The organism is Massilia yuzhufengensis (assembly GCF_900112225.1).
GTDB lineage: Bacteria > Pseudomonadota > Gammaproteobacteria > Burkholderiales > Burkholderiaceae_D > Telluria > Telluria yuzhufengensis.
This window is the reverse complement of sequence record NZ_FOLD01000002.1, coordinates 225,377-281,214: the sequence shown is the minus strand read 5'-3', so window position 1 is coordinate 281,214 and position 55,838 is coordinate 225,377. Positions and strand designations below refer to the sequence as shown.

Annotated in this window: 52 protein-coding genes and 2 tRNA genes (1 of these 54 cut by a window edge); 32 read left to right on the top strand and 22 right to left on the bottom strand. The window is 67.5% G+C overall.

What is annotated here, in order from left to right; translation table 11 throughout:
• Positions 1–479, top strand: partial view of a family 10 glycosylhydrolase gene (locus BM031_RS03205; protein WP_091870993.1) — the 3' portion only. Its footprint begins 1,720 nt before the window's first position; 479 of the gene's 2,199 nt are visible here — the last part of the coding sequence; its start codon lies off the left edge, out of view; it ends in the stop codon at positions 477–479.
• 108 nt (positions 480–587) lie between these two features.
• Here the strand turns inward: BM031_RS03205 and ppc are convergent, their stop codons facing one another.
• Positions 588–3,398 carry a phosphoenolpyruvate carboxylase gene (ppc, locus tag BM031_RS03200; RefSeq protein WP_091870990.1) on the bottom strand — a complete coding sequence of 937 codons (2,811 nt, stop codon included), beginning with the start codon at positions 3,396–3,398 and terminating at the stop codon, positions 588–590.
• A 118-nt stretch (positions 3,399–3,516) separates the two neighbouring features.
• Between ppc and hemC the strand changes: the two genes are divergently transcribed.
• From hemC to ppa, 5 genes are all read left to right on the top strand, one after another.
• Positions 3,517–4,527, top strand: a complete 1,011-nt coding sequence (gene hemC / locus BM031_RS03195) for a hydroxymethylbilane synthase (protein WP_091870987.1) — start codon at positions 3,517–3,519, stop codon at positions 4,525–4,527.
• Positions 4,520–5,284 (top strand): uroporphyrinogen-III synthase, encoded by a 765-nt coding sequence (locus BM031_RS03190; RefSeq protein ID WP_091870984.1) that lies wholly within the window; start codon positions 4,520–4,522, stop codon positions 5,282–5,284. The genes hemC and BM031_RS03190 overlap by 8 nt, the downstream gene beginning before the upstream one ends.
• The gene (locus tag BM031_RS03185; RefSeq protein WP_091870981.1) at positions 5,281–6,399 is read left to right on the top strand and encodes a uroporphyrinogen-III C-methyltransferase; all 1,119 of its coding nucleotides are present in this window, start codon (positions 5,281–5,283) and stop codon (positions 6,397–6,399) included. The genes BM031_RS03190 and BM031_RS03185 overlap by 4 nt, the downstream gene beginning before the upstream one ends.
• A gap of 1 nt (position 6,400) precedes the next feature.
• Positions 6,401–7,597 (top strand): heme biosynthesis protein HemY, encoded by a 1,197-nt coding sequence (locus BM031_RS03180; protein ID WP_091870978.1) that lies wholly within the window; start codon positions 6,401–6,403, stop codon positions 7,595–7,597.
• A gap of 61 nt (positions 7,598–7,658) precedes the next feature.
• On the top strand, positions 7,659–8,198 hold the full coding sequence (ppa, locus tag BM031_RS03175) for an inorganic diphosphatase (protein ID WP_091870975.1): 540 nt from the start codon (positions 7,659–7,661) through the stop codon (positions 8,196–8,198).
• 113 nt (positions 8,199–8,311) lie between these two features.
• On the opposite strand, the gene BM031_RS03170 is transcribed toward ppa, so the two are convergent.
• From BM031_RS03170 to BM031_RS03125, 10 genes are all read right to left on the bottom strand, one after another.
• Positions 8,312–9,745, bottom strand: a complete 1,434-nt coding sequence (locus BM031_RS03170) for a PA domain-containing protein (protein WP_091870972.1) — start codon at positions 9,743–9,745, stop codon at positions 8,312–8,314.
• A complete protein-coding gene (locus BM031_RS03165) occupies positions 9,732–10,124 on the bottom strand; it encodes a post-PEP-CTERM-1 domain-containing protein (RefSeq protein WP_143084502.1) in 393 nt (130 codons plus the stop codon). Before BM031_RS03165 ends, BM031_RS03170 begins: the two co-directional genes overlap by 14 nt.
• A gap of 29 nt (positions 10,125–10,153) precedes the next feature.
• Positions 10,154–10,822, bottom strand: coding sequence for a choice-of-anchor J family PEP-CTERM protein (locus BM031_RS03160; protein ID WP_091870967.1), 669 nt, complete (start codon positions 10,820–10,822; stop codon positions 10,154–10,156).
• Between the two features lie 347 nt (positions 10,823–11,169).
• On the bottom strand, positions 11,170–12,249 hold the full coding sequence (locus BM031_RS03155; RefSeq protein ID WP_091870964.1) for a branched-chain amino acid ABC transporter permease: 1,080 nt from the start codon (positions 12,247–12,249) through the stop codon (positions 11,170–11,172).
• A gap of 5 nt (positions 12,250–12,254) precedes the next feature.
• Complete coding sequence (locus BM031_RS03150; RefSeq protein ID WP_091870961.1) at positions 12,255–13,277, bottom strand: branched-chain amino acid ABC transporter permease; 1,023 nt, start codon at positions 13,275–13,277, stop codon at positions 12,255–12,257.
• A gap of 9 nt (positions 13,278–13,286) precedes the next feature.
• Positions 13,287–14,012: an ABC transporter ATP-binding protein gene (locus BM031_RS03145; protein WP_091870958.1), complete on the bottom strand. Its 726-nt coding sequence runs from the start codon at positions 14,010–14,012 to the stop codon at positions 13,287–13,289.
• Entirely contained in the window at positions 14,005–14,784 is a 780-nt protein-coding gene (locus BM031_RS03140; RefSeq protein WP_091870956.1) for an ABC transporter ATP-binding protein, read from the bottom strand. Before BM031_RS03140 ends, BM031_RS03145 begins: the two co-directional genes overlap by 8 nt.
• 1 nt (position 14,785) lies before the next feature.
• Positions 14,786–15,988: a substrate-binding domain-containing protein gene (locus tag BM031_RS03135; RefSeq protein WP_091870953.1), complete on the bottom strand. Its 1,203-nt coding sequence runs from the start codon at positions 15,986–15,988 to the stop codon at positions 14,786–14,788.
• A gap of 28 nt (positions 15,989–16,016) precedes the next feature.
• Positions 16,017–16,889 carry an alpha/beta fold hydrolase gene (locus tag BM031_RS03130; protein WP_091870951.1) on the bottom strand — a complete coding sequence of 291 codons (873 nt, stop codon included), beginning with the start codon at positions 16,887–16,889 and terminating at the stop codon, positions 16,017–16,019.
• Positions 16,890–17,005: 116 nt separating this feature from the next.
• Positions 17,006–19,291, bottom strand: coding sequence for a TonB-dependent receptor (locus BM031_RS03125; RefSeq protein ID WP_091870948.1), 2,286 nt, complete (start codon positions 19,289–19,291; stop codon positions 17,006–17,008).
• Positions 19,292–19,564: 273 nt separating this feature from the next.
• Between BM031_RS03125 and BM031_RS03120 the strand changes: the two genes are divergently transcribed.
• From BM031_RS03120 to BM031_RS25435, 6 genes are all read left to right on the top strand, one after another.
• Positions 19,565–20,494, top strand: a complete 930-nt coding sequence (locus BM031_RS03120; RefSeq protein WP_091870946.1) for a LysR family transcriptional regulator — start codon at positions 19,565–19,567, stop codon at positions 20,492–20,494.
• Complete coding sequence (locus tag BM031_RS03115; RefSeq protein ID WP_091870943.1) at positions 20,491–21,399, top strand: LysR family transcriptional regulator; 909 nt, start codon at positions 20,491–20,493, stop codon at positions 21,397–21,399. Before BM031_RS03120 ends, BM031_RS03115 begins: the two co-directional genes overlap by 4 nt.
• Positions 21,400–21,678: 279 nt before the next feature.
• The gene (locus BM031_RS03110; protein WP_091870941.1) at positions 21,679–21,930 is read left to right on the top strand and encodes a phosphoribosyl-dephospho-CoA transferase MdcG domain-containing protein; all 252 of its coding nucleotides are present in this window, start codon (positions 21,679–21,681) and stop codon (positions 21,928–21,930) included.
• On the top strand, positions 21,918–22,838 hold the full coding sequence (gene mdcB / locus BM031_RS03105; protein ID WP_229408464.1) for a triphosphoribosyl-dephospho-CoA synthase MdcB: 921 nt from the start codon (positions 21,918–21,920) through the stop codon (positions 22,836–22,838). Before BM031_RS03110 ends, mdcB begins: the two co-directional genes overlap by 13 nt.
• Position 22,839: 1 nt before the next feature.
• Positions 22,840–23,769 (top strand): ACP S-malonyltransferase, encoded by a 930-nt coding sequence (locus BM031_RS03100; RefSeq protein ID WP_091870935.1) that lies wholly within the window; start codon positions 22,840–22,842, stop codon positions 23,767–23,769.
• Positions 23,770–23,914: 145 nt separating this feature from the next.
• Positions 23,915–24,055: a hypothetical protein gene (locus BM031_RS25435; RefSeq protein ID WP_177207642.1), complete on the top strand. Its 141-nt coding sequence runs from the start codon at positions 23,915–23,917 to the stop codon at positions 24,053–24,055.
• Positions 24,056–24,138: 83 nt separating this feature from the next.
• On the opposite strand, the gene BM031_RS25430 is transcribed toward BM031_RS25435, so the two are convergent.
• Positions 24,139–24,300, bottom strand: coding sequence for a hypothetical protein (locus BM031_RS25430; protein ID WP_177207641.1), 162 nt, complete (start codon positions 24,298–24,300; stop codon positions 24,139–24,141).
• 127 nt (positions 24,301–24,427) lie between these two features.
• Between BM031_RS25430 and BM031_RS25425 the strand changes: the two genes are divergently transcribed.
• The gene (locus tag BM031_RS25425; RefSeq protein ID WP_177207640.1) at positions 24,428–24,592 is read left to right on the top strand and encodes a hypothetical protein; all 165 of its coding nucleotides are present in this window, start codon (positions 24,428–24,430) and stop codon (positions 24,590–24,592) included.
• A gap of 9 nt (positions 24,593–24,601) precedes the next feature.
• Here the strand turns inward: BM031_RS25425 and BM031_RS03095 are convergent, their stop codons facing one another.
• The 3 genes from BM031_RS03095 to BM031_RS03090 all read right to left on the bottom strand — a co-directional run bounded on the left by BM031_RS03095 (position 24,602) and on the right by BM031_RS03090 (position 27,148).
• Positions 24,602–25,627, bottom strand: coding sequence for a serine hydrolase domain-containing protein (locus BM031_RS03095; RefSeq protein WP_177207639.1), 1,026 nt, complete (start codon positions 25,625–25,627; stop codon positions 24,602–24,604).
• A 213-nt stretch (positions 25,628–25,840) separates the two neighbouring features.
• A complete protein-coding gene (locus BM031_RS25420; protein WP_177207638.1) occupies positions 25,841–25,987 on the bottom strand; it encodes a hypothetical protein in 147 nt (48 codons plus the stop codon).
• A 3-nt stretch (positions 25,988–25,990) separates the two neighbouring features.
• Positions 25,991–27,148: a GNAT family N-acetyltransferase gene (locus BM031_RS03090; RefSeq protein WP_091870930.1), complete on the bottom strand. Its 1,158-nt coding sequence runs from the start codon at positions 27,146–27,148 to the stop codon at positions 25,991–25,993.
• A gap of 96 nt (positions 27,149–27,244) precedes the next feature.
• On the opposite strand from BM031_RS03090, the gene BM031_RS03085 reads away from it, so the two are divergent.
• Together BM031_RS03085 and BM031_RS03080 are read left to right on the top strand one after the other, a co-directional pair.
• Positions 27,245–29,293 (top strand): NAD(+) synthase, encoded by a 2,049-nt coding sequence (locus tag BM031_RS03085; protein WP_091870928.1) that lies wholly within the window; start codon positions 27,245–27,247, stop codon positions 29,291–29,293.
• Between the two features lie 40 nt (positions 29,294–29,333).
• On the top strand, positions 29,334–29,672 hold the full coding sequence (locus BM031_RS03080) for a P-II family nitrogen regulator (RefSeq protein WP_091870925.1): 339 nt from the start codon (positions 29,334–29,336) through the stop codon (positions 29,670–29,672).
• Between the two features lie 24 nt (positions 29,673–29,696).
• Here the strand turns inward: BM031_RS03080 and BM031_RS03075 are convergent, their stop codons facing one another.
• From BM031_RS03075 to trxB, 4 genes are all read right to left on the bottom strand, one after another.
• Positions 29,697–30,302: a trimeric intracellular cation channel family protein gene (locus tag BM031_RS03075; protein WP_091870922.1), complete on the bottom strand. Its 606-nt coding sequence runs from the start codon at positions 30,300–30,302 to the stop codon at positions 29,697–29,699.
• 68 nt (positions 30,303–30,370) lie between these two features.
• Positions 30,371–32,560, bottom strand: coding sequence for an ATP-binding protein (locus BM031_RS03070; protein WP_229408462.1), 2,190 nt, complete (start codon positions 32,558–32,560; stop codon positions 30,371–30,373).
• A gap of 105 nt (positions 32,561–32,665) precedes the next feature.
• Complete coding sequence (locus BM031_RS03065; RefSeq protein ID WP_091870916.1) at positions 32,666–33,334, bottom strand: Smr/MutS family protein; 669 nt, start codon at positions 33,332–33,334, stop codon at positions 32,666–32,668.
• Positions 33,335–33,349: 15 nt separating this feature from the next.
• Positions 33,350–34,306 carry a thioredoxin-disulfide reductase gene (gene trxB, locus BM031_RS03060; RefSeq protein ID WP_091870913.1) on the bottom strand — a complete coding sequence of 319 codons (957 nt, stop codon included), beginning with the start codon at positions 34,304–34,306 and terminating at the stop codon, positions 33,350–33,352.
• A 208-nt stretch (positions 34,307–34,514) separates the two neighbouring features.
• Here trxB and BM031_RS03055 point away from each other — a divergent pair, with 208 nt between their 5' ends.
• From BM031_RS03055 to BM031_RS03045, 3 genes are all read left to right on the top strand, one after another.
• The gene (locus BM031_RS03055; RefSeq protein WP_091870910.1) at positions 34,515–37,016 is read left to right on the top strand and encodes a DNA translocase FtsK; all 2,502 of its coding nucleotides are present in this window, start codon (positions 34,515–34,517) and stop codon (positions 37,014–37,016) included.
• 18 nt (positions 37,017–37,034) lie between these two features.
• Positions 37,035–37,664, top strand: a complete 630-nt coding sequence (gene lolA, locus BM031_RS03050) for an outer membrane lipoprotein chaperone LolA (protein WP_091870908.1) — start codon at positions 37,035–37,037, stop codon at positions 37,662–37,664.
• Between the two features lie 182 nt (positions 37,665–37,846).
• A complete protein-coding gene (locus BM031_RS03045; RefSeq protein ID WP_091870905.1) occupies positions 37,847–39,148 on the top strand; it encodes a replication-associated recombination protein A in 1,302 nt (433 codons plus the stop codon).
• Here the strand turns inward: BM031_RS03045 and BM031_RS03040 are convergent.
• Positions 39,145–39,501: a MarR family transcriptional regulator gene (locus BM031_RS03040; RefSeq protein WP_091870903.1), complete on the bottom strand. Its 357-nt coding sequence runs from the start codon at positions 39,499–39,501 to the stop codon at positions 39,145–39,147. The two genes, BM031_RS03045 and BM031_RS03040, sit on opposite strands and share 4 nt — an antisense overlap.
• A gap of 112 nt (positions 39,502–39,613) precedes the next feature.
• Here BM031_RS03040 and BM031_RS03035 point away from each other — a divergent pair, with 112 nt between their 5' ends.
• The 5 genes from BM031_RS03035 (at position 39,614) to BM031_RS03015 (ending at position 45,355) form a co-directional block, all read left to right on the top strand.
• Positions 39,614–40,120, top strand: a complete 507-nt coding sequence (locus tag BM031_RS03035) for a hypothetical protein (RefSeq protein ID WP_091871242.1) — start codon at positions 39,614–39,616, stop codon at positions 40,118–40,120.
• A gap of 116 nt (positions 40,121–40,236) precedes the next feature.
• Entirely contained in the window at positions 40,237–40,764 is a 528-nt protein-coding gene (locus BM031_RS03030; RefSeq protein WP_143084501.1) for a hypothetical protein, read from the top strand.
• Between the two features lie 31 nt (positions 40,765–40,795).
• The gene (locus BM031_RS03025; RefSeq protein WP_091870897.1) at positions 40,796–42,547 is read left to right on the top strand and encodes a hypothetical protein; all 1,752 of its coding nucleotides are present in this window, start codon (positions 40,796–40,798) and stop codon (positions 42,545–42,547) included.
• Positions 42,547–44,667, top strand: a complete 2,121-nt coding sequence (locus tag BM031_RS03020; RefSeq protein ID WP_091870895.1) for a hypothetical protein — start codon at positions 42,547–42,549, stop codon at positions 44,665–44,667. Before BM031_RS03025 ends, BM031_RS03020 begins: the two co-directional genes overlap by 1 nt.
• A gap of 19 nt (positions 44,668–44,686) precedes the next feature.
• Entirely contained in the window at positions 44,687–45,355 is a 669-nt protein-coding gene (locus BM031_RS03015) for a hypothetical protein (protein WP_143084500.1), read from the top strand.
• A 61-nt stretch (positions 45,356–45,416) separates the two neighbouring features.
• On the opposite strand, the gene BM031_RS25415 is transcribed toward BM031_RS03015, so the two are convergent.
• A complete protein-coding gene (locus BM031_RS25415) occupies positions 45,417–45,572 on the bottom strand; it encodes a hypothetical protein (protein ID WP_177207637.1) in 156 nt (51 codons plus the stop codon).
• 31 nt (positions 45,573–45,603) lie between these two features.
• Here BM031_RS25415 and BM031_RS03010 point away from each other — a divergent pair, with 31 nt between their 5' ends.
• The 9 genes from BM031_RS03010 to BM031_RS02970 all read left to right on the top strand — a co-directional run bounded on the left by BM031_RS03010 (position 45,604) and on the right by BM031_RS02970 (position 53,069).
• Complete coding sequence (locus BM031_RS03010; RefSeq protein WP_091870889.1) at positions 45,604–45,801, top strand: hypothetical protein; 198 nt, start codon at positions 45,604–45,606, stop codon at positions 45,799–45,801.
• Between the two features lie 121 nt (positions 45,802–45,922).
• Positions 45,923–47,218: a serine--tRNA ligase gene (gene serS / locus BM031_RS03005; RefSeq protein WP_091870887.1), complete on the top strand. Its 1,296-nt coding sequence runs from the start codon at positions 45,923–45,925 to the stop codon at positions 47,216–47,218.
• Between the two features lie 94 nt (positions 47,219–47,312).
• A tRNA-Ser gene (locus BM031_RS03000) sits at positions 47,313–47,402 on the top strand.
• Positions 47,403–47,659: 257 nt separating this feature from the next.
• A tRNA-Ser gene (locus BM031_RS02995) sits at positions 47,660–47,749 on the top strand.
• A gap of 139 nt (positions 47,750–47,888) precedes the next feature.
• Complete coding sequence (locus BM031_RS02990; protein ID WP_091870884.1) at positions 47,889–48,338, top strand: universal stress protein; 450 nt, start codon at positions 47,889–47,891, stop codon at positions 48,336–48,338.
• 31 nt (positions 48,339–48,369) lie between these two features.
• Entirely contained in the window at positions 48,370–48,807 is a 438-nt protein-coding gene (locus BM031_RS02985) for a universal stress protein (RefSeq protein WP_091870881.1), read from the top strand.
• Between the two features lie 22 nt (positions 48,808–48,829).
• Positions 48,830–49,351 (top strand): universal stress protein, encoded by a 522-nt coding sequence (locus BM031_RS02980; protein WP_091870878.1) that lies wholly within the window; start codon positions 48,830–48,832, stop codon positions 49,349–49,351.
• Positions 49,352–49,443: 92 nt separating this feature from the next.
• Entirely contained in the window at positions 49,444–50,505 is a 1,062-nt protein-coding gene (locus BM031_RS02975) for a GGDEF domain-containing protein (RefSeq protein ID WP_091871239.1), read from the top strand.
• Entirely contained in the window at positions 50,502–53,069 is a 2,568-nt protein-coding gene (locus tag BM031_RS02970; RefSeq protein ID WP_091870876.1) for a cation-translocating P-type ATPase, read from the top strand. The genes BM031_RS02975 and BM031_RS02970 overlap by 4 nt, the downstream gene beginning before the upstream one ends.
• Before the next feature lie 16 nt (positions 53,070–53,085).
• Here the strand turns inward: BM031_RS02970 and BM031_RS02965 are convergent, their stop codons facing one another.
• The gene (locus BM031_RS02965; RefSeq protein WP_091870873.1) at positions 53,086–55,788 is read right to left on the bottom strand and encodes a bifunctional acetate--CoA ligase family protein/GNAT family N-acetyltransferase; all 2,703 of its coding nucleotides are present in this window, start codon (positions 55,786–55,788) and stop codon (positions 53,086–53,088) included.
• Positions 55,789–55,838: the final 50 nt, after the last annotated feature.

The window sequence follows — 55,838 nt, the reverse complement described above, 5'->3', positions numbered from 1 at the left end:
ACAAGGGCGGCAACAGCGCCAGCGCGGAAGCGACCGTGCAGGTGCTGGGCCACGTGCCGCAGCCGTCGGTGAGCGTGGCCGCGGGCGCGGGCGAGGCGACCGGGCTGCCGGCCAATACCATCGCGCTGGGCTACGGGCCGCAGAGCGTGACGCTGGCGGCGAGCGATGCGGCGGGGGCGTCGACCTTCAGCTGGAGCCCGGCGGGCGGGCTGTCGTCGGCCACCGGCGCGCTGACGACGTTTGCGCCGACCGGGGCAGGCACCTTCAGCTTCACGGCGCAGGCGGCGTCACCCGAGAGCTGCTTCGCGCAAGCCACGGCCACCGTCAACGTGATCGATGCGCGCTGCGGGAACGACAAGGTACTGGTGTGCCACAAGACGGGCAGCGAGAAGAATCCGTCGAACCAGGTCTGCGTGTCGTCGAATGCGGTGAAGGCGCATGTGAAGAAGGGGAGTACGGTGGGGGCGTGTGCGGGCTGATTCGCCCGCTTGATGTCTTCGTTGGCTGAAAAACCGTCGTCCCGGCCTTCGCCGGGACGACGGTGCTGAGGCGGGTAGCCACAACGGAATCGGGGTAATGCGGGTGTCTTACCCCGTATTCCTCAAGCCCGCCGCCACCCCATTGATCGACAAATGAATCCCCCGGTGCACCCGTGGGTCAGCGTTGTCGCCCAGCTTGCGCCGGCGGTGGATCAGCTCCACCTGCAGGTGGTTCAACGGATCCAGGTAGGCGAACCGGTTCTGGATCGAGCGCGCCAGCAGCGGGTTGCCCACCAGGCGCTCGCTGGTGCCGGTGATCGACTCCAGGCAGCGCAGCGTTTCGCCATGCTCGGCCGTGATGCGGCGGAAGATCCGTTCGCGCAGCTCCACATCGGCCACCAGCCCCGCATAGCGCGAGGCGATCGCCAGGTCCGTCTTGGCCAGCACCATGTCCATGTTCGACAGCAGCGTGGCAAAGAACGGCCAGGCGCCGAACATCTCCTGCAGCAGGGCCAGGCGCTGTTCGCGCTCGCCGTCCTGCAGCCAGCCGCTCACCGCCGTGCCGAAGCCGTACCAGCCCGGCAGCAGCAGGCGGCACTGGCCCCACGAGAAGCCCCAGGGAATCGCGCGCAGGTCTTCGATGCGGCGGGTCGACTTGCGCGAAGCCGGGCGCGAACCGAGGTTCAGTTCCGCGATCTCGGCGATCGGCGTGCCTTCGAAGAAGTAGTCGGTGAAGCCCGGGGTTTCGTACACCAGGTTGCGGTAGGCGCGGTAGGCGCGTTCGGACAGCTCGGCCATCACGCCTTCGAAGCGCGCCAGCTTGGCGTTGCTGGCGTCGTCGGCCGCGTGCGGGCTCAGGCTCGCTTCCAGCGTGGCCGCTACCAGCAGTTCCAGGTTGCGGCGCCCGATCTCGGGATTCGAGAATTTCGAGGCAATGATCTCGCCCTGTTCGGTCAGGCGGATCTGGCCATTTACCGTGCCGGGCGGCTGGGCGCAGATCGCGTCGTAGCTTGGGCCGCCGCCGCGGCCGACGGTGCCGCCGCGGCCGTGGAACAGGCGCAGCTTGACGTTCTTCGCGGCGAACACATCGACCAGTTTCAGTTCGGCCTGGTACAGCTCCCAGTTCGACGTCAGGAAGCCGCCGTCCTTGTTGGAGTCGGAGTAGCCCAGCATGACTTCCTGCAGGCGCCCCTGCTTTTCCACGATACCGGCCACCAGCGGCAGCGCCATCCACTCGTCCATGATGCCGGCGGCGCGCTGCAGGTCGGGGATGGTTTCGAACAGCGGGATCACCATCACGTCGCTGGCGCCGGTCGACGCGCGCATCAGGCCCGTCTCCTTTTGCAGCAGCAGCACCTCCAGCAGGTCGGACACCGTCTCGGTGTGCGAGATGATGTAGTTGCGGATCGCACGGCTGCCGTAGCGCTGGCGGATGTCGCGCGCGGCGCGCAGGATCCCCAGTTCCGAATTGGTCTCGTCCGAATAGCTTTCAAAGGCCGAGTACAGGGGGCGCGGCTGCGCCAGCTCGGCCAGCAGCAGCTTGATCTTCTCTTCCTCGGCCAGCGCCGCATAATCTGGCGTGCCGCCGGCGCGCGCGAACAGTTCGGCCAGCACGCGCTCGTGCACGTCCGAGCTCTGGCGCATGTCGAGCGAGGCGAGGTGGAAGCCGAAGATGCGCGCGGCGCGCGTCAGGCCCGCCAGGCGCGGCTCGACCAGCACCGCGCCGTGGTTGGCGCGCAGCGAATCGGCCAGCACGTCGAGGTCGGCCGCGAATTCGCCGGCGTCCTGGTAGGGCGGCGCGTGCCCGACTTCCTTGCGCAGGATGTGGTCGACGCCCAGCTCGCGCGCGGTGGCGGCCAGGCGCGCGTAGATGCCGATCAGCGCGCGCCGGTAGGGCTCGTCGCTGCGGTGCGGCGACAGGTCGGTCGAGGCGTCGGCCAGCGCCTGCATGGCCGGCGTCACCGCCACCATCAGGGTGGAGGTCGACAGCTCCGCGCCGAGGGTGTGCACCTCCTCGAGGTAGAAGTCGAGGATGGTGCTGGACTGGCGCACCAGCGCGTGGCGCATGGTGTCGGCATTGACGTTCGGGTTGCCGTCGCGGTCGCCCCCGATCCAGCTGCCCATCTGCAGGTACTGGGCGTTGCCCAGTTGCGGCGCGTCGCCGCCGTAGCGGGTGGCGATCTCGGCCTCGATGTCGTCGTACAGGCCCGGCACCTCGCGCAGGAAGGTGATGCGGTAGTAGGACAGGGCGTTGTCGATCTCGTCGGCCACGGTCAGCTTGGAGTAGCGCAGCATGCGCGTCTGCCACAGGGTGGCGATGCGGGCGTGCAGCAGCTGGCCGTTGCGCTGCAGTTCCTTGGGCGTCAGGCCGCGGTCGCGCTCGGCCAGCAGGCGGGCGATGTCGTGTTCGGCGTCCAGGATGCTCTTGCGCTGCACCTCGGTCGGGTGGGCGGTGAGCACCGGCGAAATGAGGGCGTCCTTGAAGAAGCCTTCCACCACGTCCTGCGGCACGCCGGCGTCGCGCAGCTTGCACAGCGCGTAGCCGACGCTGCCCTGGCGCGGGTCGGCGCCGCGCATCAGGTGGGCGCGGCGGCGGCGGATGTGGTGCTGGTCTTCGGCGATGTTGGCCAGGTGCGAGAAATACGAGAAGGCCCGCACCACCGAGATGGTCTGGTCGCGGGTGAGCTGGCGCAGCAGGGCGGTGAGCTCTTCGCCGGCCTTCGGGTCGTCTTCGCGGCGGAAGCGCACGGCAGTCTGGCGGATGGTCTCGACGACCTGGAATACGGCCTCGCCTTCCTGGTCGCGCAGCACGTCGCCCAGCAGGCGTCCGAGCAGGCGGATGTCTTCTTTGAGGGGGGCGTCCTTGTCCAGGTCTTTCGGGGAGGCGCCGGGGAGTACTGATGCAGCAGGATTATCCATATCGACCACAAGTTAAATTGTTAGTGCCATGGCGGTTGGCCATCGTCTGCAAGAGGGCCCATGCTAAAATTTATGATCTTAAGCAAGGGCTGTTACCGGCATCGTCCTGGTAGGCCTGATGACAGTGAAAGAATCCGTGTTGAAAGCAACTGAATCGGCGCAGCAAGCGCCCGCGAAGCTGATTATCGCATCCCGCGAGAGCCGGCTGGCCATGTGGCAGGCACAGCATGTCCGCGCCCGCCTCGCTGCATTATATCCAAGCTGCAGCGTCGAAATCCTGGGAATGACGACGCGCGGCGACCAGATCCTCGACCGCACCCTGTCCAAGGTGGGCGGCAAGGGCCTGTTCGTGAAGGAACTCGAAGTGGCGATGGCCGAAGGGCGCGCCGACCTGGCCGTGCATTCGCTCAAGGATGTGCCGATGGAGCTGCCGGAAGGTTTCGAGCTGGCCGCCGTGCTCGAGCGCGAAGATCCGCGCGACGCCTTCGTGTCCAACGACTACGCCAGCCTGGCCGAGCTGCCGGCCGGCGCCGTGGTCGGTACCAGCAGCCTGCGGCGCCAGTCCCTGATCGCGGCGCGCTTCCCGCAACTGGTGATCAAGCCGCTGCGCGGCAACCTCGACACCCGCCTGGGCAAGCTCGACCGTGGCGAATATGCGGCCATCATCCTGGCCGCCGCCGGCTTGAAGCGCCTCGGCTTGCCGCAGCGCATCCGCGCCGTGCTCGAACCGGAAGAGAGCCTGCCGGCGGCCGGGCAGGGCGCGATGGCGATCGAGATCGTCCGCAGCGCCCGCAGCGACGGCCTGGATTTGCGCGCGCTGCTGGCGCCGCTGAACCACGACGCCACCGCGCGCGCCGTGGCGGCCGAGCGCAAGGTGTCCAAGGTGTTCGGCGGCAGCTGCCAGATCCCGCTGGCCGCCTTTGCCACCGTCGAGGGCAGCACCATGCGCCTGCGCGCGATGGTCGCGACCCCGGACGGCCAGCGCACCGCGAAGGCGGAAGTCGCGGGCTCGTGGGAGCATCCCGAATTCCTCGGCGAGCAGGTGTCGATCCTGCTGGCCGACCAGGACGCGCACGGCATCCTCGAGGCCTGCAAGCAAGAAGCCGCGGAAACCAGCCAGGATGCTTGACCCCGCAGTCGTCATCACCCGGCCGCGCGCCCAGGCCGAAGCGCTGGCCCAGGCCGTCGCCGGCCTTGGCCGCCGCGCCGTGGTGCTGCCGCTGCTCGAGATCGCGCCGCTGGACGACACCGCGCGCCTGCGCGCGGCGCTGGCCGCGCTGCCGTCGTACGCGCTGGTGGCCTTCGTGTCGCCCAATGCCGTCGATGCCGCCTTCGCCCACCTGCCGGGCTGGCCATCCGGCGTGCCGATCGGCATCGTCGGCGAAGGCAGCCGCGCCGCGCTGGCGCGCCATGGCGTCACGAGCGACGCCACCACGATCCACTGCCCGCCGGACCCGGCCTGCAGCGATTCGGAACACCTGCTCGCCAGCCTCGACCTGGCCGCGCTGGCCGGACGGCGCGTGCTGATCGTGCGCGGCGAGAGCGGACGCGAGCTGATGGCCGAGACCCTGCGCGCCGCCGGCGCCCTGGTCGAGACGGTGGCGGCCTACAAGCGCAGCGTGCCGCAGCTGGACGGGGAGCTTGCCGGCCAGCTGTCCACCTTGCTGGCGCAGCCAAACGACTGGATAATCACGAGCTCGGAAGCGCTGCGCGGGCTGGCGGGGCTGGTGGAACAGCTGGGCGCGAGCGCGCGCCTTCAGGATCAGCACCTGATCGTGCCCCATGCACGCATTGCAGAGACCGCGCGCGCACTGGGTTGCAGCCGGATCACCCTGACCGGATCAGGCGACGCTCGCCTACTTGCCGCGTTACAATTAGAGAAATGAACGAAATCCCAAACAATCCAGAACCGATCCCGGCGGCCAGCGTTGTCGTCCAGAAGGCCCCGCTGCGCCCGCAGGGCCAGGGCCTGCTGCAGGTGTTGCAGCGTCCGCTGCCGATGGCGGTGGCCGTGCTCGCCCTGCTGCTGGCGGTGCAGACCGTCACCTCGCACAACCGCATCAATTCGCTGCGCAAGGACATGGCGCAGAGCCTGCAGAAGGGCAATGCCGTGAACGCCGAAACCGCCGCCATGGCGCGCGAGGTGTCGGACACGGCCAAGGAACTGCAGATCAAGGTCGGCGTGCTGGAAAGCCGCCAGGCCGAGGCGCAAACCCAGCAGCTGGCGCTGGAACAGCTCTACCAGGACCTGTCGAAGAACCGCGACGAATGGGCGCTGACCGAGATCGAGCAGGTGCTCAGCACCGCCAGCCAGCAGCTGCAGCTGGCAGGTAACGTGCCGGGCGCCCTGATCGCGCTGCAGAACGCCGACCGCTCGCTGGGCCGCTCGGACAAGCCACAGTTCCTGAACATCCGCCGCGCGATCGGCGCCGACATCGAGCGCCTGAAAGCCATGCCGGCGGTCGATCTGGCCGGCGTCGCCCTGCGCCTGGATAGCGTGATCGCGCATGTCGACACGCTGCCGATGCTGTCCGACGAAAAGCCGCTGCTGCCTGCCGCGCCGCTGCGCTCGACCCGCGCGAAAAAGGATGCGAAGGAACCGGCGCCCGAAGCCCTGAGCCTGGGCCAGCGCATGACGCAAACCTGGCGCAACTGGAGCCAGGAGATGTGGGACGACGTGCGCCAGCTGGTGCGCGTGCGCAGCGTCGAGACGCCGGAAGCGCTGATGCTCTCGCCCACCGAATCCTTCTTCGTGCGCGAAAACCTCAAGTTGCGCCTGCTGAACGCGCGCATGGCGCTGCTGTCGCGCAACGAAGCGAGCTTCCGCGATGACCTGAACAGCGCCCAGGAAATCCTGCTCAAGTATTTCGACACGCGCGCCCGCGCCACCCAGTCGGCCCAGGGCGCGCTGCGCCAGGTCCAGGCCAACAACCTGACCATCGAAATGCCGACCCTGTCCGGCAGCCTGGACGCGGTGCGCAACTACAAGGCGAAGCAATAAGATGCGGCTTCTTCTCTGGCTCGTCGCCCTGATGGCCCTGGCCATCGGCATTGCCGTGACGGCGCGCTTCAACCCGGGCAACGTGGTGCTGTTCTATCCGCCGCACCGGCTCGATATGTCGCTCAACCTGTTCGTGGTGCTGCTGGCGCTGCTGTTCCTGGTCGCCTACGTACTGGTGCGCACGCTGCGCTCCACCATGCGCATGCCGCAGCGGGTCGCCGCCTACCGCCAGCGCAAGCGCGAGCGCGAAGGCAACAAGGGCTTGCGCGACGCGCTCAAGGCGCTGTTCGAAGGCCGCTTCGGCCACGCCGAAAAGGCCGCGATGCGCGCCGCCGAGCTGCCCGAGAACGCCGGCCTGGCCGCGCTGATCGGCGCTAGAGCCGCCCACCGCATGCGCGAGCCAAGCCGGCGCGACGCCTGGCTGGCCGGCACCGTGCACGACAACACCCTCAAGACCGCGCGCCTGATGACCGTCACCGAGCTGCTGGTGGACGACCACCAGCCGGAAGCGGCGCTCGAAGCGGTGGCCGAGCTCAATGCCAGTGGCCAGCGCCACATCCACGCGCTGCAGTGGTCGATGAAGGCCAACCAGCAGGCCCGCAACTGGCCGGAAGTGCTGCGCCTGGTGCGCATCCTCGACAAGCGCAAGGCGCTGCATCCGGCGCTGTCGAAGCGCCTGCGCGAGCTGGCCTACGAATCGCTGCTGGGCGAACAGGGCCACGACGCCGAATCGATCCGCCGGGTGTGGGCGACCGTGCCCGCCGCCGACCGCCTGGTGCCCTACATCGCGGCGCGCGCGGCCGGCTCCTTCAATGCGCGCGGCCTGCACGACGAAGCGCGCGCCATCGCCGAGGATGCGCTCAAGGCCAACTGGGACGAGCGCGTGGTGCGCGCCTACCGCGAAGCGGCCGGCCCGGCCGGTTCGCCTTCGCTGCTGGTGCAGATCGAACATTGCGAAACCTGGCTCAAGGATCGTCCGCTGGACGCCGAGCTGGCCCTCACCCTCGGTTCGCTGTGCCTCAAGCAGAAACTGTGGGGCAAGGCCCAGCGCCACCTGGAACAGGCCTTGTCGGACGCCACCGAGGCGGCCATGGTGCGGGAAGCCCACCTGAAGCTTGCCCAGATGCACGAAGCGCTGGGGCAGGACGAAGAAGCGGCCAGGCATTACCGCCAGTGCGCGCTGGCCACGGTGCTCTGATCCGTCGCCGCTTTCGCTATAATGTCGAACTTTTACCGAATACCAGCAACCAAGGAAACCCATGAGCCTGAATAACGTCCCAGCCGGCAAAGACGTGCCGAACGACTTCAACGTCATCATCGAAATCCCGATGAACGCCGACCCGGTCAAGTACGAGGTCGACAAGGACAGCGGCGCGATCTTCGTCGACCGCTTCATGGGTACCGCCATGCATTACCCATGCAACTACGGCTACGTGCCGCAAACCATTGCCGACGACGGCGACCCGTGCGACGTGCTCGTGATCACCCCGTTCCCGCTGCCGCCGGGCGTGGTGGTGCGCTGCCGCGCGCTGGGCGTGCTGAAGATGACCGACGACGGCGGCGGCGACGCCAAGGTCATCGCGGTGCCGGTCGAAAAAGTCCTGCCGATGTACAAGAAAATCCAGTCGCTGGACGACGTGGAAGAACTGCGCCTGCAGCAGATCCAGCACTTCTTCGAGCACTACAAGGACCTCGAGCCGGGCAAGTGGGTCAAGATCGAAGGCTGGGCCGACAAAGCGGCCGCCCAGGCGGAAATCACCAGCGGCGTCGAAGCGTTCAAGCGCCTCGGCAAGGAATAAGTTGTAGCCGGTCCTGGCTGGCCGGAAAAGCCGGCGCCCTTCAAGGGGTGCCGGCTTTTTTCGTTAACAACGCTTCCTGTGCGGTTCCCGCTCGGTTCCCGCTCAGTTCCCGTTCACCAGCCGATATCGCGCAGCAGCGGGAAGGTCAGGTCGCGCGGCGGCGTGACCGTGTGCCCGAGGTCGTCGTTGATGGACGGCTCCATCAGCTGGTTCGGGGTGGCTTCGGTCGTGTAGTGCGACACCGAGGAGCCCGGCGAATTGACGCTCGGCGTGTACATCAGGATGCGCCGCTGGGCGTCCGCCCCGGCCAGCTGGGTGCTGTCGGCGGCCAGCGTGGCGACGACGCCCGACTTGGTGCGCGAGCGCTGCTGCAGGGTCGCCTTGATGGTATTGCCGTCCGCCAGCGTGATGCGCACCGACGGGATCGTCACGGCCGGATCGGTGCCGGGCAGGCCGGCGACTTCACCGGCCACGTTGTCCACCACCACCATGGCGAGCGCGCCCGCCGCCTGCACATTGCGCGCCTTGACCGTGAAGTCGCAGCTGCCGCGGTCCACCAGCGCCACGTTGTTGCGTACCGCCAGCGCGTTGTTCGCGCCCAGCGGCGTGCAGGCCAGCCCGGTCCCGTTGGCCTGGTCGACCACCGGCATCAGCTGGCCGCCCACCGGCGTCGTGCCCAGCGCCGGGCCGAAGCTGGCCGTGCCCACGAAGTAGTTGCCCGCGGCCCCGCCGGCGTTGGCGCCGCCGATGTTCAGGTTGGAGCGCGGCGCCAGCACCGTCGGCACGGCAGCGTTGACATTGGGGCCGTCCCACGACAGGCCGCGCCAGGTGATGGCCGAGGCCTGGCGCTGGGCGTCGGTCATGGCCACCCAGGGTGTATTGGTACGGTTGTCCACCAAATGGTAGTCCCACACAGACGGGATGCCGAAGAACTGCTGGCCGGTCTCGTCGTCGGTGAAGGTCTGGAAGCCCAGGCCGTGTCCCATTTCGTGCAGCAGCGTGGTGACCAGGTCGATCTGGCTGGCGGGGGCGTTGTTGTCCAGGCCCAGGTAGAAGGTCAGGCCCGGCACGCAGTCGGGGAACAGGCCAAGGCGCGAATTGAAGCGCGCCACGATGTGCGGGGTGGCCGGCGCCGTCAGGTCGACCCCGGCCAGCTTGGCGGCCAGCGCGGCCGGGTACCAGGTGTTGGCGCGCGGCGCGTTGGGGAAGTCGGACCAGACCTCGGCCGCGCCGGCCGAACCGAGCACCGCGCCGGTGGTATTGCAGGCCAGCGGCACGAAGGCGGCGCCGATGCGGATCGGCACGGCGCTGGTGAGGGTGGCCCCCCAGATGCTGGCCGCCTGCTGGAAGGCGATCAGGCGCTGCTGGCCCAGGGTGGTGCCGGTATTGCCGCCCACCGGCGTCGCCGGGGTAGGGTCATTGAAGCCGATGCCCGGGGCGTTCTGGTTGACGATGGTAATGGTGGCCGCCGCCTGGGCGGCGCCGGCGCCGGCCAAGGCGCATGCCAGCGCGGCCGCCATGCGGCACAGGGACTTAGCGGCTTTCATGGCGGTGCTCCTCTTGCTTGGTGGCGGGGACGGGCTTGCTCACGGCTTTCTCGGCGGCGTGCGAACCGTGGATGCATTCGGCGCCGTGCGCGCCCTCGGCGTCGCGGGTGGTGACCGAGTACACCATGTGGCGCTCGTCCAGGCGCACCGAGCGGCGTCCGCCCGGGCCCTTGACAATCGAGGGCTGGGCCAGGGTGGCGGCGGCCGCCGACGGCACCGGCTGCAGGGCGCGCGCTTCGGCGGGGGTCGGGGTACGCAGCTGGCCAGTCTGGACGTCGCGCACGACGACCATCCCCTGGGCGGGCGCGGTTTCCTGGGCGAGGGCCGGCACGCACAGGGTGGCGAGCGGCAGCAAGAGCATCAGTTTCATGGTGGACATGGCATTCTCCTGGCTGGTCGGTTGCGCGCTCATTTGCCGGCTTGCTTGCGCAGCCGGCGGGCCGATACGCCGACCGCGCCGAGACCGGCCAGCAGCATCAGGTAGCTCGATGGCTCGGGCACGGCGGTGACCACGTTCACGCTGTCCAGGCCCACGTAGTCGAGGGTGGCGGCGTCGCCCAGGTAGCGGAACGCGAAGCGGCCATCGCCCACGAACGACAGGTTGGCTGACCACTGCTGCCACTGGGCGGGGAAGGAGGCGCCACTGATCGTGCCCAGCAGCATGTCGAACGTGCCGACCCCGGTGCCGGTGCTGCCGGCGCCGAAGCGCACCTCGATCTGGTCGCTGAAGCCAGGCTCGCCGGCGCGGTTGACCCAGAACGACAGCGTGGTGAGGCCACCAAGCGCGAGGGTCGGGGTGATCAGCCAGTTATCGACGCTGCCCGTGCCGCCGGCGGCGCCGAGGTAGTTGGCGGCGGCGTAGGAGTTGGCGGCGCCGTCCTGGGCGGAAAAGATGCCCGAATTGCCCTGGAACCAGCCGTTGCCGGGCGGGACGCTGGCGTTGTACTGGGTCCAGCCGGGCAGGCCGCTGACGTTATTGAAGCCTTCGTTGAGCAGTTCGACCGCATGGCTAGGCAGTGGCGCCCACGCAGCGGCAGCCAGCAGCGCCGAGCCGCAGAGCGAGGTAAGTCGGTTCATGTTTGCCCTTTCAGACTGAGCCAGAGGAATGGTGGTTTGCTCGCGCTGGCTGACGACGAGGCCATTGTTGTTTTTATGATATGAGCAAGAAGGCAACGAACATTGACATGTATTCAATGCGCGTAGAGGAAGGCCGGGGCCGCCTCAAGGGCGGGGAGGGAACTCTTCATGAGGGGAATGAAAACGGCCTCCGTGAGGGAGGCCGTTGGGCGATGCGGGGGAATTGGGTTCCGGCCTACGCCGGAACGACGTGCAAATGTTGCTGATTACGGGAGTGAAAGTGAATCGCTACCTGCCGAACCGTCGTCCCGGCGCAGGCCGGGACCCAAGTGTACCTTGTGCAGCACCTACTTCTGCTTCGCCAAAAAACTCCGCAGGCGCAGTTTCCCCACAATCCCGATCGGGAAGAAATAAATCGACAAAATAAACAGCACCCCGAGCCACAACATCCACCTGTCCGGATGCAGCATCGCCGCCAGCACCGGCACACCCTCGAGCGCGCTGGACCCCGCCCCCATCAGCTCTTTCAGGTAATTCTGCGCAACGATGAACAGCGCCGCCCCCACCACCGCGCCGTACATGGTGCCCATGCCGCCAATGACGACGATCAGCAGGATGTCGGTCATCACCTCGAAACCGAGCGAAGTCTTGGGCCCCACGTAGCGCAGCCACAGCGCCATCAGCGCGCCGGCCAGGGCCGCCACCAGGGCGGCCAGGCAGTTGGCCCAGATGCGGTAGACCATGGTGCGGTAGCCCAGCGCCTCGGCGCGGAACTCGTTTTCGCGGATCGCCTGCAGCACCCGGCCGAAGGGCGAGTTCACGAGGCGCAGCAGGAACAGGAACAGCAGCAGGCAGCCGAAGAACACCAGGTAGTAGGTCAGCAGCTTGCCGTCGATCGAGCGCCCGAACACCTCGTTTTCCATCAGCACGAAGCCGGGCGTGAGCACTTCCGGCACGCTGAAGGTCACGCCGTCTTCGCCGCCGGTGAAGTCCGACATCTGCGAGGCCAGCACCGCAAAGGAAGACGCCACGGCCAGCGTGATCATGGCGTAGAAGATGGCGCGCACGCGCAGGGCGAACAGGCCGACCACGAGCGCCAGCGCCAGCGCCACCGCCAGCGCGATCGCCAGGCCGCCCAGGGCCACGCCCCAGGTGGCGTCGTCGACGCGGGACAGTCCCAGGCCGATGCCATAGGCGCCGATACCGTAGAACATGGTGTGGGCAAACGACACGATGCCCGTATAACCAAGCAGCAGGTCGTAGGAGGCCACCAGCACGATGTAGACGCAGATCGTGGCCGCCGTATTGAGCGGGCGGGCGCCGGTGGTCAGGAAGGGGGCGAAGGCCAGGCCCAGCAGGATTGCCACCAGCACCAGGCTGAGGATGCGGCTGCGCGGCAGGTCGCCGGAAAGGAGTCGGTGCAGCATGGGAGTCAGGTCCTCATTTTCGAGTACAGGCCGGCCGGGCGCCACAGCAGGATCGCGATCATCAGGATGATGTTCGAGACCAGGGCGATCTTCGGCGCCAGGAAGCCGGCGTAATTGGCCACCAGCGCCATGAGCAGCGCCCCGATGAAGCAGCCGCCCACGGAACCGAGGCCGCCAATGATGATGACAATGAAGATCATCACCATCATCTCGCCGCCCATTGCCGCCGACAGGGTTTCCTTGTACAGGCCCCACAGCACGCCGCCCAGGCCGGCCAGCGCGGAACCTGCCGCGAACACGGCCACGAACAAGCGCTTGATCTTGTAGCCGAGGGCTTCGACCATCTCGCCGTTTTCCACGCCGGCGCGGATCAACAGGCCGATCTTGGTGCGGTTCAGCGTCAGGAACATCCCGGCGAATACCAGCAGCCCGACCACCACCGCGACCAGCCGGTATTTCTCGATGGCCGCGTCGCCCAGGAAGATCGCCCCGCGCAGTGCGGTGGGCAGCGGCAACGGAATGGTCTCGGCGCCCCAGATCACGTGGATCAGCTGCTCGGCCACGATCATGCCGCCCATCGTGATCAGGATCTGCTTCAGGTGCTGGCCGTAGACCGGCATGATGATCACGCGCTCGAAGGCCCAGCCCAGCAGGGCCGTCACCAGCATCGCGACCGTGATGGCCAGCGCCAGCACGCCCAGGTTGATCAGCAGCGAGTCCATCTCGAGCCAGCCGCGCATCGGGATCAGGACCATGGTGGCGGAAAACGCGCCCACCGACACGAAGGCGCCGTGGCCGAAGTTCAACACGCTCATCAGGCCGAAGACCAGGGTCAGTCCGCTGGCCATGATGAAGATCATCATGCCCATCGCCAGCCCGGCGACGGTGAGGGTGACCCAGGTGGGGAAGCTGCCGACCAGCGGCAGCATGGCCAGCATCAGCACCGGGACCAGCAGCAGCGGCGCGAGGTCGCGCGGCGCGCTGGGAATGGGTGTCTCTTTGCCGGCAAGGGGTAGGGTTGCGCTCATGGGTGGTTCCTATTGGTGTGAATCGAGCGAGAGGCCGAGCAGGCGCTGCTGCAGCTCGTCGTCGGTGGCAAGCAGCGCCATCGAACCGGCGTGCACCACGCGGCCGTCGTCCATCACGCCGACCGTGTCGCCGAGCGAGCGCACGAAATTGAAGTTCTGCTCGACCAGCAAGATGGTGGTGTCGGTGTCCTTGAGCTCGCGGAAGGCGGCGATCAGGCTCTGGACGATGGCCGGGGCCAGGCCCTTGGTCGGCTCGTCCACCAGCAGCAGCTTCCTCGGCTCCACGATCGCGCGGGCGATCGCCACCATCTGCTTCTGGCCACCGGAAAGGTTCCCCGCCGGGTAGTTCCAGAATTTTTTCAGGGCCGGGAAGAAGCCGCAGATCCAGTCCACCCTGGCCTGGTCGAGCGGGCCGCTGCGCGCGGCCAGGTAGAGGTTTTCGCGCACCGTCAGGCTTGAAAACACGGCCATGCTTTCCGGGACATAAGCGATGCCCAGGTTGGCGATGTCGGGCGTGGCCATCTTGGTGATGTCGCGGCCGTCGAAGACGATGGAGCCGGCGCTGGCCTTCCACAGCCCCATGATGGTGCGCAGCGTGGTGGTCTTGCCGGCGCCGTTGCGGCCCAGCAGGACCGACAAGCCGCCGCGCGGCACCACCAGGTCCACCCCTTGCAGGATGTGGTACTGGCCGATGTGGGTGTGCACGCCAGACAAGGTCAGTAATGGCTCAGGCATGTGCGGGCTCCGGTGTTCCAAGATAGGCTTCCTGGACGATCTTCGATTGCATGACTTCCACGGGATTGCCGTCCGCGACCAGGGTGCCGTTGTGCAGCACGATGATGCGGTCGGCCAGCGCGCGCACCACGTCCATCTTGTGCTCGACCAGCAGCACGGTCTTGTTGCGTTCCGATTTCACCGACTGGATCAGGTCGAGCACCACCGGGACTTCGTCCACGCTCATGCCGGCGGTCGGTTCGTCGAACATCATGATGCTCGGTTCCAGCGCCAGCAGGATCGCCACTTCCAGCTTGCGCTGGTCGCCGTGCGACAGGGTGCCGACCAAGGCATCGCGCTTGGCCGTCAGCGACACGCGCTCCAGGTAATGCTCGGCGCGCGCCACCAGTTCCTTGTGGCTCGACCATATCGAGAAGAAGTTCAGGCCCATGCCGGCGCGGCTCTGCACCGCCAGGCGCACGTTCTCCATCACTGACAGGTTCGGAAACAGGTTGGTGAGCTGGAAGGCGCGGCCGATCCCCAGGCGGGTGCGCCTGGCCGCGCCCGCGCGGGTGATGTCCTGGCCGCCCACCAGCACCTTGCCGGAAGTGGCGGGCAGCTGGCCCGACACCAGGTTGAAGTAGGTGGTCTTGCCGGCCCCGTTGGGGCCGACGATGACCGTCAGGGTGCCCGGATAAAAGTCGGCCGTCACCGCATTCACCGCGACGTGGCCACCGAAACGGATGGTCAGGTCGCGCGTGGAGAGCGAAGGCTGCGTGGAATTCGTTTGCATGTCAGCGCTTGTTCCTTACCGGCAGCGGCAGCTCGGTGGCCGGGATCTCGCGCACCAGTTCCAGCAGGTCCCATTCGGTCTTCTGGTCCTTCTTGATGCGGAAGTGGTACATCGGCTGGATCGCCTGGTGGTCCTCTTTGCGGAAGGTCATCTTGCCCTTCGGGGTCTCGAAGCTCAGGCCTTCCATCGCGGCCACCATCTCGTCGCCGTTCTTCGCGTTCGGCGCCTTCGACAGCGCCGCATGCACGGCGCTGGCCGCGGCCATGCCGCCGGCGGTGAACATATCGGGCGGCATCTTGTAGCGCTTGGTGTGTTCGGCCACGAACCAGTCGTTCATCTTGTTCTTCGGGAAGGCGTAGTAGTAATAGATGGTGCCTTCGGTGCCGGCGTAGCTCTTCCAGGTCTTCATCACCGGCAGGATGTTCCCGCCCGGGACCAGGGCGATGCCGTAGCGTTCCGGCTTCATGTCGGCGATCTTGTTCATCGGGTTCGGGCCGGCCCATACGATGGCCAGCACGCGCGGCTGCGGCTTGTCCTTCAGGGCGTTGAACAGGCGCTGGGCCGAGGCGGTGAAGTCGGTGGTGGTGGCCGGTGCGTATTCTTCATGGACCACCCTGGCCTTGCTGCCGGTGGCGCCCAAGGCTTCCTTGCCGGCCTCGATGGCGTCGCGCCCGAAGGCGTAGTCCTGGGCCAGGAAGCCCACGCTGCCGCTTTTCAGGGTGCTGGCGGCGGCCAGCGCGTCCTGCATCGAGCTGCGCGCGGTGCGGAAGATGTACTTGTTCCACTTCTCCTGGGTGATCGCGTCGGCCACGGCCGGTTCGACGATCAGCACCTTCTTATATTCCTTCGCCACCGGCAGCATCGCGATCGCCGAGCCGGACGAGGTGGTGCCGACCGCGAGGTCGACCTTGTCGTCGCCATAGGCTTCGGCCAGCAGGGTGCGGCCCAGGTCCGGCTTGGACTGGTCGTCCTTGACGATCACCTTGATTCTCCGGCCATTGATGGCCATCGTGCCGTTGGTGAGGTATTCGAGGCCCATCATGAAACCGACTTCGGTTTCCTTGGCATAGGCTTCCAGCGGGCCGGTCTTGCCGGCGATGAGGGCGACCTTCAGGTCCTTGCCCTGGGCGAACACGCTGGGCGCCGCAGTGGCGGCGAAGGCGGCAAGGATCGCGCCGGAAAGGGGTTTGATCAGGTGTTTCATGCAAATCTCCTCGATGTCTCGGTATTACTCAGGGTAGCTTGGCCAGGAACTGGCGGATCGCATCCAGCGCCGCAGGCTCGGTCAGCATGGGCGCGTGGCCGACGTCGGGTACTTCGGCATAGTGCAGTTCCGGCGCGGCCTTGCGCATCCAGTCCGCCTGTTCGGCTTCGACCAGGTCGGACAGGGCGCCGCGCACCAGCAGGGTAGGGCGGCGCCGCGCCAGGCGCCGGAACGCCATGCGCGCCGCCAGCGAGGTCGGGCGCTGCTTGCCCGTCTGGATCGCCGTGGCGATGTTCGGATCGTAACGCAGAGCCAGCTGTCCGTCATCCTTCTGTTCAAAGGCGCGGCGCGCCCATTTGCCCCATTCCTCGTCGCTGTTGGCGGGGAAGGCGCAGGCATTGATGTCGCGCAGGTAGGCGGCCGCTTCGTCCCAGGACGACAGCGTGCCGCAGCGGCCCGCGTAGCCGGCGATGCGCTGCAGGCCGCGTACCGACAGGATCGGGCCGACGTCGTTGAGGATGGCGGCGGCGATCAGGTCGAGCCGGCGCGCCGCCAGGGTCATGGTGATCAGGCCGCCCATCGAGGTGCCGATGAAGACCGCGCGGGCGATGCCCAGCTGGTCCATCAGCTTGATGATGTCGCCGGCATATACCACCGGGTTGTAGTTGGCGGGATTCGGGTCGCGCGCCGAGTTGCCGCGGCCGCGCACGTCGACCGCGATGGTGCGCCGGCCCATGGCCGCCAGCAGGGGGGCCAGTTCGTCGAAATCGGCCGAATTGCGTGTCAGGCCATGGATGCAGATGACCGGCAGCCGGGCCGGCCCGCCGGTGGCCGGATAGTCGCGTGCATACAGCGCCAGGGCGTCGCTGCTGGCGTAGCTGATTGGTGTGAAGGTGGACACGCTGGCTTATCCTGTGAATCGTTCCGGGTCGGCCGAAGCCGTTCGTGGGGCGGCAAGCTCCCCGGCCGGCGCCGGGGAGGCGCCAGCCTGGAAGTACTGCGGGTGGCTTCGGGTGCTTAGAAGCGGTACTCGAGCGTTGCCGAGACCTGGCGTGGATTGCCGTAGAAGGCGGTGAGGGTACCCTCGTTGCCCAGTGTCGGGAACAGGTAGCCGCCGGTCTTGTAGTGCTTGTCGCCCAGGTTCTTGCCATGCAGGCCGGCGCGGACGCGGCCGTCGGTACGGGTCCAGACGATGGAAACGTCATACAGCTTGTACGATTCCTGGTCGATCAGCGAGGCGGTCTCGAACTGGGCGGTGGCGCCCTTGTACGAAGCGCTGCCGATCAGCGAGATCTTGCCGCCATGGCCCATGATTGGCAGCGGGATGTCGTAGTTGACGCGCAGGTTGGCCGAGTTCTTCGGGGTGTTCTGGAAGGTGCGCGCGCTTGCCACGTTGACGCCGGCCGAGAAGTATTCCTTGTACTCGGCATCGATGTAGCTGTACATGCCGGCGACCATGAAGTTCGGGGTCAGGTTGGCCACGGCCTCCAGTTCGGCGCCCTTGATCTTGGCCTTGCCGGCGTTGGTGGTCACGCCGGCGAAGCTGTCGTCGCGGCCGTCGCCGTTGGTGTCGATCGCCACCGAACCCGGGATCTGCACGTCCTGGTAGTCGCTGTAGAACACCGCCGCGTTGGTGGTGATGCGGCCGCGATTGAACGCGGACTTGAGGCCCAGTTCATAGGTCTCGATGGTCTCCGGCGCATAGCCGGCGCGGGCCACCGCCAGCGGAATGCGGGTGCCGACCACGTTCAGGCGCGGATCGAAGCCGCCGCCCTTGAAGCCTTCGGAGTACGAGGCATACACGTTGTGGTCCGCATTCATCTTGTAGTTCAGGGCCACGCGTGGGGTGAACTTCTTGTCCTTGCGGCTCAAGACGCCGCCACGCAGGTCGGTATCGGTGCGGAACAGGATCGCGCTCGGGTTGCCCAGGCCAGGGCTGCCGGCGGCGCCCAGGTAGATTTGGCGCAGCACTTCGGCATCGCGCTGATCGACGGTGTAGCGGCCGCCCAGCGACAGGCTCAGGCCATCGGTGAGCTGATAGCTGCCGTCGGCATAGATGGCCCAGGCCTTGGTGTCGATGTCGCCGCTGGTGAAGGTCGAGGTAGGAACCGCGCCGGCCAGGATGGTGTCGAACTTGTTGAAGGCGTTGGCGTCGATGTAGTAGATGCCGGCCACGCCCTGCAGGCGCTCGCCATTGTAGGTAAGGTTGAATTCCTGGCTGAACTGCTTGTTGGTGTACAGGGCCGGCACTTCCATGTCGACCACGGCCAGCGAATCGAAGTCGATCGGCGCGTACGACTTGTCCTTGCGCGACGCGGTAATCGATTTGACCGACCATTCGTTGTTGATGGTGTATTCCACGGTGGCCGAGACGCCGTGCGCCTTGACTTCCTGGTCCTGGCCCAGGGCCTTCATCAGGTTGGCGCGGGTGTCGAACACGTTGCCCAGGATCGGGGCGCCGCTGGTGCGGCCGACGATCAGGCGGTGGCCGTTCTTCGGGCTGGAATCGTCTTGCGTCAGGTCGCCGGCGATGCGGATGAACAGGTCCTGGTTCGGGGTGAACTCGGCCGACAGGCGCGCCGCGGTCACATCCTTGTCGTAGTTCTCGCCGCCGGTGGTGAGGTTCTTGCCGAAGCCGTCGCGCTTGAAGCGGGCGAAGGTGCCGCCGATGCGGGCGGTTTCCGAGATCGGGGTGCTGGCGGTGGCGACGATTTCCTTCTGGCCGAATTCGCCGATGGTGGCGCGCAGGCGGGCATCGGTTTTCGGGGCCAGCTTGCGGGTCACGTACTTGACGGCGCCGCCGATGGTGTTGCGGCCGTACAGCGTGCCCTGTGGGCCGCGCAGCACTTCGATGCGTTCGACGTCATAGATGTCGGCCACGGCCGCCTGCGGGCGGGCCAGGTAGATGTCGTCGATGTAGATGCCCACGCCTGCCTCGAAGCCGGCCAGCGGGTCGGCCTGGCCGACGCCGCGGATGAAGGCGGTGAGGGTGGAATTGGTGGCGCGCGAGGCTTTCAGGGTGGTGTTCGGCAGGGCCACCGCGAGGGCGGTGATGTCCGGCGTGGCCACCTTGGACAGCTGGTCGGCGCTGAAGGCGGTGACCGAGACTGGCACGTCCTGCAGGGTTTCCTCGCGGCGGCGGGCGGTCACGACGACCTTGTTGACGGCTTCTTCGCTGGTCGCGACGGGTGCGGCGCCTGTGTCCTGGGCGTGGACGACATTGCCGCCCGAGAGGACGAGCAGGGCCACGGCGGACTGGATGGCAGGGTTCAGCAGCTTCAGTTTATTCTTGGTCAGACGCATCGATGTCTCCTCATTTTTGATAGCGGCATGCGTTCAGGTTTTCGCATGCTGAGCAGTGTGCCTTGCTTGGGTTTGCTTCGATAGTCAACAATCGCCCACCCCTTTGTGCAAAAATGCACAGCTCGCTGCACCAGTGCTGTGCGTGGGGCGCCGGGGCGGATTGTCGGTACGCGCACCGAATCTGCGCGGCCGCAGGGGCAATGCGTCAAATGATTGCAGGGGGAATGTGCACTGGTGCACAATATGTCATCTTGATATTAAACAAGTTGCCCAATGAATACGCTGCCTGAATGGACCGACCTGCGTTTCTTCCTGGAGCTGGCACGCGCCGGCACCCTGTCCGGCGCCTCGCGCCGGCTGGAGGTGGAGCACACCACCGTGGCGCGCCGCATCGACCGCCTCGAATCCCAGTTGGAGACCACGCTGTTCGACCGTTCGCGCGAAGGCTACGAGCTGACCGAGGTCGGCCAGGCGCTGCTGCCGCATGCCGAGGCGATGGAAGGGGCGGCGCTGGCCGCGGCCGAGCAGATCGGCGGAGCCGAAGTGGCGGCCCACGGGGTGGTGCGGCTCGGGGTGCCGGAAGTGTTCGGCGTGCGGGTGGTGGCGCCGCTGCTGGCTACTTTGCTGGACCAGCATCCCGACCTGTCGATCGACCTGCTGGCCCTGCCCAGCTTTGCCAACCTGGCCAACCGCGAGGCCGACCTCGGGGTGACGATGGACGCCCCCACCACCGGTCGCTACATGGTGACCCGGCTGGCCTCCTTCCACTTCTACCTGTACGCCTCGCCGATCTACCTGGCCAAGCACCCGCCGATCCGTACCCAGCAAGACCTGGCCGGGCACGACTTCGTCGACTACGTGCAGGACCGGCTGGCCAGCCGCGAGCTTTCCTACCTGAACGAGCTGGGCTTCACCCCACGGCGGCGCATGTGCTGCTCGGGCATGACGGCCCAGCTGGAAGCCGCCTCGCTCGGCATGGGCCTGATGATGGCCCCGCCGTACGCGGTGCCGGACAATGGCAGGCTGGTGCGGGTGCTGCCCGGTTTCCAGGCCGAGCGCGCGTTCTGGCTGGCCGCGCCCACCGACCTGTACCGGCTGCGGCGGGTGAAAATCGTGTGGGACCTGCTGCGCGAATGCGCGGAAAGCCACCCCGACCTGTTCGTGCAGGGCGGCGCGCCGCATCCCTTGCAGAGGCTGGCATGATCACCCGCATCAGCGAAGACATCAGCTTCCGCAAGCTGGAAGTCCTGCTGGCCTACATGGAGGGCGGCAACCTGAACGCCGCCGCGCGCATGCTCGACATCAGCGCGGTCAGCGTGCACCGCGCCCTGCACTCGCTGGAAGAGGCGATGAGCTGCCAGCTGTTCAGCCTGCAGGGCCGCAACCTGATCCCGAACGAGGCCGCCCAGGTGCTGGCCGAGGTCAGCCGCGACGTCCTGAAACTCATGGCCGACGGCATCGCCGCCACCCGCTCGGCGGCCGGCTATTCGGCCGACCACCTCAAGATCGGCTCGCTGTATTCGCTTACCACCGGGATCATCCCGAAAGTCATCCTCGGCATCAAGCTGCGCAAGCAGGAACTCGAGACCGAACTGGTGCTGGGCTCGAACGCCGACCTGCTGCACAAGCTCAAGCAGAATGCGATCGATGCAGCGCTCATCGCCATTCCCGAGCCCGATCCCGAGGTGGAGTCGATCGCGCTGTTCGAGGACGAAGTGTTCTTCGCGGCGCCGGCCGGCTCGCCCTATGCCGGCATGGAAGAAGTCGACCTGCACGATTGCGCCAACGAGAAGTTCGTGTGCCTGCGGGATGGTTTCGTGACCTTTTCCGGCTTCCAGGAGGCGTTCCGCATCGCCGGCTTCGCGCCGACCATCGTCACGCGGGTGGGGGATATCTTCTCGCTGATGAACCTGGTGGGGGCGGGGATTGGCTACACGCTGCTGCCGGGGCGGGTGCGCGGGGCGTTCGGCGACAAGGTGCAGCTGATTCCGTTAAAACCCGACTACGGGATGCGCCAGACCATCGGGCTGAGCTTCTTGCGGGTACGGGAGCGGGATCCGAATCTGCTGGCGCTGGCGGCGGTGTGCAGGATGCTCAAGCATGGCTGACCACTAAGCGCAAAACCGTCGTAACGTGAATCGATAGTCGTTACCCGTGAGACCGTCGTACCGGCGAAGGCCGGTACCTAATTTTGTCGCATACCGCTTGCGCGTGAAGTAAGTGGCTGCGCTACGGAATAGGGCGGAACAATGCCAGTGGCATTGTTCCGGCCTGCGCCGGTACGACGTTCATAGATACGTGGCCGCGGCACGGGGCGGTGGCACGCGACGATGGTTTACGTTTACCCCCGATAGTTCCGCTGAAAGTAAACATCCGCCCCCGAGCGCCTGCTGCTGCGTCCGCAGAACCGCGAACAGCTGGCGGCAGGGCTGGCGCTGCTGGCCCGGCACGCGGAGAAGCTGCCGCTTGACGGCGAAATCGTGTTCGCGGACGGACGTGCGGTAGCCTGGAAAGAGCTGCACGCGGCCTTCGACAGTGCACCGGGCACGCGGGTGCTGGCGAAAGGGCTGGACCGGGTGGCACTGGTCGCGCCAGATGACCTGATCGCGACGCTGGAAGGGCAGGCATGGCTGAACTGACGATGCACGGCCACGCCGCCAAACCCGCCTGGGCGCCGGTCGGCCGGCCTTCCGACCTGTCCGGCGCCGGCGCCGGCCGGGCATTCTGCCAGCAGGTCGCGCGCCTCGCGGTGCGCAGCCTGCATGCCGAGCTGGCCCTGTACCCAAAACCCGGGCTGGTCTCGCTGGTGGACAACGGCAGCCACACCGACATGGACGCCGCCACCTTCATGCGCAGCATGTTCGCGCTGCGCCGCTACTTCCTGCGCATCGTGGCGGCCGGCATGCAGGACGCGTCCTTCCATGAACTCAAGCGCCTGGGCATCGAGGCCGAAGCGCGGATGCTGCGCGCAACCGGCGGCATCAACACCCACCGCGGCGCCATCTTCTGCCGCGGCCTGCTGTGCGCGGCCATCGGCCACTGCCGCGCGCAGGGCATCGCGCTCGAGCCAGTAAACATCCAGGCCACGCTGCTGGCAAACTGGGGCCGCGAACTGGGCGCCCACAGCGGCGACGTCCACGCGCATTCGCACGGTGTCGAGGCGCGCCAGCGCTACGCCGCCAGCGGCGCGCGCGAAGAGGGCGCCCGTGGCTTCCCCTCGGTGTTCGGGGTCGGCCTGCCGGCGCTGCGCCGTGCGCTCGCGGCCGGGCGCGCGCTGCGCGAGGCGCGGATCGATGCGCTGTTCGCCCTGATGGCGCACATCAGCGACACCAACGTCTACCACCGCGGCGGCTCGGGCGGTGCGCTGGCGGTGCGGCGCCAGGCCCGCGCCTTCATCGCGCGCGGCGCCACGGCGGCGCCCGACTGGGAAGCGCGCGCGCTGGCCAGCCACCGCAGCTTCAGCGCCGCGCGCCTGTCGCCGGGCGGCGCCGCCGACCTGCTGGGGGCGGTGTGCCTGCTGCAGTCGGTGTGCGACGGGGCGCCCTAGCATGGCGGGCCGGCTCGTCATCCTGTGCCCGGGGCAGGGCACCCAGCATCCTGGCATGTTCGACATGGCGCGCAGCGATCCGGCCGCCGCCCGCCTGCTCGACGACTGGTTCGCCGATCCCGCACTGGCGGGACCGCTGCGGGCCGCAGTGGAAGGGCCGGCGCGCTTTGCCAACGCGGTGGCGCAGCCATCGATCGTCGCCGCCACGCTGGCCATGTGGACCGCACTGGGCGCAGCAGGGGCGCAAGCGGCGCTGGTGGCCGGCTACAGCATCGGCGAGCTCGCCGCCTACGGCGTGGCTGGCGCGCTCGCCCCTGTGGACGCCGTCAAGCTGGCCATCGAGCGCGCCCGGCTGATGGACGCCTGCGCGGCGGGCGGGCCGCCCCAGGGCATGGTCGCGCTGTCCGGCCTGCCCGATGGGAGTGTCGACACACTGTTGCGCCGCTGCGGTTTCCACGCCGCGATCGTCACCGGCGACGACGCGCTGGTGGCCGGCGGCCCTGCCGCGCAGCGCGACGCGCTGGCGCAGGCCGCCGTTGCGGCGGGTGGCCGGGCCACGGTGCTGCCGGTGGAGGTGGCGTCGCACACGCCCTTGCTGCAGGGCGCGGTGGAGCCGTTCGCGGCAGTGTTGGAACAACAGCGCTGGTCGGCGCCGGCGTTTCCCGTCCTGTCGGGTATTTCGGCCGAGCCGGTGCACGGGGCAGGCCGCGCGGTGGGCGACCTGTCGCGCCAGATCGCCGAGCCGATCCGCTGGAAAGATTGCATGGACGCTTGCAGCGAGGCCGGCGCGACGGTGGCGCTCGAACTCGGGCCGGGCGCCGCCCTGTCGCGCATGTTGCAGGCGCGCCACCCGCAGATCGCTTGCCGTTCCGTTACCGAATTCCGCTCGCTGGACGGGATACGCTCTTGGCTAGGGAGGCAGCTCGAATAACATTCATCAATCGTATGTCTGGTATTGCCAATCGGAATTGGAAAGTTGCCCGGCTCGCCTATATAACAGTGACATAGGATCGCATTCGCGGTCGCATTGTTACCGTTGGCCTTGCTGTTTTTGCAAGGCAATAGAGGAGTCGCACATGAAGAATTTCCTGAACACCGTCGCCCGCGTGCTGCTGGCCACCGCCAATGGCCGCGCCCTGAATGTCCTGCGCAAGCAGGCCGAGCTCGCCAAGCCTTTCCACGTCGAGTTCCGCTCGAACGCCGGCGGCTGGAAGTAAGCCAGCCTGCAAAACGAGAAGGGCCGGATCCGCATTGCGCGCATCCGGCCCTTTCTTCGTGGGCGGCGCCTTGCTCGCGCGCCCTATGAACCGTTGTAGCCTGCGATGAACCCGCGGATCAAATCGTTCATGCCCAGGCTGAGGACGAAACAGACCAGGGCGGCGATCGCCAGGGTGCGGTCTTTTTTCTTCTGGCTGATCACCAGGAGAACCAGGCCGGTGATGAGGAGGGTGGAAGCGAGCATGTGATGTGAGCCGTGGGGTGCGCCAGGTTGCAAACCAGTGATTCTAGCGGGCGGCGCAGGCCGAATGTGCGCGCATTCCCACGAACCGGCCGACATGCCACCCGATCGCCCTGCGTGGAAATTGTTGATGCACGCCACCACCCTCGGTTTCAAGCGCGATCGCGACCTCGACGCGATCGACGGCGTCGCCTACGGCCGCTACGTGCTGCCGGCAGCAGGCCTGCAGGCGGCACTCGACCAACTTCGCAACTTCGGGGTCAGGTCTGACATTTGGACACGAGCTCGGCAGTAGGTGGGTCCGTCAGTACCAGGCCTGCACTTCCGAGATCAGCTGCTTGCTCAATACTTCATTGTCGCCGCCAAAGCGGTCGCCGTTATGCAGCGTCACCGCGATGATCCCCGAGTCGACATCCATCTCGAGCTGGCTGTAGAAATTGAAGATGTAGCCGCCATGCCCGACCAGGTGCTTGCCATTCACCATGCGCACCCAGGACCCGAGACCGTAGCCGGTCGCTTCGCCATTCGGCAGGACGACACTGGCGTTCATGCGCCGCACGCCCTCCGGCGGGACGAGTCTCCCCGCCTGCAGCGCCAGCATGAACGCCGCGAGGTCGTCGACCGTGCTCACCAGCCCACCGGCCGCATGCAGGTTGTTGCTGGCAAGCAGCCAGGCAGGCGCGGGGCCGCTGCGGTAGCCCGTCACCAGGCCCGGTATGAGCTGCTTGTCGGTGCCTTCCCGCGTATGCGCCAGCCCAAGCGGCTTGATGATGCGCTGGTCAAGGAAATCGAAATACGCCCGGCCCGACACCTTCTCGATCACCATGGCGAGCAGGTTGTAGCCGGTATTGTTATACGTGAACCTGGTCCCCGGAGCGTACTCCAGCGCCCGCCCGCGCACCGGCGCCACCAGTTCTTCCAGCGTGTGGTCCAGCCGCGCCGTGGTGCGCCAGTAGCCCGAATCCATCGACAGGTTCGGGATGCCGCTCGTATGCGCCAGCAGGTGCTCGATCGTGACCTTGTCCCAGTGACGCGGCGCGTCCGGCAGGTAGCGGGTGACCGGCGCATCGAGTGCCAGCTTGCCCTCGTCGACCAGCAGCATGACCGCGGCAGCGGTGAACAGCTTGGTCGTCGAGCCGATGCGAAACACGTGTTCCGGCCGCACCGGCACACCCAGTTCGACATTCGCCATCCCATACGCCTTGCGCAGGATCGGCCTGCCATCCTTGACGACCAGCGCGGCAACGCCCGGCAGCTCCGGCTTGAAACGGGCCGCGATGATGCTGTCCAGCGATTGCACCAGCCCCGCAGGTTCATTCGGGGCCGCCATGACGGACAGTGGAAAACACAGCAGCAATCCCAATCGTTTCATAGCATCCGCAGTGGTTAGTGAAGTCGCATTGCCCACCACATTAGCACGGCCCAGGCCGCCAAAAACACATGCATTCCCACCACCCAGTCAACTTCGGGGTCAGGTCTGACATTTGGACACGATCTCGGCAGTAGAGGGGGGCTAGTGGTTTTCCCGGCCTGGCTTTGCAACCTAGCCATTGCTCTGATCCGATAGCTTGTCTTGCTCCAGCAAGGCCTCGATGCCGGTCACCTGGTCGAGCGCCTTGGCCAGTGCGCCGATGCCGTCGGCACCCACTTTCGATGCCGAAAACAGGCTAACGGACGAGGCCGTGTCCAAATGTCAGACCTGACCCCGAAGTGGTGGTGGAGAGCGGAAGGGGGTTCGCTCGGTGAGCTCGTCCATGTAGTCGTCGATGCCGCCGGCTTCGCGTTCCAGGAAGCGTTCGATGGCGTCGGCGAACGCGGGGTGGGCCAGCCAGTGGGCAGACCAGGTGCGGGTGGGCAGGAAGCCGCGCGCCATCTTGTGCTCGCCCTGGGCGCCGCCCTCGAACGCCGCGATGCCTTGTTCGATGCAGAATTCCAGCGGCTGGTAGTAGGAGGCTTCGAAATGCAGGCAGGGTACGTGTTCGAGTTCGCCCCAGTAGCGGCCGAACAGGGTGGTGGCGTTGTGGATGACGAGCGAAGCGGCGATGTCGCGGCCGTCGCGGCTGGCGATCACGAGCAGGATGTTGGCCGGCATGGCCGCGCCGATGCGCTGGAAGAAATCCAGGTTCAGGTAGGGCGTGGAGTGGTGGGCCCGGTAGGTGTGGCGGTAGCAGCGGTTGAACAGGATCCAGTCGGATTCGAGCGCATCCACGCCGCGTACGCGGCGCAGCGTCACGCCGGCCTCACGCACCTTGCGCCGCTCGGCGCGGATGTTCTTGCGCTTCTTGGCGTCGAGCGTGGCGAGGAAGTCGTCGAAGCTGGCGTAGCCCTGGTTCAGCCAGTGGAATTGCACCCCGCTGCGCAGCAGGAAGCCGGCGTCCTTCAGCTGGCGTGCGTGCGCTTCCGGCGGGAACAGGATGTGGGTCGACGACACCTCGGTACCGGCCTGGGTCGCCACCAGCACCTCGATCAGTGCGGCGCGCGCGGCGTCGTCGACCGCCAGCAGGCGAGGGCCGGCCACCGGCGTGAACGGGATCGCGCACAGCAGCTTCGGGTAGTAGTCGAGCCCATGGCGCTGGTAGGCGTCGGCCCAGGCCCAGTCGAACACGTATTCGCCGTACGAATGCCCCTTCACGTACAGTGGCAGGGCGGCCGCCAGCGTGTCGCCGTCGAATAGCGCGATGTACTGCGGCTGCCATCCGGTCTCGGGCGCGGCGCTGCCGGATTCATGCAGCGCGTGCAGGAAGGCATACGACAGGAAGGGGTTCGGATTGTCCTGGGCGCCCACCAACCCATCCCAGCGAGCCTGCTTGACCTCGGAGAGAGAAGAAACGATATGCGTGCGATAATTCAAAATTACTTCCGTAGCTAACGAATTGATAAATTCCGGCCCTGCGGACCGTTGTTTTCGGGAAGCCCCAGCGCTTGCTGTCACGCGAAAGACCTACCAATGAACAACCGCTTCTTCAACCTCTACACGCACCACTTCGCGCGCGTCGCGGTGGCGATCCCGCGCTGCCGCATCGCCGACCCGGCCTTCAACGTCCAGCAGACGCTCAGCCTTGCGCGCCAGGCCGCCGACCAAGGTGCGGTGCTGGCGGCCTTCCCGGAACTGGGCCTGTCCGCCTACAGCTGCGACGACCTGTTCCACCAGCGCGCACTGCTCGACGCCTGCCTCGACGGCCTGGCCACCATCGTCGAGGCCTCCAGGGCGCTGCCGATCGCGCTGGTCGTCGGCCTGCCCTTGAAGGTGAATCACCAGCTCTTCAATTGCGCGGTCGTCGTGGCCAATGGCCGCGTGCTCGGCGTCGTGCCCAAGAGTTTCCTGCCTAATTATGGCGAGTTTTACGAATCCCGGCAGTTCAGTGCGGCCGATTGCGCGGCGGTGGACAGCATCGACCTGTTCGGCGCGGCTGTTTCCTTCGGTCCGGCGCTGCTGTTCGAGATCGAGAACCTGCCGCTATTCCGCTTCCACGTCGAGATCTGCGAAGACGTCTGGGTGCCGATCCCGCCATCCTCGTTCGCCGCCATGGCCGGGGCCACGGTGCTGGTGAACCTGTCCGCTTCCAACGTCGTGGTGGGCAAGAGCGGCTACCGCCACCAGCTGGTCAGCCAGCAATCGGCGCGCTGCCTCGCGGCCTACCTGTACACCTCGGCCGGCCGCGGCGAATCGACCACCGACATGGCCTGGGATGGCCAGTCGCTCATCTACGAAAAAGGCGATTTGCTGGCCGAATCCGAACGCTTCAGCGACGACTCGCACGTGATCTTCGCCGACGTCGACCTGGACCGCCTGTCCAACGAACGCATGCACGCGACCACCTTCGCGCAGTCGGTGCGCCGCCATGCGGACGAGGTGGCGAAGTTCCGCCTGGTGCGGTTCGCGCTCGCGCTGCCGCTCGAGCGCGACATGCCGCTGGCGCGCACGGTCGAACGCTTCCCCTACGTCCCGGCCGACGCCGCGCGCCGCGACGAACGCTGCCTTGAAGTCTACAACATCCAGGTGCAGGCGCTGGTCCAGCGCCTGTCCGCCACCGGCATCCAGAAAGTCGTCATCGGCGTCTCGGGCGGGCTCGATTCGACCCACGCGCTGCTGGTGTGCGCTCGGGCCATGGATCGCCTGAACCTGCCGCGCACGAACATCCTGGCCTACACCATGCCGGGCTTCGCGACCAGCGAGCGCACCCTGAAGCAGGCCAACGACCTGATGGCGGTGGTGGGCTGCAGCGCGCAGCTGATCGACATCCGCCCGAGCTGCATCCAGATGCTCAAGGACCTCGGCCACCCGTACAGCGAAGGCAAGGCGGAGTACGACATCACGTTCGAAAACGTGCAGGCGGGCGAGCGCACCAACCACCTGTTCCGGCTGGCGAACTTCCACAATGCGATCGTGATCGGCACCGGAGACCTGTCCGAGCTGGCGCTGGGCTGGTGCACCTACGGCGTGGGCGACCATATGTCGCACTACAACGTGAACGCCAGCGTGCCCAAGACCCTGATCTCCTACCTGGTGCGCTGGGTGGCCGAGACCGGCGCGGTGGTGCAGGATGGCGCCGACGTGCTGCTCAAGATCCTTGACACCGAGATCAGCCCGGAGCTCGTTCCCGGCGGCGCCAACGACAGCAAGCCGGCCCAGTCCACCCAGGACGTGATCGGCCCCTATGAGCTGCAGGACTTCAACCTGTATTACATCCTGCGCTTCGGCTTCAAGCCGAGCAAGGTGGCCTTCCTGTCCTGGTGCGCCTGGCATGACCGCGAACAGGGCAAGTGGCCCAATGCGGCGCTGGCGCGCAACCAGTACGGGCTCGGTGAGATCAGGAAGAACCTGGGTATCTTCCTGTGGCGCTTCTTCAAGACCAGCCAGTTCAAGCGCAGCTGCGTGCCGAACGGTCCGAAAGTCGGCAACGGCGGCTCGCTGTCCCCGCGCGGCGACTGGCGCGCGCCGTCCGATTCCGAGGCCACGGTCTGGATGGACGACCTGAAAAATATTCCCGATTAATCCCGTTTACATGAAAACTGTTAAGCCAAAAGGACAAGAAATGAAACAGATTACCTGCGTGATCAAGCCCTTCAAACTCGACGAAGTGCGCGAGGCGCTGGCCGACGTCAACGTCACCGGCCTCACGGTCACCGAAGTGAAGGGCTTCGGCCGCCAGAAGGGCCATACCGAGCTGTATCGCGGCGCAGAATACGTGGTGGACTTCCTGCCGAAGGTGAAGATCGAAGTGGTGGTGGACGACGCCATGGCCGAAGGCGTGGTCGACGCCATCATCAAGGCCGCGCGCACTGGCAAGATCGGCGACGGCAAGATCTTCGTGCAGAACGTGGAGCAGGTGATCCGCATCCGTACCGGCGAGACCGGCGCGGACGCGGTCTAGGACCGTGCCCGGGCGGGTGGGCCCTTAGCGGCCCATCCGCAAATCGAACTTCCAGGTAATCAAGCGCAGCCCGCTGATGAGCAGCGCGCTGGACCACAGCGCAAAATCGTGCTCCACGCCGTACTTGCCCATCAGGAGGAACATCCAGTTCCCGAGGAAGGCGCAGATCGCATAGGGCTTCCCGTCGCGGAAGACCATCGGCACCTCGTTGCAGACGATGTCGCGCAATACCCCGCCAAAGATCCCGGTAATCACGCCCATCATCGACGCGATGAAGATCGGCATGTTCGCGTCCAGCGCGGCCGAGGTGCCGGCGATCGAGAACAGGCCTAGCCCCACCGCATCGGCAATCACGATCAGGCGCTCGGACACGATCTGGCGCAGGGTGCGGATCAGGGGCGAGGCGACCAGGGCCAGCACGAAGATCAGGATGGCGTATTCCTGGTGGATGACCCAGAACAGCGGGCGGCGGTCGAGCAGGATGTCGCGCAGGGTGCCGCCGCCGAAAGCGGCGATGAAGGCGACCGTGAAGACGCCCACCAGGTCCATGCGTTTGCGCCGGGCTTCGATGAAACCCGAGAAGGCGCCGACCAGGATGGCCATGATTTCGATGAACTTGATGAGGGTCATGCGCTAAGGAAGAGCGGGAAGTGTTGCTAGATTACCATGCGGCATGCCCTACATCCCCCGCAACGCCATCAGGCCGTTTGCAGCAACGGCAAGCGCACCGAAAAAATCACCTCCCCACCCTCGTGGCGATACGCGATATCCCCATGGTGCTCGCGCACGATCTGCTGCGCGATGTACAGGCCCAGGCCCATGCCGGTGCGGTTGCGCGGGTTGTTCAGCGACGCCCGCTTGAAGGGGTTGAACAGCGTCGCCACCATCTCCGGTGCGATCTCCCCGCCGGCATTGCTGACGTCGACCACCACCTCCTTGCCCTCTACCTTGACGCACACCCGCACCGGCTTGCCCGCTTCGCCATGGTGGCGCGCGTTGCTCAGCAAATTGGACAGCACCTGGGCCAGGCGCCCGCTGTCGGCGTTGACGGTGGCCGGCGCGTCGCAGGCCAGTTCAAACGGGATCGCCGGGTAGGCCATGCGCGCTTCGTCGATCAGGTCTTCCACCAGCTCGGACAGGTTCACCGGCCCCAGCGCCACGCCCAGGCCGATGCCGCCGTCGATGCGGCTCATGTCGAGCACCTGGCTGATCATGCGTTGCATGCGGCTGGTCGAGGACTGGATGCGTTTGCCCAGGGTCGGCTGGCTGTGGCCTTTTTCCAGCACCATGCCGGCCATGTTGATCGAGTGGAGCGGGTCGCGCAGGTCGTGGCCGAGCATCGCGAGCAGCTGCGCGCGCGTGGCTTCGGTCTGGGCGCGGCGCGAGGTCATCACGCGCACTAGTTCGGCCTGGGTCAGGCGGGCATTGGCCAGCACCGTCGCTTCCCACGGCTGCGCGCGCCCGCGCACGGTCTCGTGCCAGGCGTCGAAGGAGCCGCGCGGAGTCAGGCGCTCGCCCAGCGGGCCGAGGGCCGTGGTCTTTTCCGGGCGGCCGCCCCAGGCCACCTGCTCGATCTGCTCGACGCGCAGCACGACGATCCAGCCCGCCCCGGCCGGGTCGTAGGGCAGGGCGAGCATGCCGACCCACTTGCCGAGCCGGGCGTGCAGCTCGGCTGGCCAATCTGCCAGCGACTCGCGCACCACCATCTCGTGCCCGTTCTCCGGCAACGAGGCGAGGATGGCGTCGGCGAGACCGGGCGGCAGGTCGCCGCGCGCCTGCAGCTTGCCGTAGTAGGCGGCGACCAGCGCCTGGCCGTGGGCGGCGGCCATCAAGCCGTCGGCATGGCGGCCGAAGGTTTCCAGCGGGTCGTCGTCGAGCAGCAGGTCTTCGATCAGCTTGGAACGGGTCGAGGCGGCACTTTCCACCAGCTGGCTTTCCAGGCGCGCTTCGATGCTGTGGATGGTCGAGCCGATCACCTGCGCCAGCACGTCGGCCGCCATCCGGATCGCGTAGGGCACCAGCCGGCGCGCCATGTGGTGGCAGGCGATCAGGCCCCACAGGCGGCCGTTGATCACGATCGACACGCTCATCGACGCGCCCACGCCCATGTTCTTCAGGTACTCGACGTGGATCGGCGAGACGCTGCGCAGCACCGCATGGCTCATATCGAGCGGCAGCGCACCGGGCGCGCCCAGCATGGGCACGGCCTGGTAGTCGACGTCGACGATCGAGCGCAGGGTATTGAGGATGTACAGGCGGCGCGCCTGGGCCGGGATATCGCCAGCCGGGTAGCGCTGGCCGAGGTAGGGCGTGAGCTCGTCGCGCCGGCTTTCGGCCACCACGTCGCCGCTGTCGTCGGCGCGGAAGCGGTAGGCCATGACGCGGTCGAAGCCGGTGAATTCGCGGATCTGCGTCACCGCGCTGGCCAGCAGGGCGTCGATGGTCTTCTGGCGGCGCAGGCGGTCGATCGAGCCATGCGCCTTCACGGCGAACAGCGCCACTTCGTCGGCGCCGACCTCGCGCTGTTCGAATTCGGCGACCACCCGGTCGAAGCCGGCATGCACGATGCAGTCGAAATCGGCCCCGCCGATCGACACCGGCGCCACCGAGGGGGTGGCGTCCAGGTCGCCCGCGCCGGCGAATTCGCACAGCAGTTCAAGCGCGGCGGCCGGCAGGGCCAGCGCGGTGAAGTGAGTGCCGGGGATGAGGTCGATGTCTAGCAGGGTGGCGGCGTTGGCGCTCCAGCCTTCGAGTGCGCCGCCGGCGGTGAAGAAGAGGAGGGCGCCGTGCGGCTGGATCGAGCCCGGGATGTGGATGGGCTCGTCAGCGCAGGAGAGGAGGTCGACCTGGCGGCCGTGCTCCATCGGAATCACGGAAGTACCCTTCAATTCGCCCCCTAGCCCTTCTTGTTATTGCCGGCAATGGCCGAGCGAGCATATTTTACATGGAATACATGTTTGCAGACGCGCCAGGCGGGCGTGCCGGACACGGCTTCAGGTGTCGAGGGCAGGGCGCAGCAGCACGATCAGGGCGCCGTGACCGCCATCTTTCTTGCCGGCAACGCAGAAAGCGACAGCTTCGCTTTTCTGCACCAGCCAGCTGTGCACGATCCCGCGCAGCACCGGTTCGCCCTTGGGCGAGCCGTAGCCGATGCCGTGGATGATGCGCACGCAGCGCACGCCGCGGCGGTTGGCTCGGTGCAGGAAGTCGGTGACGGCGTCGCGCGCGCCGTCGCGGTCCAGGCCATGCAGGTCGAGTTCGTCCTGCACCGGCCAGTGGCGCTTGCGCAGTTTTTTCACGACGTCGGGGCCGACGCCGTCCTGGGCGTAGCTGAGGGTGGGGTCTTCGTCGAGCAGGCCGTCGACGTCGAACAGGTCGGACAGCGATTCGCGCAGCACCGCTTCGGTTTCTTCTTCCTCGGTGCGGGGAGTGCGGTCCTGGAAGGCGCGCTCGGAGGCCACGTACACCGGGCGGTACACGTAGCGGTCGGATTCGGGCAGCTTGTGCACGCCTTCGACCGCGCCGCGGAATTCCACGGCGCGTTCGCTGGCGATGCGCTCGCGCTTCTCGCGCGCCGCCTGTTCGATGGCGCGCAGGCGCTCGTCTTCCTTGAGCTTGTCGCGCAAGCCCTTCAAATCCGAAAAGTCTTTCATGCCCGCCATCGTGTTACGCCGTCCTTAGCCTTCCAGCGCTTCCAGGTAGCGCTGTGCGTCCAGCGCCGCCATGCAGCCGGTGCCGGCGCTGGTGATGGCCTGGCGGTAGATGTGGTCCTGCACGTCGCCGGCCGCGAACACGCCCGCCACGCTGGTGGCGGTGGCCATGCCCTCGGTACCCGATTTGGTCTTCAGGTAGCCGTCCTTCATCTCGAGCTGGCCTTCGAAGATGCCGGTATTGGGCTTGTGGCCGATCGCCACGAACAGGCCGTGCACGGTCAGGTCCTTGACGTCGCCGGTCTGGGTCGACTTGATGCGCAGGCCGGTCACGCCGCCCTGGTCGCCCACGACTTCCTCGAGCGTGTGGTTATATTCCAGCACGATCTTGCCTTCAGCAACCTTGTTCAGCAGGCGGTCGACCAGGATCGGCTCGGCGCGGAACTTGTCGCGGCGGTGGATCAGGGTGACCTTGTTGGCGATGTTCGACAGGTACAGGGCTTCCTCGACCGCGGTATTGCCGCCGCCGATGACCGCCACTTCCTGGTTGCGGTAGAAGAAACCGTCGCAGGTGGCGCAGGCCGACACGCCCTTGCCCATGAATTCCTGTTCCGACGGCAGGCCAAGGTACTGGGCCGACGCGCCGGTGGCGATGATCAGGGCGTCGCAGGTGTATTCGTGGCTGTCGCCGACCAGGCGGATCGGCTTTTCGTTCAGGTAGGTCGTGTGGATGTGGTCGAACACGATCTCGGTGCTGAAGCGCTCGGCGTGCTGGAGCAGGCGCTGCATCAGTTCCGGGCCTTGCACGCCCATCGGGTCGCCAGGCCAGTTCTCGACGTCGGTCGTGGTCATCAGCTGGCCGCCCTGTTCGACGCCGGTCACCAGCATCGGCTTCAGGTTGGCGCGCGCGGCGTAGACGGCCGCGCTGTAGCCGGCAGGACCGGAACCGAGAATCAGGACTTTGGCGTGTTTGGAAGTAGTCATGGAAGGCTTCGTAAATGAGGACAAGACGGATGTGAACAGACGGAAACTGGGGGCGGCCTTCCTGGAATCAAGGCCAGTCGCGCAACATGAGATTATAGACGATGATGCATAGGAGCATGAATCGTGGGGCAGCCCAAGCGTATATGGCTTAGAATGTCCGGATCGTCGATAGTGACCACTTCAGCAGACTCTTTCGCAGCACCCCAGCATGAGCAAGAACAGCCAAGCCAGCCAAGCCAGCCCGTCAGGATATACCCGCACCGCGCAATCGACGCGCGCCCGCCAGCCCTTGCCCGGCCGGCTCTCGCGCCTTCTGTCGGAAGCGCGCTGGATCGCCATGGCGGTCGCCTTCCTGTATTTCGTGCTCATCCTGTTAAGTTACAACAAGGGCGACCCGGGCTGGTCGCACGCCAACGCGGTGCCGAAAATCGCCAACCTGGGTGGCCGCGCCGGCGCCTGGCTGTCCGATTTGTTGCTGTTCATTTTCGGTTTCTCGGCCTGGTGGTGGGGCGTGGTCTTCCTGCGCGGCGTCTGGAAGGGCTGGCGCCGCCTCACCGACCGGCTCGATCCCTCCGACGAGGAACCGGCCCATGCCGGCGAGATGTACGTGCGCTGGACCGGTTTTGCCATCATGTTCGCCGGCAGCCTTGGCCTGGAATACCTGCGCCTGTGGTCCTGGAACGTCGAGCTGCCGCGCAAGGCCGGCGGGGTGCTGGGCCAGGTGATCGGCCACGCCAGCCACCTCGCCTTCGGCTTCACCGGCGCCACCTTGCTGCTGTTGCTGCTGTTCGGCCTGGGTTTCTCGCTGTTCTTCCAGGTGTCGTGGCTGGCCGTGGCCGAGCGCATCGGCGCCTCGGTCGAGACCACGATCGACTGGTTCCGCCTGCGCATGGAAGACCACGAAGACCGCCGCCAGGGCGAGGCCGCCGCCGTCAAGCGCGAAGAAGTGGTCGTCAACGAGCGCCAGAAATACACCGAGAAGCACCCGGCGCCGCCGCCGATCGTGAAGGCCGAGCCGATGCTCGAGCCGCGCGCCGCCCCACGTGCCGAGCCCGTCATCTTGCCGCCGTCGATCCCGCCGGCCTCCGCGCTGGCCGCGCCATCGCCAGTGGCCGCTGCCGCGTCGACCATCAAGATCGAGCCGCAAATCATGAGTGTGCCGAAATCCGAGCGCGCCCAGAAGGAAATGCAGACGCCGCTGTTCCGCGAGCTCGACGCCGATTCGCCGCTGCCGCCGCTGGCGCTGCTGGACGAAGCGCCGCCGGCCCAGGAAACCGTGTCGATCGAGACCCTGGAATTCACCAGCCGCCTGATCGAGAAGAAACTGTCCGACTTCGGCGTCGACGCCAAGGTGGTGGCGGCCTATCCGGGCCCCGTGGTCACCCGCTACGAGATCGAGCCGGCCACCGGCGTGAAGGGCAGCCAGATCGTCAACCTCGCGCGCGACCTTGCGCGCTCGCTGTCGCTCACTTCCATCCGCGTGGTCGAGACCATCCCGGGCAAGAACTACATGGCCCTGGAGCTGCCGAACCCGAAGCGCCAGATCGTGCGCCTGTCGGAAATCGTCGGCTCCAAGGTCTATGGCGACAGTGCCTCCGCCCTCACGGTCGCGCTGGGCAAGGACATCGCCGGCAAGCCAGTCTGCGCCGACCTGGCCAAGATGCCCCACCTGCTGGTGGCCGGTACCACCGGCTCGGGTAAATCGGTGGGTATCAACGCCACCATCCTGTCGCTGCTCTATAAATCCGACCCGGCCGACGTGCGCCTGATCCTGATCGATCCGAAGATGCTGGAGATGTCGGTGTACGAAGGCATCCCGCACCTGCTGGCGCCCGTGGTAACCGACATGCGCCAGGCCGGCCACGCGCTGAACTGGGCCGTCAACGAGATGGAGCGCCGCTACAAGCTCATGTCCAAGCTCGGCGTGCGTAACCTGGCCGGCTATAACACCAAGATCATGGAGGCGGCCAAGCGCGAGGAGCATATCCCGAACCCGTTCTCGATCATGCCGGACAACCCGGAGCCGCTCGAGAAGCTGCCGACCATCGTCATCATCATCGACGAGCTGGCCGACCTGATGATGGTGGTCGGTAAGAAGGTGGAAGAGCTGATCGCCCGGATCGCCCAGAAGGCGCGCGCGGCCGGCATCCACCTTATCCTGGCGACCCAGCGGCCGTCGGTGGACGTCATCACGGGCCTGATCAAGGCGAACATCCCGACCCGGATCGCGTTCCAGGTGTCCTCTAAAATCGACTCGCGTACCATTCTCGACCAGATGGGCGCCGAAGCCTTGCTGGGCATGGGCGACATGCTCTACATGCCGCCGGGGACCGGCCTGCCGATCCGCGTGCACGGCGCGTTTGTGTCGGACGAAGAAGTGCATCGAGTTGTAAAACACCTGCAATCGCAGGGCGAACCGAACTATATTGAAGGCATTCTCGAAGGCGGCACGCTGGAAGAGGGGGCTACTGGCGGCGACGGCGCGCCGGCCGGCGAGGGCGGCGGCGAGTCAGACGCGCTGTACGACCAGGCCGTGGCCGTGGTGCTGAAGAACCGCAAGGCCTCGATCTCGCTGGTCCAGCGCCACCTGCGCATCGGCTACAACCGCGCCGCGCGCCTGATCGAGCAGATGGAGCAGAACGGGATGGTCTCGCCAATGCAGTCGAACGGCAACCGCGACATCCTCGTGCCGGCAACCACCGCCGAATAACCAACAAGAGGAATGCGCATGAAATTCACGAAAACGGCCATTGCCGCACTGATCGCCACCGTCGCCATCTCGGGCGCCGCGCAAGCCGCCGCCCTTGACCAGTTCAAGTCCTTTGTTGCCAGCACCAAGTCCGCCAAGGGCGACTTCACCCAGCAGCAAGTCGGCAAGTCCAAGAGCGGCAAGGTCGCCCCGGTCTCCAGCGGCACGTTCGTGTTCGCCCGTCCCGGCAAATTCATCTGGACCTACCAGAAGCCCTACGAGCAGCTGTTGCAGGCCGACGGCGACCAGCTCTACATCTACGACAAGGACCTGAACCAGGTCACCAGCCGCAAACTCGGCAACGCCCTGGGCTCGTCCCCGGCCGCGATCCTGTTCGGCAGTAATGACCTGGAAAAGAACTTTACCTTGTCGGAGGCCGGCGAGCGGGATGGGGCGGAGTGGCTCAATGCGGTGCCGAAGACCAAGGACACGACCTTCGAGCAGATCGGCATTGGCCTGAAGGGCGGGGTGCCGGTAGCGATGGAGCTGAAGGACCAGTTCGGGCAGGTGTCGGTGCTGAAGTTTACGAATTTCCAGCGTAATCCGGCGCTGGGGGCGCAGCAGTTCAGGTTTGAGGCGCCGAAGGGGGCGGATGTGGTCAAGCAGTAAGGTGGGTGGTTGATCGGCGGACTTGGGTCCCGCCCTTCGCCGGGACGACGGTTTTTCGTTGAGTGGTCCTAACAGCGAGCAGTATTGCCAGCCTCAAGACCGTCGTAGCGGCGAAGGCCGGTACCTGATTTTGCGCGCACACGACGAACCTCTCCATCACGCCCATCGTTTACACTAGGCCCATGGACGACCTCTTCAAAACCGAACCATCCCCCCCGCTTGCCGAAGCCCTGCGTCCGCGCACGATCGACGAAGTCATCGGCCAGAGCCACCTGCTGGCCCCCGGCAAGCCCCTGAACCTGGTTTTCAAATCCGGCAAGCCCCACTCGATGATCCTGTGGGGCCCGCCGGGCGTCGGCAAAACCACGCTGGCGCGCCTGACCGCCTACGCCTTCGAGTGCGAGTTCATCGCGCTGTCGGCCGTGCTGTCGGGCGTAAAAGACATTCGCGCGTCGGTGGAGCAGGCCGAGCACTACCTCCAGCAGGGCAAGCACACGATCCTGTTCATCGACGAGATCCACCGCTTCAACAAGTCGCAGCAGGACGCGTTGCTGCCCTTCGTCGAATCGGGCCTGGTGTCCCTGATCGGCGCCACCACCGAGAACCCATCCTTCGAGGTCAATTCCGCACTGCTGTCGCGTTCGCAGGTGTATGTGCTGAAAGCGCTGAGCGACGACGAGATGCGCCTGTTGCTCAAGCGCGCCCAGGAGCGCGTGCTGCAGCACCTGACTTTCGAGGAAGTCGCCATCGACACCCTGGTCGGCTATGCCGACGGCGACGCGCGCCGCTTCCTCAACCTGCTCGAGCAGACCAAGACCTCGGCCGAGACCAGCGGCGTCACGACGATTACCGCCGACTTTGTCGAAAACGCGCTCACGCTCAACGCGCGCCGCTTCGACAAGGGTGGCGACAATTTCTACGACCAGATCTCGGCCCTGCACAAGTCGGTGCGCGGTTCGCATCCGGATGCGGCCCTGTACTGGCTGTGCCGCATGCTCGACGGCGGCGCCGACGCCAAGTACCTGTCGCGCCGCATCGTGCGCATGGCCTGGGAAGATATCGGCCTGGCCGACCCGCGCGCGCTGCAGGTCGCCAACGACGCCGCCACCACCTACGAGCGCCTGGGCTCGCCGGAAGGCGAGCTGGCGTTGGGGCAGGCCGTCGTCTACCTGGCAATCGCGGCCAAGAGCAATGCCGGCTACAACGCCTTCAATGCGGCCATGGCTTTCATCAAGAAGGACAAGTCGCGCGAGGTGCCGGTCCACCTGCGCAACGCGCCGACCAAGCTCATGAAAGAGCTCGGCTACGGCCACGCCTACCGTTACGCCCACGACGAGCCGCATGCCTATGCGGCCGGAGAAACCTACCTGCCGGATGGGATGCCCGAGCCCGGCTGGTACCAGCCGGTTGCGCGCGGCGTCGAGGCGAAAGTGGCGGAAAAACTGGCCTTCCTGCGCAGCCTGGACGAGGACGCGAAAGGCTAACCCTCTTTTGCGGCCTTGAGCATCAGACCGGACAATTCATCGAAATAGGCCAACGCCGCCGGGGTCAGGTCGACCTGCTTGCGGCGGGTGTCGTCGGTGTCCGCCAGTACCAGCCAGCCCTTCTTGCGCATCGACGTGATGCGCGCGTGGATCGTCGCCGGCGCTCCTAGCCCATCTTGCCCCATCAGGTCACGCACGCTGAGCCGCTCTTCGAGCTGGCGGGCGCGACCGACGATGGCCAGCACGCGCTCTTCAAGCGGGTCGAGCGGAGGCAAGGCCGGGAGGGCGCGTAGGGCGTCTACCAGGTTCAGGAAGCGCAGGTAGATGTCTGCCGGGCGGGTCGTCTTGCTCATAGGCTATGAAGTTGCTGCATCTATAACATTTCCTGATACAATCGACTGTTGAAGTAGATTAGCTTATTCTATCTAGCAAGTGATTTCACCCGGAACACAGTTGAAGTTTGCCATGGCGGCCGCTACCGCGGTGCTGTTTCTTGGCGCAATAGCCGTCAACGAACTCCTGTTCGCCAGCATGGAGTTCGCGCGCGGCATCAGCTGGATCTACCTGCCAGCCGGCGTACGCCTGCTGTGCACCTTGCTGTTTGCGGAAGCGGGCGCCCTCGGCATCCTGGGCGCCTCGTGGCTGATCTGTTTTTTCTACTTCTTTCCCGACGACCCGATCCGCTCGTTCGCCGGCGGCATCCTGGCCGCACTCGCCCCCTATTTGACCTACCGCGCGCTGGTCGCCGGCCGCATCGACCCGACGCTGGCCGGCCTCGGCCCATGGCGCCTGCTGGGCTGCGCGCTGGCCTTCTCGCTCGCCAGCCCGGCGCTGCACCACGCCTGGTTCGCCTTGCAGGGCCAGCGCGAGGGCCTGCTCGACGGCTTCCTCGTGATGGCGAGCGGCGATTTCGCCGGCACCCTCATCGTCCTGTACGCTGGCAAACTGGCGGCTTCCATGCGCCAGCAATAATTTCCTTCAAGAATATCCGTTTGTAAGGACTATTTCTTTACAGAAAAATTAAAGCTGTATACGATCTGATCTCGTTTTTGTAACGTTCTAGATTTTATAACGATAAGGAATGATTCATGCAAGCGGGAAAAAGATGGTTTTCACGTGGGCTTCTGCTGCTGGCCGCCGCCATGCCTCTGCTGGCGGCTTGCGACGCTGCGCGCGAGAACCTGGCCCAGGCGATCCGCCCGGCCAGCGCGAACGAGGTGGCGGGCGGACTGCGCGCCCAGATCGCCCAGGGCAAGTTTGCCGAAGCTAGCGCCGAGGGCGCGCGCTTCCTGAAGGACCAGCAGGACACCTCCGGCGTCGTGGCCTGGGAAACCGCCAAGGCCAGTGCCCAGGCGGGCAAGCTCGACGACGCCGTGCGCTTCGCCGGCCTGGCCGTCAAGGGCGGCACCGTCGCCGGTGTCGACCTGATGGGCGAGCCGATGCTCGAGCCAGTGCGCACCGACCCGCGTTTCGTGCACCTTGCCGCGACCGGCGGCGACACGGCCGAGGCCAGGGTATTCGACCCGGTGCCGGCCGCCGCGCCGGCGGCCGCCTCCATCGGTGCCTCCGGCGTCACGGCCAGCGCCGGCGACGTCGCGGTCGAGCTTCCACAGTAAGCCGCTTCATCCACCACCTCCTACTTCGCACATGAAAAAGAATCTCCTGCTGTCGGCGCTGCTCGCGCTTGGCACCATCGGCGCGCCCGGCATCGCCGCCGCCGACACCTTCGCCGCCAACGGCGTCAAGGAACTGAGCATCAAGGCCAGCGGCGACCTGATGACCGCGCGCCGCATCGCGCGCGAACAGGCCGAACGCGACGCCGTCGCCAGCGTCCTGCGCATCAAGCTCAGCGCCGACCTGAACGACCCCAAAGTGAAGAATGGCCTGCCGGAACTGCACAAGCAACTGGCCGACAACCTGCGCACCAGCTTCAATGCCGAAGGCGACGTGCTGACCGCGCGTACTGTGCTGTCGGTCGATTCCAGCCAGTTCCTCGACCTGACCCGGGCGCTGGGCATCGGTTCCAGGCTGGCTACCGGCAGCGCCAAGGTGCTGTTCCTGATCGATGAATACTACGGCGTCGGCACCAGGCTCGATCCGTCGCAGCCGCTGGTGACCGAGGTCGACTACTCGCACGACAAGAGCGCGATGTCCGACCGTAGCTCGGCGGTGGCGTCCTCGCGCAGCGCTTCGAGTTCGTCGGCCAGCGCGGCCAAGGGCAGCTTCGCGGCGGCCTCGTCGGACAAGGCGGCGTACGCGGCCAGTGCGTCGGCGGCGGTCGCGGGGCGCGACCGCGCTTCCTTTGCCGGTTCCGACAAGGCCTCGTTCAGCGGCTCCGACCGCGCGGCGATGGCGGCGCAGGACGGCTATGGCGGCTCGGCCGCGGCGGCGCGCAACCTGCAGGCGAGCGGTTCGCGCGACACCCGCGTGGCCGGCGCCCGCGACACCCAGTTCGCCGGCTCGCAAAAATCGGCGGTGGCGGCCAGCTCGTCGTCGCAGTCGGCGGTGAGCGCCAGCTACGCCAACGCCAGCGCCGCCAAATCGAACAGCGCGGCCAGCTACTCGGAAAAGAACAACGACGTGCAGCGCCAGAACGACGTGGTCAACCTCAAGGTGCGCCAGGTATTCGCCGGCATCGACAACGCCAAGCCGGCCGAGGCCGAGGCGGCGCTGATCAACCAGAAGCTGCAGCAGGTGGTGGGCGAGTTCGGCCTGGACTACACCGACGAGCGCGACTTCCGCGTCGAGGGCGGGCGCCGCCTGACGGTGGCGGACATCACCCGCATGCAGAAATTCGACAGCTACCTCAAGAAGGCCTCGAGCGGCACCTACAAGGCGCGCTACGTGGTCTATGGCCAGGCCGTGATGCAATCCGAGGGAGCCTCGCCCAGCGGCCAGGTGGAATGCTCGGGCCAGCTGGCCCTGAGTTCGTCCGACGTCGATACCGGCGCCGCCTTTGTTTCGGAGACGATCGCCAAGCGTGCCCAGGGCACCAGCGACCAGAACTGCCGCGCCAACCTGGCCGACGCGCTGGCGCGTTCGGTCGCCGACGCGGTCGGCACCAAGGCCCAGCGCAGCCTGCAGCAGGCCGGCGCCCAGGGTTCGCCCTATATCGTCTCGGTGTACAGCGCGCAGCGCGTGCCGGGCAAGCTGCGCCGCGAGTTCGAGCGCCGCGTGCAGGAGATCGCCGGCGTGGTCGAATTCGGCGACGGCGACAGCGCCACCGACGAACTGCGCAGCTGGAAGGTGCTCGCCAAGGGCAACTTCGGCAACCTGGTCAACGACCTGGTGGACGAATACATCGAAGCGGACAACAGCGCCTTCCGCAACGGCCGCTTCGAGCGCCGCGGCAACCGCCTGCTGTTCTGCATCGACGGCAAGTGCCCGGAGCAGATCTGATGCGTCGCCAGCTGCTCTCGGCCGCCTTGCTGGCAGGCCTTGGCGTCGCCTTGCCGGCGGCAGGCGCCTCGTTCACCCTGTTCCCGGTTCAGGAAATCGAAGGCATGTCGCCGCAGGCGCGCCAGGCCCGCTCGCTGCTCGATGCCGGCCTGATGCAGCGCCTGTTCGACGGCGCCGCCGGGCGCGAGGCCCAGGTCGCGCTGGTGCGGCGCTTCGTGGCCAGCCTGGCCCAGGCCTACCCGGAATCGCTGGTGCACGCCAGGCAGGTGGCCGACAACCGCATCGGCAGCGGTCACCAGTTCGTCAACAACAACGACCTGCAGTGCAAGGCCGCGCCCTCGGTGGCGGTGGCCGACACCTACGCGGTGGTGCTGGGCATTACGCGCGCCTCGCGCTACGAGGTGCAGCGCGGCGACAATGTCGAGGTGCTGGTGCCGGTCACGCTGAGCCTGCAGTTCGTGCGTCCGAGCCTGGCCAAGGTGGCCTACACCGTAAGCGAGACGGTCTACACGCCGTTCCGCTTCAGCCGGGCGGAGTATGAATCCGGCGCGATGGATGGCGTGATGCGCGCCGAGGTACTGAAGAATATCGGCGCCCAGGTCGACACCCTGGTGGCCGAGGCCCGGGCGGCCTTCGACCCCAAGGCCACGGCGGTGACCCTGGTCGAGCGCGACGGCAAGTTCCTGGTGGCCGACCGCGGCGTGGAGGCCGGCTTCGTCAAGGGCGAGCAGGTGGAGGCGCGCGGGGCCGACGGCAAGGCCAGCATCTTCGACGTGCTGTATGCGGACAGCGGCTACGCCGTGCTGCGCGCCGCGATGGGCGAGGCCGCGCGCGGCGACACCCTGCAGTTCACTTTTGAAGGCACCGGCGACGACAGCCGCAAGCCGCGCCTGATGCCGGTGGCGGGGGCGGCCGACGCCGAATCGAACGCGGTGGCCGACATCTTCGGGCGCGCGATCGGCTTCAAGGCCTCGTTCCAGCTCAGCCCCGTGGACGTGCACTTCGCCCAGACCAAGGCCCTGATCACGCGCGCCGCCAACTGCGTCGACTGGAACAAGCTGCCGAGCATGGCCGAAGCCTCGGGCGTGCGCACCGACCCGCCCGACTTCTTCCTGCGCTTCACGCCGGTGTCGACGCCGAGCGTGCTGCTCAGCGGCGCCGGCGGCACCAAGGCCGAGGAACGCTTCCATACGCTGGTCAGCGCCCAGGTGGTGGACCGCGCCGGCAAGGTGGTGTTCTCCGAACTGGGCGACGCCGACCACGTGATCGACCGCGTCAAGGGCAGCGGCCTGGGCCTGGCGCAGGCGCGCGAGGTCGCGCTCAAGAACGCGACCGGCAAGCTGGCCCAGGCCTTCCTGGCCAACGTGCGCTTCGCGCCGCGCGAACTGCGCGTGGCCAGGGTGGACGCCGAGCGCCTCTGGGTCGAGGGCATGGGCGGGGTACCGGGCCAGCGCCCGAGCTTCGACGTGCTGCACCCGCTGGCGGCCAGGGTGCATGGCAAGCCGGCGCTGGTCGACCTCGACGTGGCCGGCGGCAGCCTGGAGCCGGTGGGCGAGGGCGCATTGGTGGGCTTGTCGTATTCGGCCACCAACCCGGCGCTGCCCAAGCCCCAGCGCGGCGACATCGTGCGCGTCTACGACCAGCAGCTGCCGGGCGTCACGCGCGTGGTCGACTGCCAGGATGCGTCCTACGTCGGCCAGAACAACGTGCTGGACGTGGCGTACGCGGCGCCGCTGGTGCGCCACGCGCTGTACCGCTCGCGCAAGCATGCGGGCCACCTGGGCGACCCGGCCTTCTACAGCGACGCCAACCTGCTGCTCAAGGCCGGCATGTTCGACGCGGTGCTGGCGCCGCCCGCGATCCCTCTGTGCGTCCAGCCGGGCTATGTGATCCGCGAGGATGCGGCGCAGTGCGAGGGCGAGGCCTGCAAGGCCACCGTCACCATGGCGCTGGTGGCGCGCTTCAAGAGCGGCGGCGAGGTGACGAAGACCGTGACCTCGGGACTGCGGACCGAATTCAGTGGCATGCCCGCTTCGTCGAAGGCGGCGTACTACGGATACAAGGAGCTGGGCAACGGGCTGTCGATGCAGCCCGACCTGCTCAAGAAACTCGATAACTGAAACAGGGATGGATCAAACAATGAAAAAGATTGCACAAGCAGTGATGGTGGCGGCATGCCTGATGGGCGCCGGCGCGGCGCAGGCCCAGCTGGGCGGCCTGGGTGGCCTGATGAACGCGGCCAAGGGCGGCGGCGGCGGCGACATCAGCGCCGAGGTGAACACTTTCGTGACGCAAAGCGCGGCGCTGAGCCAGCTCACCGGCCGCTCGGTGGTCGCGATCACGCTGGCGTTCTCGGACGAGCAGAAGCGCGTCCAGACCAAGGCGGAACTGGACGCCATCAACAAGCTAACCGACACCAAGGAACAGAAGGCGCGCATGACCAAGCTGGTCGAGTCGGAATCGGCGGAAGCCAAGCGCCTGTATGAATCGGGCGAAATGAAGACCCGCATGGCTACGCTCGACAGCGCCAGCAAGAAGCAGGTGGGCGATGCGCTGCTCAACTACGGCATTGGCGCCCTGCAGGCGGTCGCGCTGACCAGGACAGGCCAGTCGCTGGTGGCGCGCGCCAGCGCCAATCCGATGGCCCTCCCGCAGCTGGTGCCGGTCAAGGATGCGCTGCCGCTGCTGGGCAAGGTGGTGTCGGATTCGGGCGGCTTCATGGCCGGTGTGGTCAAGCTGGCGCAGGGCGCCAAGATCGACGTGCCGGCCGTGAAGGCCGACTCGAAGGCGGTCGAGATCACGATCTAAGGGCGCGCCAAGCGTGCTTTCCGCAGGGAGGCACGCAGCCCCGTTTCCCTCGGCAGGGCGGTCAGCTGATCCGTTCATCGCCGAACGTCGGTGAAACTGGCGCGATCGCCGCTGCGGTTCGCGGCTGGTCCCCGCCTTGCGCATTCTGCTCCTTGTTTTCCGCGCTTCGTCGCATGTCGATGGCGATGCGCGGGGTCAATCGGTAAAGTTCAAGCATACCGAATCACATTTGACCCAAGGAGCACACCATGAACATCCGTAAAAACTTCGAAGCCATCTTCCTGAGCGCCGCCGCACTGGGCCTGGCCGCCAGCTACGCCACCGCCGCCGCCCGTCCGGTCGACGTGGTGCAGACCGAAGCCGCCGTGCTGGTCGATTCGACCGTGCATGTGGTCGTGGTCAAGGCGCCGCGCCTGAGCGTCGCGGAGAAAGCCGGCCTGAAGTAATACGCGCAGGGGCTGGCGAGCGGCCCGGCAGGACGGTTGAGAAGGCCGTTGCCAAATCTCGCAAAGAATGGCTGTCGGCTTGGTACAATTGTGTTTTCGACATACGCAAGCCCATCCCGACATGATTGACATCCAACTTCTCCGCAAAGACATCGACACCGTCGCCGCGCGCCTGGCGACCCGCAAGTTCCAGCTCGACGTGGCAGGCTTCAACGCCCTCGAAGCCGAACGCAAAGCGAACCAGACGCGCACCGAAGAATTGCAGGGCAAGCGCAATTCGCTGTCCAAGCAGATCGGCATGTTGAAGGGCAAGGGCGAGGACACCACGGCCGTGATGGCGGAAGTGGCCGGACTGGGCGACGAGCTCAAGGCCAACGAAGCCGCCCTGGCCGAGGTGCAGCACAAGCTGGCGCGCTTCATGGAAGCGCTGCCGAATTTGCCGCACGAGAGCGCGCCGCAGGGGCTGGATGAAACCGGCAACGTCGAAGTGCGCAAGGTCGGCACCCCGGCCAGCTTCGACTTCGAAGTCAAGGACCACGTCGACATCGGCGAAAAGCTGGGCCTGGATTTCGACACCGCCACCAAGCTGACCGGTTCGCGCTTCTCGATGATGAAGGGCGGCATGGCGCGCCTGCACCGCGCGCTGGCCCAGTACATGCTGGACACCCACACCGGCCAGCACGGCTACACCGAGTGCTACACCCCGTACATGGTCAACGCCGACTCGCTGCGCGGCACCGGCCAGCTGCCGAAATTCGAAGCCGACCTGTTCTCGGTGAAAAAGGGCGGCGTGGAAGGCGAGGGCGAGACCTTCTACCTGATCCCGACCTCGGAAGTGTCGCTGACCAACGTCGTGCGCGACGAGATCGTGGCGCTCGATGCACTGCCGCTGAAGATGACCGCGCACACCCCGTGCTTCCGCTCGGAAGCCGGCAGCTACGGCCGCGACACCCGCGGCATGATCCGCCAGCACCAGTTCGACAAGGTCGAGCTGGTCCAGGTGGCGCATCCGGACGCGTCCTATGCGGCGCTGGAAGAGATGGTCGGCCAGGCAGAATTCATCCTGACCTCGCTGGGCCTGCCGTACCGCGTCATGCTGCTGTGCACCGGCGACATGGGCTTTTCAAGCGCCAAGACCTACGACCTCGAAGTGTGGCTGCCGGCCCAGAACACCTACCGCGAGATCTCGTCCCTGTCGAACTGCGAAGCCTTCCAGGCCCGCCGCATGCAGGCCCGCTTCCGCAACGCCGCCGGCAAGCCGGAACTGGTGCACACGCTCAATGGTTCCGGCCTGGCGGTGGGGCGCACGCTGGTGGCGGTACTGGAGAATTACCAGCAGCTTGACGGCAGCGTGGTGATTCCGGAAGTGCTGCGTCCGTACATGGGCGGGCTGGAGCGGTTGCTGCCTTCTGCCTGAGGGAAGCTGAGCAGGTTTTCTTAATTTGCTCTTCCGTTTTTGCAAGAGCGTCGCTATAATGCGTGTCTCTTGCAGCGACCGCAACACCGATTTTGGAGAGGTGGCAGAGTGGTCGAATGTACCTGACTCGAAATCAGGCGTACGTTAAATCGTACCGTGGGTTCGAATCCCACCCTCTCCGCCAGTAAATAAAAAGGGCTCCCACCGGGAGCCCTTTTTATTTACTGGCGGAGAGGAGCAAGGCCCCTGCGGGCCTTGCGTGTGGGATTCGAAGCTTGGCGCGTACTTCGCGCCAAGGCGGCCCGCGGCACGTGGGCGAATCCTGTCTACCGCTCCTGCTGAGGTATACGGGTCTGCTTTTAATGCATTTGAACACCTTCCCCAAACCAAAAACACCCGCTATAATGCGGCCTCGCTGACAGCGACCGCAACACCGTTTCAGGAGAGGTGGCAGAGTGGTCGAATGTACCTGACTCGAAATCAGGCGTACGTTAAATCGTACCGTGGGTTCGAATCCCACCCTCTCCGCCAGTAGTAACAAAAGGGCTCCCACACGGGAGCCCTTTTCGTTTCCGCGCGCCGAATTTGATCTGCATCAAAGATTTTCTTAAGCTGTCAGAACAGACTGGCTTCGCCGTTCTCCAACAGCCACCAGCCCTGCGACGCCACCATGTTCCGCAAAATCCTCGTTCCTACCGACGGCTCGGCGCTATCCGAAGATGCCGCAGCCGCGGCGGTCGCTCTTGCGCGCGGCAGCAATGCCGAGATCGTCGCCCTGTCGGTTGCCCAGCCGCCCCTCCCCGCAGCCGGAGGCGCGAGCGAAGTTGCCATGGCCGCGGAGCGCGAACGGGCGCTGGGCGTGGCTGCGCAGCGCGCCGGCCGCGTGGCGCAGCTGGCGCAGGAGGCCGGCGTGCCGCACAGCCTGGTCACGGCGGCGGCGTCATCGCAGCACGACGAGATCATCCGCGTGGCGCTGGAGCTGCACTGCGACTGCATTTTCATGGCGGCGCACGGTCAATGCGGCGTGACCCGCCTCATCGCCGCCAGGGTCCCCCAGCTGGTGCTGGCCTATTCACCCGTGCCGGTGATCCTGTACCGCGGAAGCACCCAACCCGCCTAGGCGACGCCGGCTTTCTTCTGGAGGTTCATCCATGTACAAGCGCATCCTGCTCCCGACCGACGGTTCGGACGCGTCCGAACGCGCTCTCCTGTCCGGTATCGACTTTGCGAAAAGCATCGGCGCCGAGGTGCTCGCCATGACCGCCGTGCCCGAATTCCACACCTTTACCACCGATGCCGGCATGCTCGAGCAGACCCGCGACGAGTACGAGGCTGCCAGCCGGGCCCGCGGCCAGCGCCTGCTCGATGCCGTGTCCGCCGCCGCGCGCGATGCCGGCGTGCCCTGCACCTCGGTACTGGCGGTGTCCGACAGCCCCTACGAGGCCATCATTTCCACCGCGCGCGCCAACCACTGCGACCTGATCGTCATGGCATCGCATGGCCGCAAGGGCATCAAGGGATTGCTGCTGGGCAGCGAGACCCAGAAAGTGCTCGTCCACAGTGCGATCCCGGTGATGGTGCACCGCTAACCGCTCCCAGAGGAACCAGTCCATGTACAAGCGCATCCTGATACCGACCGACGGCTCGCCCGTGTCCGACTATGCCGCCGGCGCCGCCATCGACTTCGCCCAGGCCTGCGGCAGCGAGACGGTCGCGTTGTCCATCGCCGTGCCCGAGCCCGTCCTCCAGTCGCTCGAGGGCGCCATGGTGCTCGATCCCGGCCAGGAGGTCGACACCCTGTTGCGGCACGCCTACCAGCTGGCCAGCGCGATCGCCGAGCGGGCGCGCACGGCCGGGGTGGCCTGCACGCCGCTCACGCGCTTCGCGCTCGACCCGGGCGAGGCCATCGTCGAGACCGCCCGCAAACAGGGATGCGATCTGATCGTCATGGGTTCGCACGGCAGGCGCGGGCTCAGCAGGCTGCTGGCCGGCAGCGTGACGCAATCCGTGCTTGCCTACGCGCCGGTGCCGGTCATGGTCCTGCGTCCGGCGCCGGCCAGCGAGGCGGCCCAGGCGCTGGCGCGCGAATGTCCGGCAGAGGCCGCTGCCGCGAAGCGCGCAGGCGGGGCGTGAGCGCCAGCGCGCGGCCAGCGGCCATGTTCCCGCCGGCAGAGGCGCTCCGGTCCGCGGCAGGCAAGGACGCGGCCGCACACGTTGGCGCCGGCATGCCGGACGCTTCGGACGACAGCGCGTTCGGCCTCGCGCTCGACGCCGCCCTGGTCCGCATGCTGCCGGCGCTGGGCGCCGTGTTCGGGGTCTGCGTCATCCTGTTCAGCGCCTGGGACTACTGGATCTCTCCGGTCCAGGCAGCCGGAACCGCCCTGCTGCGCATAGCGCTGGTGCTGGTGGGCGCGATCGCCTATTTCTCTTGGAACGGACGCTTCCCGGTGGCGTGGCGCTGCGCGCTCGTCTACGGCACCCATACCGGCGCCATGATCACCAGCGCCGCCATGCTGCCAAACGGGCTGGTGCTGGCCTTGCCCGCCATCACCGGCGCCATGTTCCCGCTCGCCCTGGTCGAGCCGCGCCTGCATCGCCTGCTCCTGCTGGTGCTCGCCCCCACCTTGCTGTTCCTCGTCCTCGGCGCAGCGGTGTTGCCCCACGACGTCTTCGCCAGCTGCGTGCTGGTCTACGCGGTGACGCTGGCGCTGGTCGCAGCCATCGCCGTCGTCCAGGGCCGGATGCGGCGCGCGGCCTTCCGCGCCGAACAGGCGCTGGCCTGGTGCGCCCACCACGACAGCCTGAGCGGGGCCCTGGCGCGCGGCTACCTGGTCGAACTGGCCACCCATGACATCGCGCTGGCCCGGCGCTATGGCCGTCCGCTGGCGATCTGCATGCTCGATATCGACTTCTTCAAGCGGGTCAACGACCGCTTCGGCCATCCTGCCGGCGACGCCCTGATCCGGGCGGTGACCGCGGCCTGCGTGGCCCAGCTGCGTAGCAGCGACTATTTCGGAAGGGTGGGTGGCGAAGAGTTCGTCTGCGTCATGCCCGAGACCGGTGAACGCGACGCCCTGGCCTGCGCCGAACGCATGCGCGTGGCGGTGGCCGCGATCCGGCTGGACACGCCTTCCGGGCCGGTGCGATGCACGGCCAGCATCGGCGTGGCCGCGCTGGCCCCCGCGCATGCCGATTTCAGTGCCTTGCTGGCCGCGGCCGACGGCGCGCTGTACCGGGCCAAGTCGAACGGGCGCGACCGGGTCGAAGCCGCGCCCGGGCTACCGTGACGACCCCGGGCGGCGCCGCCGCAGCCACCGGACTGGATAGCGCCGAAGCCGCCCGGCGCCTGGCCCGCGATGGCCCCAACAGCCTGCCCGACGCCGGCGGCCGGCGCTGGCGGCGCATCGCGGCCGATGCCGCGCGCGAACCGATGTACCTGTTGCTGGCCGGCGCGGCGCTGCTCTACCTGCTGCTGGGCGAGCCGCGCGAGGGCGCCTTCCTGCTGGGCATGGTGGTGCTGATGCTGTGCATGACCCTGTTCCAGGAAGGACGCACCGAGCGCGCCCTGCAGGCGCTGCGCGAGCTCAGTTCGCCGACTGCGCTGGTGTGGCGCGACGGTCGGCCGGCGCGCCTTCCCGCCAGTGCGCTGGTGGCGGGCGACCTGGTCGAACTGGGCGAGGGCGACCGGGTGCCGGCCGATGCGCTGCTGCTGGAGGCGGCCGGCCTGATGGTGGACGAGTCCTTGCTCACCGGCGAGTCGGTCCCGGTCGGCAAACTGGCCGCGCCCGGCGGCAGCGCGCCGGCGGCGCCCGGCGGCGCCGATCTGCCCTGGGTGTTTTCCGGCACGCTGGTGGTCCAGGGCCATGGCCTGGCGCGGGTGAGCGCCACCGGGGCCCGCAGCGAGATCGGCCGCATCGGCGCGGCGCTCGGCCACATCGCCCCGCCGCCCGGCCGCCTCCAGCGCGAAACGGCAAGCCTGGCGCGCCGCTTCGCGCTGCTGGGGGCGGCCGTCAGCGCCGGCCTGGTCGCGCTGCTGCTGTTGCGCGGCAGCGCGTTGCTGCAGGCGCTGCTGGCGGGGATCGCGCTGTCGATGTCGATGCTGCCGGAAGAATTCCCGGTCATCCTCACGGTGTTCCCGGCCATCGGCGCCTGGCGCCTGGCGCGCCAGCAGGTGCTGACGCGGCGCCTGGCGGCGATCGAGATCCTCGGCTCGACCTCGGTGCTGTGCGTCGACAAGACCGGCACCCTGACCGAAAACCGCATGGCCGTGTCCCAGCTGTGGCGCGATGGCGTCGCCTATGAGCCCGTTGCCGGCGCGCAGCTGCCGGGGCCGCACCAGGAGCTGCTCCTGCACGCGCTGCGCGCCAGCCGCGCGCTGGGCAGCGACCCGATGGAGGCCGCGTTCTGGCGCCTGGCAGGGGACACGCTGCATGAAAAGGGCGCAGTGCCGGCCGGCTGGTCGCCGGCCCATGAATACGGGCTGACCCCGCAACGCCCGGCGCTGGTGCACGCGTGGGACCGCGGCGACGGCAGTGTGCTGGTGGCCGCCAAGGGCGCACCCGAAACCGTCATTGCCATGTGCCGTGGCGACCAGCGGCAGCGCGAAGCGGCGCTCGCCGCGGCCGCGCGGATGGCGGGCGAGGGCCTGCGGGTGCTGGCGGTGGCGCGTGCGGTCCTGGCGCGGCCAGCCCCGGGGTCCTGGCCCGCTGAGCCGGCCGCGTTCGGCTTCGAGCTGCTCGGCATGGCGGCGCTGGCCGACCCGCTGCGCCCGGACATCCCGGCAGCGGTGGCGTCCTGCCATGCGGCCGGGCTGCGCGTCATCATGATCACGGGAGACCACCCGGAGACGGCGCGTGCGATCGCGCGCCAGGCCGGGCTGGCGCAAGGGGACGTGATCGGCGGCGCCGCCATCGCGGCGCTGGACGACGCCGCGCTGGCGCGCCAGCTCGCCGGCGCCAGCGTCTGCGCGCGCATCGCGCCGCAGCAGAAGCTGCGCATCGTGCAGGCGCTGCAGCGGGGCGGGGCGGTGGTGGCCATGACCGGGGACGGCGTCAACGACGCCCCGGCCCTGCGCGCAGCCGACGTCGGCGTCGCCATGGGCCGGCGCGGCACCGACGTGGCGCGCGAAGCGGCCGAGCTGACCCTGCTCGACGACCGCTTTGCCTCGCTGGTCGATGCCATCGCCGCGGGCCGCCGGATCTTCGGCAATATGCGCAAGTCGATGTGCTACGTGATGGCGATGCACGTGCCGATCGCCGGCATGGCCCTGCTTCCGGTGCTGCTGGGCTGGCCGGTCATGCTGTATCCACTGCACATCGTGTTCCTCGAACTGGTGATCGACCCGGCCTGTTCGCTGGCTTTCGAGAACGAGCCGGCCGAGCCGGACCTGATGCGGCGCCCGCCGCGCGGGCCCGGGGAAGCCTTGTTCGGGCGCGCTGCGATCGGCAGCGCCCTGGTGCAGGGGGCATGGGTGCTGGCCCTGGTGGTGGGCCTGTACGGCTGGGGGCTGGCCCGGATGCCGGAGGCGCAGGCGCGCACGCTGGCCTTTGCCGGCCTGGTGCTGTGCAACCTGGCGCTGCTGCTGGCGAACCGCCAGCGCGGCGGCGTCCAGGGCGCGCTGCGGGCGGCCAACCCGGTGTTCTGGACCATCGCCGCCGTCGCCCTGCTGCTGCTGGCCATGGCGATCTTCGTGCCCCCGGCGGCCGCCATGCTGCAACTGGCGCCGCCACCACCGGCTACCCTGGGCGCCGCCGGCCTGGCGGCGGGGCTGGCGCTGGCCGGCCTGGCGCTGCGCAGCTGGCTCGCCGCGCGCCTGGCCCGGGCGCCGGCCCGGTCGGCGGCGGCGCCCTGAGGCGCGGCCGCCGCGTTCAGCCCAGGGCTGCTCCGGGCGGCGCGGCCTCTGGCGCCAGCATGCGGCGCATCGCCACCGTGCCCGGCTCGCCGGGCAGCAGGGCGAAACCGAGCGCTTGCGCCAGCGCCTGCATCGGGGTGTTCTCCGCCAGCGCCACGCCCTCGACCACGGTCACGCCGCGCGCGGCGCAATAGTCGAGCAGGCAGCCCATCAGCAGCCGGCCCAGGCCACGGCCCTTGAGGTCGGTGCGCACGGTGACCGCGAACTCGGCACGTACGCCGTCCGGGTCGAGCAGCACGCGCGCCACGCCAAGCGTCTCGTCGCCGGCGCCGGGCCGGGTGCGGGTGGCGATGAAGGCCATCTCGCGCGCATAGTCGATCTGGGTGAAGCGCGCCAGCTGCTGCGGCGACAGGGCGCGCATCTGGCCGAACATGCGCATGCGCACGTCTTCCGGGCTGAGCGCCGCGAAGAACGCCACATGGGCGGCCGCGTCCTCGGGGCGGATCGGGCGCAGCAGCAGGGGGCCGAACGCGCTGTCGACGCGCCGCTCCAGGTGCTCCGGATAGGGCAGGATCGCCAGCCGCGCGCTGCCTTCGCTGCCCGCCGGCACCGGCGCCAGGCGCAGGCGGGCGTCCAGCGCGACCACGCCGCCGGCATCGGCGAGCAGCGGGTTGATGTCCAGTTCCACCAGCTCGGGCAAGTCGGCGGCCAGCTGGCCCACGCGCACCAGTACGTCGTACAGGGCGTCCATGGCGGCCGGCGGCCGGCCGCGGTAGCCCGCCAGCAGGCGCGCCACCCGCGTGCGGCGGACCATGTCGGCGGCCAGCACCCGGTTCAGCGGCGGCAAGCCGACCGCCTGGTCGGCTGTGACCTCGACCGCGATCCCGCCGTGGCCGAACAGCACCACCGGGCCGAATACCGGGTCGGTGCTGATGCCGACGATCAGTTCGAGTGCGCCGGGGCGGCGCGCCATCGCCTGCACGCTAAATCCCTGCACCCGCGCCTGCGGGCGCAGGCGCGCCACCCGTTCCAGCATGGCCTCCAGCGCCGCATCGAGCGCGGCCTCGTGCGCCAGGTCGAGCACGACGCCGCCGACCTCGGTCTTGTGCACGATGTCGGGCGAGCTGATCTTGAGCGCCACCGGATAGCCGATGCGGCGCGCCGCCTCCAGCGCGCCGGCCCGGTCCTGCACGGCTTCGGTCGGCACCACCGGGATTCCGTAGGCCGCCAGCAGCGCCTTGGCGTCGGTCTCTCCCACCGCGCCGGCCCCGCCGGCGAGCAGGGCGTCGACCAGGGCCCGCGCCGCGCGGCGGTCGGGTGCGCCCAGTTCGCTCGGACCGGGCGCCTGCATCAGCGCCGCCTGGTTGCGGCGGTAGTCCACCAGTTGCTGGAAACCCTTCACGGCTTCCTCGGGGGTATCGAACACGGGCAGGCCGGCGTCCATGCACAGGCGGCGCGCCTCGGCCACGCTGGGGCCGCCCAGCCAGCAGCACAGCACCGGGCGCGCCGCGCCCTTCACCAGGGGTAGCAGCAGGCGCGCGATGTCGATGCTCGGCACGATCGCGGTCGGGGCATGGATCAGCAGTATGGCATCTATGCCGGGGGCATCGAGCAGCGTGGCCAGCGCGTCGCGGTAGCGTTCGGCCGGAGCGTCGCCGATGATGTCGACCGGGTTGGCGTGCGACCACATGGGCGGCAGGCAGGCGTCCAGCCGCGCCAGGGTGGCGCCGGCGAAGCGCGCCAGGGCGCCGCCGGCGGCGTCCAGCGCATCGGCCGCCATCACCCCGGGCCCGCCGCCGTTGGTGAGGATCGCCAGGCGCTCGCCTTGCGGCCGGGCGCGCGCCAGCATGGAGACGGCGTCGAACAGGTCGGAGGTGGTGCTCACCCGCAGCATGCCGGCACGGCGCAGGGCGGCGTCGTAGACCAGGTCGGCGCCGGCCAGCGCGCCGGTGTGGCTGAAAGCGGCGCGCGCCGCATCGGCGCCGCGCCCTGCTTTCACGATCAGTGTCGGCTTGCCGCGCGCCGCCCCGCGCGCCGCACTCATGAACTTGCGGGCCTGGCGCACGCTTTCCGCGTACAGCAGGATGGCGTCGGTGCCGGGATCGGCAGCCAGGTAGTCGAGCAGGTCGCCGAAATCGACGTCGCTGCCGTCGCCGAGCGAAACGAAGCAGGAAAAGCCGATGCGGCGCGCGGTGGCCCAGTCGAGCACCGCCGTCACGAGGGCGCCGGACTGGGCAACGAAGGCGAGCCGGCCCGGTAGTGCCGCAACCGGCGCGAAGCTCGCGTTCAGGCCGATGCCGGGCACCAGCAGGCCGACGCAGTTAGGCCCCAGGATGCGCAACAGCCAGGGCTGGGCGGCCTCGAGCATGGCCTGGCGCAGGCTGCGGCCATCGCCGGCGTCGGCGTCCATGCCGGCGCTCAGGACGACCGCCGCGCGGCAGCCCGCCGCGCCGAGCTGGCCGATGAGCGCCGGCACCGTGGGCGCCGGGGTGCAGATGACGGCCAGTTCCGGCACCCCGGGCAGGGCGTCGATGCCGGCGAAGGCCGGATGGCCGCCCACGTCGGCATGGCGCCGGTTGACCGGCCAGCGTGGCCCGCGGAAGCCGCCGCTGGCGATGTTGCGCCACACGGTGGCGCCGACGCTGCCGGGGCGGTCCGAAGCGCCGATTACCGCCACCGATGCCGGGGCGAACAGGTAGTGCAGGTTGCGTATGCTCATGAATGACCTCCGTTCCTCCAAACTTGCGCAAAGCTAGCCATTGCTGCTTA

Excerpts from the sequence above, each read along its gene's own strand:
- BM031_RS03045 (WP_091870905.1), top strand. The coding sequence starts at position 37,847 with ATGGACGACCTCTTCAAAACCGAACCATCCCCCCCGCTTGCCGAAGCC.
- BM031_RS03010 (WP_091870889.1), top strand. The coding sequence starts at position 45,604 with ATGAACATCCGTAAAAACTTCGAAGCCATCTTCCTGAGCGCCGCCGCA.
- BM031_RS03115 (WP_091870943.1), top strand. The coding sequence starts at position 20,491 with ATGATCACCCGCATCAGCGAAGACATCAGCTTCCGCAAGCTGGAAGTC.
- BM031_RS03180 (WP_091870978.1), top strand. The coding sequence starts at position 6,401 with ATGCGGCTTCTTCTCTGGCTCGTCGCCCTGATGGCCCTGGCCATCGGC.
- BM031_RS03065 (WP_091870916.1), bottom strand. The coding sequence starts at position 33,334 with ATGGCGGGCATGAAAGACTTTTCGGATTTGAAGGGCTTGCGCGACAAG.
- lolA (WP_091870908.1), top strand. The coding sequence starts at position 37,035 with ATGAAATTCACGAAAACGGCCATTGCCGCACTGATCGCCACCGTCGCC.
- BM031_RS03185 (WP_091870981.1), top strand. The coding sequence starts at position 5,281 with ATGAACGAAATCCCAAACAATCCAGAACCGATCCCGGCGGCCAGCGTT.
- BM031_RS03135 (WP_091870953.1), bottom strand. The coding sequence starts at position 15,988 with ATGAAACACCTGATCAAACCCCTTTCCGGCGCGATCCTTGCCGCCTTC.
- BM031_RS03020 (WP_091870895.1), top strand. The coding sequence starts at position 42,547 with ATGCGTCGCCAGCTGCTCTCGGCCGCCTTGCTGGCAGGCCTTGGCGTC.
- trxB (WP_091870913.1), bottom strand. The coding sequence starts at position 34,306 with ATGACTACTTCCAAACACGCCAAAGTCCTGATTCTCGGTTCCGGTCCT.
- BM031_RS03120 (WP_091870946.1), top strand. The coding sequence starts at position 19,565 with ATGAATACGCTGCCTGAATGGACCGACCTGCGTTTCTTCCTGGAGCTG.
- BM031_RS03155 (WP_091870964.1), bottom strand. The coding sequence starts at position 12,249 with ATGCTGCACCGACTCCTTTCCGGCGACCTGCCGCGCAGCCGCATCCTC.
- BM031_RS03170 (WP_091870972.1), bottom strand. The coding sequence starts at position 9,745 with ATGAAAGCCGCTAAGTCCCTGTGCCGCATGGCGGCCGCGCTGGCATGC.
- BM031_RS02975 (WP_091871239.1), top strand. The coding sequence starts at position 49,444 with ATGCCGGACGCTTCGGACGACAGCGCGTTCGGCCTCGCGCTCGACGCC.
- ppa (WP_091870975.1), top strand. The coding sequence starts at position 7,659 with ATGAGCCTGAATAACGTCCCAGCCGGCAAAGACGTGCCGAACGACTTC.
- mdcB (WP_229408464.1), top strand. The coding sequence starts at position 21,918 with ATGGCTGAACTGACGATGCACGGCCACGCCGCCAAACCCGCCTGGGCG.
- BM031_RS03035 (WP_091871242.1), top strand. The coding sequence starts at position 39,614 with ATGGCGGCCGCTACCGCGGTGCTGTTTCTTGGCGCAATAGCCGTCAAC.
- BM031_RS25415 (WP_177207637.1), bottom strand. The coding sequence starts at position 45,572 with ATGCTTGAACTTTACCGATTGACCCCGCGCATCGCCATCGACATGCGA.
- BM031_RS03025 (WP_091870897.1), top strand. The coding sequence starts at position 40,796 with ATGAAAAAGAATCTCCTGCTGTCGGCGCTGCTCGCGCTTGGCACCATC.
- BM031_RS03160 (WP_091870967.1), bottom strand. The coding sequence starts at position 10,822 with ATGAACCGACTTACCTCGCTCTGCGGCTCGGCGCTGCTGGCTGCCGCT.
- BM031_RS03080 (WP_091870925.1), top strand. The coding sequence starts at position 29,334 with ATGAAACAGATTACCTGCGTGATCAAGCCCTTCAAACTCGACGAAGTG.
- BM031_RS03015 (WP_143084500.1), top strand. The coding sequence starts at position 44,687 with ATGAAAAAGATTGCACAAGCAGTGATGGTGGCGGCATGCCTGATGGGC.
- BM031_RS03030 (WP_143084501.1), top strand. The coding sequence starts at position 40,237 with ATGCAAGCGGGAAAAAGATGGTTTTCACGTGGGCTTCTGCTGCTGGCC.
- BM031_RS03145 (WP_091870958.1), bottom strand. The coding sequence starts at position 14,012 with ATGCCTGAGCCATTACTGACCTTGTCTGGCGTGCACACCCACATCGGC.
- BM031_RS03055 (WP_091870910.1), top strand. The coding sequence starts at position 34,515 with ATGAGCAAGAACAGCCAAGCCAGCCAAGCCAGCCCGTCAGGATATACC.
- BM031_RS25425 (WP_177207640.1), top strand. The coding sequence starts at position 24,428 with ATGCACGCCACCACCCTCGGTTTCAAGCGCGATCGCGACCTCGACGCG.
- BM031_RS03075 (WP_091870922.1), bottom strand. The coding sequence starts at position 30,302 with ATGACCCTCATCAAGTTCATCGAAATCATGGCCATCCTGGTCGGCGCC.
- serS (WP_091870887.1), top strand. The coding sequence starts at position 45,923 with ATGATTGACATCCAACTTCTCCGCAAAGACATCGACACCGTCGCCGCG.
- BM031_RS03150 (WP_091870961.1), bottom strand. The coding sequence starts at position 13,277 with ATGAGCGCAACCCTACCCCTTGCCGGCAAAGAGACACCCATTCCCAGC.
- ppc (WP_091870990.1), bottom strand. The coding sequence starts at position 3,398 with ATGGATAATCCTGCTGCATCAGTACTCCCCGGCGCCTCCCCGAAAGAC.
- BM031_RS02965 (WP_091870873.1), bottom strand. The coding sequence starts at position 55,788 with ATGAGCATACGCAACCTGCACTACCTGTTCGCCCCGGCATCGGTGGCG.
- BM031_RS03125 (WP_091870948.1), bottom strand. The coding sequence starts at position 19,291 with ATGCGTCTGACCAAGAATAAACTGAAGCTGCTGAACCCTGCCATCCAG.
- BM031_RS03100 (WP_091870935.1), top strand. The coding sequence starts at position 22,840 with ATGGCGGGCCGGCTCGTCATCCTGTGCCCGGGGCAGGGCACCCAGCAT.
- BM031_RS03040 (WP_091870903.1), bottom strand. The coding sequence starts at position 39,501 with ATGAGCAAGACGACCCGCCCGGCAGACATCTACCTGCGCTTCCTGAAC.
- BM031_RS25430 (WP_177207641.1), bottom strand. The coding sequence starts at position 24,300 with ATGCTCGCTTCCACCCTCCTCATCACCGGCCTGGTTCTCCTGGTGATC.
- BM031_RS25435 (WP_177207642.1), top strand. The coding sequence starts at position 23,915 with ATGAAGAATTTCCTGAACACCGTCGCCCGCGTGCTGCTGGCCACCGCC.
- BM031_RS02985 (WP_091870881.1), top strand. The coding sequence starts at position 48,370 with ATGTACAAGCGCATCCTGCTCCCGACCGACGGTTCGGACGCGTCCGAA.
- BM031_RS03165 (WP_143084502.1), bottom strand. The coding sequence starts at position 10,124 with ATGTCCACCATGAAACTGATGCTCTTGCTGCCGCTCGCCACCCTGTGC.
- hemC (WP_091870987.1), top strand. The coding sequence starts at position 3,517 with ATGACAGTGAAAGAATCCGTGTTGAAAGCAACTGAATCGGCGCAGCAA.
- BM031_RS03140 (WP_091870956.1), bottom strand. The coding sequence starts at position 14,784 with ATGCAAACGAATTCCACGCAGCCTTCGCTCTCCACGCGCGACCTGACC.
- BM031_RS03190 (WP_091870984.1), top strand. The coding sequence starts at position 4,520 with ATGCTTGACCCCGCAGTCGTCATCACCCGGCCGCGCGCCCAGGCCGAA.
- BM031_RS03085 (WP_091870928.1), top strand. The coding sequence starts at position 27,245 with ATGAACAACCGCTTCTTCAACCTCTACACGCACCACTTCGCGCGCGTC.
- BM031_RS03095 (WP_177207639.1), bottom strand. The coding sequence starts at position 25,627 with ATGGCGGCCCCGAATGAACCTGCGGGGCTGGTGCAATCGCTGGACAGC.
- BM031_RS02980 (WP_091870878.1), top strand. The coding sequence starts at position 48,830 with ATGTACAAGCGCATCCTGATACCGACCGACGGCTCGCCCGTGTCCGAC.
- BM031_RS02990 (WP_091870884.1), top strand. The coding sequence starts at position 47,889 with ATGTTCCGCAAAATCCTCGTTCCTACCGACGGCTCGGCGCTATCCGAA.